Raw genomic sequence first — 53,683 nt, forward strand, 5'->3', positions numbered from 1 at the left:
GGCCCACCCCGGGCGCGGGCAGCCCGGGCTCCGCGCAGGGCGGCGGCCCACGAGGCCCACCGCCCGCGCAAAGCCGCAGTCTCACGAGGCCCCGGTCAGGTCGTGGGGAGGCCCGGGGGCAGCGTGGCCGGGAGGGCGGACGTGTGGAGGAGGCCCAGGCGTTGGGTGGCCCGGGTCAGGGCCACGTACAGGTCGCTGACGTCGAAGCGGGCCGGCTCGACCACGAAGACCGTGTCGAATTCGAGGCCCTTGGCCTGCCGGGGGTCGAGGAGGACGAGGCCCCGGGTGAGGTCGGGCGCCTCCCCCGCGGTGACGCCGGGCAGCTTCAGGGCCAGCTCCGCGTGGAGGTCGCGGGGAGCGATGACCGCGGCCCGCCCCTCGCGGGGCGCGTCCGCGACGGCCTCCGCGACGGCACCCGCGAGCGCGCCGGCGGCCACGCGCCGGGCCCAGGGCTCCACGCCGGTGGCCCGTACGGACCGGGGCGGTTCGAAGCCGGGCCGTCCCGCCCTGCGGGGCACCTCCGCCGCGAGGGCCATGATCTCCGCGGGGGTCCGGTAGTTGACGCCGAGCCGCGCGAACTCCCACCGGTCCGCGACGTACGGCGCGAGGATGTCCGCCCACGAGCCGACGCCCCCGGCCTCCGCCGTCTGCGCGGGGTCGCCGACGAGCGTCATGGACCGCGTCGGCGAGCGCCGCATCAGCAGCCGCCAGGCCATCGCGGACAGCTCCTGCGCCTCGTCGACGATGATGTGCCCGAACGCCCAGGTCCGGTCGGCGGCGGCCCGCTCGGCCGCGCTGCGGTGGTCGGCCTCCTCCTGCCGCTCGGCCATCCGCTCGGCGTCGATGATGTCGTGCGCGAGGAGGACCTCAGCTTCCTCGTCGTCCTTGTCCTCGAACTCGTACGTACGGGACGCGTACGACACGTCGAGCACGCCCTGCGCGTACGCGACCTGCCGCTGCCGCTCCGCCTCCGCGCGGGCCAGGGCCGCGCTGTCGTCCTTGCCGAGCAGCTCCGCGGCCTCGTCGAGCAGCGGTACGTCGGCGGGCGTCCAGGCCGCGCCGGGGGCCCGGCGCACGGCGGCGGCGTCCGCTTCGGTCAGGTGCGCGGGCTCCTCCAGGTAGTCGGTGACGAACCGCTGCGGGGTGAGCGCGGGCCACAGCTCCTCGATGGCCGCGTGCACCTCGGCGCTGGCCGCGATGCCCTTGCCGAGCTGGGCGATGTCGTCGGGCCCGAGGAAGTTGGGCCCGCCGTACGGGTCGTGGCCGATGCGCTCGGCGAGCTGCGCGGTGAGCGCGTCGATGACGTGGAAGGCGAAGGTGGGCCGCGCGAGGTTGTGCGGCAGGTCGGCGGCGCGGGCCGCGGCCCGCGCCTCGTAGGCGATCTCCCAGTCCAGGACGAGGTCGCCGTCGTCGTGCTCGATGATCAGCGGCGCCCCCGGTTCGGGCAGCTGCTGCCGGTCCTCCAGGGCCCGCTTCAGCACGTCGGCCATCTCGGCGCGGCCCTTGACCTCGGCCGCCGCGGGCGTGTCCGCGGCGGTCGCGGTGACCCCGGGGAACAGCTCGCCGAGCGAGGCGAGCAGCACTCCGGTCTCGCCGAGCGCGGGCAGCACGTCGCTGATGTAGCCGAGGAAGGCCGGGTTGGGCCCGACGATCAGGACGGCCCGCTTGGCGAGCAGCTCGCGGTGCGCGTACAGCAGGTACGCGGCGCGGTGCAGCGCGACGACGGTCTTGCCGGTGCCGGGGCCGCCCTCGACGACGAGGACGCCCCGGTGCGGGGCGCGGATGATGCGGTCCTGCTCGGCCTGGATGGTCTGCACGATGTCCTGCATGCGGCCGGTGCGCGCGGAGCCCAGCGCGGCGAGCAGCACCTCGTCGGCGTCGGCGCTCTCGTGCCCGGTGCGGCGCGCGTCGTCGAGATCGAGGATCTCGTCGTGCAGCGCGGTGACCTCGCGGCCCCGGGTGGTGATGTGCCGCCGTCTGCGCAGCCCCATCGGGGTGTGCCCGGTGGCGAGGTAGAAGGGGCGCGCGACGTCCGCGCGCCAGTCGATGACGAGCGGCGTGCGCTCCGTGTCGGAGGCGCGGATGCCGATCCGCCCGATGTGGTGGTCGCGGCCGTCGCGGAACGCGAGCCGCCCGAAGCACAGCCCGTTCTCACTGGAGTCGAGCGCGGCGAGCAGCCCGGACCGCTCGGCCACCAGTACGTCGCGCTCGAGGCGCGCCTGCAGGCCGTTGCCGACCTGCTGGAGCGACGCGCTCACGGCGGACTCGGCCTCCGCGCGCAGCGCGTCGAGGCGCGCGTACAGCCCGGAGACGAATTGCTGCTCTTCCCGCAATTCCTCGGTTGACAATTCAGCCCCTCGCCAGATACAGTGCTGTCATATTGATTCCCGCAGTACTCGTGCGCCCAAATGCGCAGAGCAATGCGAAAGAATCCACTATACGCAGAGAAAAGCCCTGGACGTCAATCACGTCCAGGGCTTTTCTCTACTCCGCCGCCGACTTCAGAAAGTCGGCTTTCGCCTCGGGGAACGAGGGGAACGACGCGGGGAACGACGCCCGCTCCGGCACGGGACTACGCGCGGTCCGGCACGGGACTCAGAGCACGCCCGCCCCCGCCAGCTCCGCCACCAGCTTCCGCTTCGCCCGCGCCCCGACGGCCTGCCACACCGGCTCGCCGTCGCGGAACACCATCAGCGTCGGCGTGGACAGCACGCCGTAAGCGACCGTCGTCTCCGGATTCCGGTCCACGTCGACCCGCACCACCTTCAGCCGCTCCGCCTCCTGTGCCGCCAGCTCACCGAGCACCGGCGCCAGCTGCCGGCACGGCCCGCACCACTCCGCCGTGAACTGCACGAGCACCGGCCGTTCACCGCTCAGCACCTCGAATCCGAAATCCGCGTCCGACACCTCGGCCACGCCTTCGGCCCGCACACCGCTCATCTCCGTCAACCCCTCACGTCGCTCATCGGGTCATCCCGTACGTCACTCAGCTCGCACAGCGGCTCGGGACCGCCCGGAGCGTCCGCGTCGGCGGCCAGTTCCGCGAGCGCCCGCTCGGCCCGCGCCAACTCCGCGCCGACCTGCGCGCGCACCGCGCCGAGCTCCCCCATCAGGGCGTCGAGCTCGGCCAGCTTGCGGCGGTACACGGCGACCGACGCCGGACAGGAGTCACCCGCCGGGTGCCCGGAGCGCAGGCACTCCACGAACGGCCGGGTCTCCTCCAGGTCGAAGCCGAAGTCCTGGAGCGTCCTGATCTGCTCCAGGAGCCGGACGTCGCCGTCGTCGTAGGTGCGATGGCCGTGGCCGTCGCGCCGCGCGGGCAGCAGCCCGCGCGACTCGTAGTACCGCAGCGTCCGCGTGGTCGTCCCCACGCGGGCCGCGAGTTCGCCGATGCGCATGCCGCGACCGTAACCCTTGACGTCGGCGTCAAGGCCAGCGATGCAGGGGGCCGCTCAGGGCTTGCGGACGGCCTCCACCGTCGCCGTCCAGTTGTCGGCGCCGTGGCCGAGGTCGACGCCGCGCTGGGCCACCGCGTTCACGGCGCGCAGCACGGAGGCGTCGAGGCCGCGGTGCTCGGCGGCGTGCACGACGTGGTCGATGCCCGCCACCTCCATCGCCAGGTTCGCCTCCTCGCCGGGGTAGCTGCCCGCGTCGATCTGCTCCGCCATGCCGTCGACGATGGACGTGACGAGACCGGCGTTGGCCTTGATGAAGGGGGCGATCGCGGCGGCCGGGACGCCGTCCGCCGCCGCGAGCGCGAAGGCGTGCACGGCACCCGACATCGCGGTCCAGAAGAAGTCGAGCAGCGACAGGTCGTGGACGGCGGAGAGGCCGTGGTCCGCACCGACGTACGTGGTGTTGCCGCCGAGGGCCGCGAGGGTCCGCTCGTGCTTGTCGTACGCGGCGCGCGGACCCGCGTGGAAGAGCAGCGCGTCCGGCGTGCCGATGACGGGCGTGGGCACCATGACCGCCCCGTCCAGGTAGTCGATGCCCGCCGCGGCGGCCCACTCGGCGGCCTCGCGGGCGCGCTCCGGGGTGTCGGACGTGAGGTTCACCAGGGTGCGCCCGGCGAGGTCGGCGGCCAGCGGTTCGAGGACGGCCGCCGACGCGTCGTAGTCGACGACGCACACGACGATCAGCTCACTGGCGCGCACGGCCTCGGCGGCGGTCGCCGCGCGGACGGCGCCCCGGGCGACGAGGTCGTCGCCCTTGCCCGCCGAGCGGTTCCAGACGGTCGTCGGATGCCCGGCGTCGAGGAAGGCTCCGGCGAGGGCGCGGCCCATGGCACCGAGGCCGATGACGGTGACGGGGTTCTTGGGGTTGTTGTCGTGAGGCATGCCCCCATGCTTGATGAGTACATAAGCCCTCACAAGTACCGACTATTTTGTGCGGTACTCACCAAATGGTAAGCATGGGCGGCCGATCGGCGGACGACGTCCGGGTCACCTCAGCGGGCGGTAGGACGCCCTGGTGAAGAACCCGCCGCCGTTCTCGCCGAGGCGCCCCGGGCCGGGGAGGCGGTCGGGCAGCGCCCCGGGACCCCCGCCGTCGTCATCGTCATCGTCATCGTCATCGCCGTACCCGTCGTCGTATCCGTCGTCGTCCTGGCCGTCCTCGTCATCCTCGTCGTCACCCGGTACGCCGAGCAGGCGCCGGGTCAACAGGTCGCGGTCCGAGAGGAGTTCGTCCAGGGCGGCGCGTACGTCGACCGCCTCGGTGCGGGCCGCGTCGCGCTCGCAGGCGATGAGGACGGCGCGCCGGACCAGCTCCTTGGTGAAGGACGCCGTGGTGCCCTCCGTGCGGACGACGACCTCCTCCGCGACCTCGTCGTCGAGGCCGAGCCCCGCGCCGTACAGGGCGAGCAGCCGGCGGCGGCCCGCCGTGTCGGGCAGCGGGATCTCCACCGCGAGGTCGACGCGGCCGGGGCGCTGCACGAGGGCGGGCTCCAGGAGGTCGGCGCGGTTGGTGGTGAGCAGGAAGGCCACGTCGGCGTCGTCGCCGAGGCCGTCCATCTCGTTCAGGACCTGGAAGAGCAGGGGCTGTTCGCCGTCGCTGTAGTCCCGGGCCTCGGCGACGAGGTCGCAGTCCTCCAGGACGACGAGGGCGGGCTGGAGCATGCGCGCGAGGGCGCAGGCCGGGCCGATCGCCCTGATCGTGACGCCGGAGAGCAGGACGACGGTGAAGTCCGGCATGCCGGAGAGGAGGTACCGGACGGTGTGGGTCTTGCCGGTGCCCGGCGGACCGTACAGGAGCAGGCCGCGCCGCAGGTGCTGGCCCGCGGCGAGCAGCCGCTCGCGCTGCCGGGCCACGCCCACGACGTGCCGCTCGACGCGGTCGAGGAGCCCGTCGGGAAGGACGATGCCCTCGCGGGCCAGATCCGGTCGGCGGTGGAAGCGGAACGGGCCGAGGCCTTCGCTGAAGTCGCCGCCCTCGAAGGACAGGACCTGGCCGCGCAGGACGTTGTGCTCGCGGATCAGCGCGTCGACCCCGGCGAGCAGCCGCTTCGCAGTGCCGCGGTCCGCGGCGAGGACTTCGAGCTGGACCTTCTCGTCGCCGTACTCGTCACTCGGGCCGCGCAGGAGCACGACGTAGCGCTCCTCGCTGCCGTCGGCGGCGCGCTCGGCGCCCAGGTAGAACCCGAAGGACACGCAGGCGAGTTCGGTGTCCGGGGAGACCGGCAGGTGCGCGTAGTCGACGGCGCCGATCACGAACCGGTCGTAGCGGCTGGCGGATTCGAGGATCTCGGAGAGCGTGTAGTGCCCGCGGTGGTCGGCGCCGGTCATGCCGATCAGCTCGTACGAGCGCCCGTCGGCGGCGAACCAGCGCTCCAGGGCCAGGTGCACGTTCGGGTGGTCGTAGGGCGCGTACGCGGCCTTCACGACCGGGGCCTGGCCGGGCTCGACGCCGAGGTGGCCGCGCAGGCGCGCGGTGAGGTCGCGCTCGTCGCCCTCGGCCTGCGGGCGGCGCGCCACGGCGTCGATGAACTGCCTGAACAGCTCACCGACCCGCTCCAGCTCGGCCTGCTCGCTCCCCGGAGCGCCCTCGCCGCCGGGTCCGCTGGAGACGATCCGTGTGGTCATGGGTGTACTCCCCCGTCGCACTGCGGCCGCTGGTCGGGCGGCCCGAGGATTCTCAGCGTGGCGGCGCCCGTTCGCCGCCGTCAACGAGATTTCACGGGCGCGGGGCGCGGGGGTTGCGCACCAGCCAGGCGTGCAGCTCGCCGTGGCGGAACTGGTAGCCGCCGCCGACGATGCGCAGGAGCCCGGCGTGGTAGGCCCAGGTGGTGAAGGCGTCGGTGCGGGGCGGGATGCGGCCCAGGCAGGCCGCGCAGAGCCACATCGCGTACAGGGCGAGCAGCGCCGCCGCGCACGACGCCATCCACGCCAACGTCACGGTCACGACACCGGCGAAGCCGAGCAGCCCCTCCGCCGCCGCTCCGGCGACGAACGGGATCACCGTCAGCTTGAGCCCTCCGGGCAGCCGCACCGCGCGCCGCGCGCGCCGGGCCTCACGCCAGATCCGTGCCGCCCTGCCCATCCCGAGGAACAGGCACGCCAGGACGTAGAAGACGGCGGCACCGAGCGCGGCGCCGCTCCAGAATCCGCCGCCGGGCGCCACGGTGACGGAGGACCACGCCATGACGGCCGCCACCACCGCCGCCACGACGGAGAAGCCACTGGCCCCGGCCTCCTCCACCAAGAGGATCGCGACGACCACGAAGACCAGGCAGGCGAGGAACCACAGGGCGTACGCGTCGGTCTCCCGGACCACGAGGCCCGTCGCCCAGCCGAGGGCGGGAAGCACCACACAGCCCACGAGACCGCCGCAGCCCTCATGGGCGACCAGCCGCTCGCTCGCCCCCGCCCCCACGCAGGCCGCGAAGCACACCACGGCACCCACCGCGTACCAGATGGGGGCGGACGCCCCGGCGAGCCAGTGATCCCGTCCGGCCGCGGCGCCGATGACGAACAGGGCCGGAAGCCCACCCGCGCCCATGGCGACGTACGCCAGATCCGCGACGGACTTCCGCAGCCGTCCCGCCCCCGCACGGGCCCCGCGCACCCCCTCAGCGGGCTCCGGGTAGATGGCGTCGACCAGCAGGGACACGAACACCGCTCCGCAGAACACCGCCCCCGCGCCCGCGACCGCGAAGGACAGGACGGCGCCGTGGCGGTGGTCCCACCACGGCTCGGGGAACAGCCCCCTGACCGCCTCCGGCCCCCACACGAGCGCGGCCCCGCAGACCGCGAAGACGACCACGCCCGCCAGGACGCGCGCCCTGACCAGCCCCAGGGCCTCCCCGAGCGAGGCGATCCTCCCCTCCTCCCCGGCCAGGTGGTGCAGCCACCGGTGCACCGTGGCGGGCTCGTACTCGCCGCGCCCTGCCCAGGCCGAGCGCACCCCCGCCACCCGTCGGCGTGCCTGTCGCACCGCCGCGTTCGCCGCCCGCGTGGCCGCCGGAATGTAGTGGGCCAGGAGGTGCTCCCGGACCTCGTCCGCCGTGCGCAGCCGCGCCAGGGAGCGGGCCTGCCCCACCTCCCCGTACACCGCGTACGCGAGCCCCAGGTAGAACGGCGAGCTGAGCGCCTCCGCGACGGCCGGGCCCATGTCGTCGAGCAGCGCGTCCATCGGTGAGGCCCGGCCGTCGGACCGGGACCGGACGTACGAGCGGGCCTCCGAGACGTCGACGCCCGCGATGCGCAGCAGCGCCGACCGCCGCAGCCAGGCGTAGCGGTCGGACAGCTCCGCGTACCGCTGCTCGCGGCAGGTCAGCACGACGGGCGCGCTGCCCGCCACGGACTCGTAGGCGTTCAACTCGTCCAGGGCCTGCTGCGCACGGCTCGCCGACTCCCCGTCGACGTCGGCGTCCATCTCGTCGAGCCCGTCGAGCACGGGGATGACGAGGCGCCGCGTGACGAGGTCCGCCGCGGTGCGCTCCCGCAGGCCGTACACCTTGACCAGGCTGTCCGTCAGCCAGCGTTCGAAGCCGCCGGGGCGCCAGCGGTGCCACCAGCGCCGTTCGGTGCGGGGCGGGGGCAGGTCCCCGATGGCGAGCCGGACGGGCACCGCGTCGGCGGGCCCGCGCGCGGCGAGCAGCAGGACGACGAGGTGCACGGCGAACACCGTCTTCCCCGCGCCGGGTGCCCCGGTGACGACGAGGCGGCCCGGCGCGGAGCAGTACCGGGCCGCCACGTCGGAGAGCCGCTGGGGCCCTGCCGGTTCGGCGCCGCCCTGCCGGGGGGTGACCTCGACGCGCAGGTCGATCAGGTGCGCGCCGTCGCCGAGCATGTGCGCGCGCTCGGCGACCTCGATCTCCGCCACGGCCCCGGCGAGGGAGTCGAGCGCGGCGGCCCGTGCGTCCGTCGCCTGCTGCAGGCGCAGCGCACTGAGGCTGACGGCGGCGCCGACGAGGACCCCCAGGACACCGAGGGGAAGCCCCAACACCCCTGACACGTCCTGGGGTTGGAGCCCGCCGCGGGCCACGGACAGGCCTGCCCAGACGCCGCTCGCGAGCAGGACCACGACACCGCCGCCGAGCAGTCGGCGGAGGCCCGCGGGTCCCGGCCTTCCCGTCTCCATGGGTCAGCATCATGGCAAGGCGCTGATCGCCGGACCACCGGTTCGGCGAGGTCGCGCGGCCCCGGCGTCAGGCCTGTGACACGGGTTCCTTCACGGTGTCGGGCGCGGCGGCGGCCGCGTCGCGTACGGGCTCCGCGGGCGTCCGCCGCTTCCTCGGCAGGAGCACGGCCACAACCAGCGTGCCGACGCCGAGGATGACCGCGCCGATCAGGCTGGTGTGGGCCACCGCGTCGGAGAACGAGGCGCCCACGGCGTGCTTCATCTGCTCGGCGCCCTGGGCGAGTTCGGCGGCCTGGGCCTTCAGCCGGGCGGCCTGCTGCGGGGAGCTGGTGCCCGCGGCCTGCTCGGCGATGCGCTGGGCCTGGTGGCCGATCGCCTGGGCGACGCCGCCGCCCGCGCCGACGGAGTCCTGCGCCTGTTCCAGGGCGGACGCCGAGAGCTTGCTGCCCGCGGTCTCGTCGGCGAGGCCGTCGGCGTACGAGGTGCCGAGGACCGAGCCGAGGACGGCGATGCCGAGGGAGCCGCCGAGTTCGAGCGAGGTGTCGTTGACGGCGCCGCCGACGCCGAGCTCCGACTCCGGGAAGGCGCCCATGATCGCTTCCGTGCAGGGCGAGACCGCGAGGCCCATCGACAGGCCGAGGACGGCGAGGGGCAGCACGAAGTCCCCGTACGACGACGTCGCGTCGGTGGCGGTGAGCAGGGCCAGGGCCGTGGTGCCGCCGAGCATGCCCGCGGTGACCATGACCTTCGCACCGAGCCTCGGCGTGAGGAAGCCGGTGAGCGCGGAGCCGACGAACACCGCGCCCGCGAGCGGCAGCATGCGCACGCCCGTCTCCAGCGGGTCGTACTCCAGGACGAACTGGAGGTGCTGGGTGAGGAAGTAGAAGGCGCCGAAGGCGGCCACGAAGAACAGGGCCACGGCCAGGTTGGAGCCGGAGAAGCCGCGCTCGGCGAACTTGCGGACGTCCAGGACGGGGCGCGGGTGGCGCAGCTCCCAGACCACGAAGAGGACGAGGCCGACGGCGGCGACCACGGCGGCCGTGACGGCGCTCGCGCCCCAGCCGAAGCCCGGGCCCTCGATGATCATGTAGATGAGCGCGCCGATCCAGACGACGGAGAGCAGCCCGCCCACGTAGTCGATGCGCCCGGCCGACGAGGACTTCGACGGCGGTACGAGGACGAACGCGCCGACGATCGCGACGGCCGCCACGGGGACGTCGATGAGGAACGTCGACGCCCAGCCGTGGTCCTCCAGGAGCATGCCCGCGAGCAGCGGGCCCGCGGCGATCGCGATGCCGGACGTGGCCGCCCACAGCGTGATCGCCTTGGCCCGTTCCTCGCGCGGGAACGTCGCCGCGAGCAGCGAGAGCGTCGCGGGCATGATCATCGCCGCGCCCACGCCCATCGCGCCGCGCGCGACGATGACGGCCGTCGAGCTGCCGGCGAGCGCCCCCGCGCCCGCGCCCGCGCTGAGCACGAGCAGCCCGAGCACGAGCGCGCCGCGCCGGCTGTACTTGTCGCCGATGGCGCCGAACAGCAGCATCAGGGCGGCGTACGGGACCGTGTACGCGTCGATGACCCATTGCAGGTCGGAGCTGCTGAGGTCGAGGTCGCGGGTCATGTCGGGCGCCGCCACCGTCAGCGCGGTGTTCGCCATGACGGCGATCAGCAGGCTCAGGCACAGCACGAGCAGCGCCCACCAGCGACGGGCGTAGGGCCGGGCCATCCGCTCCACCGGCTCATTGATCAGCAAAGGCATCGGGGTCACCCCTCGGGGTACGTTCGATCGCAGGAACTTGCACACCACTGTGTAATTGCACGGCGTTGTGCAATGTAGCTCACGAGCGGCCTTCTTGCACAGCGATGTGCAAGTGCGCGGAGGGGCGGCACAATGGCGCCATGAGCCGTACGAAGCCGACGCCGCCGCACACCGGGGCCGCCGGGGCAGGGCCTGCCACCGGCGGGGCCGCGAGCGCCGCCACGGCCCGCGCCGACGCCAACCGCCGCCGCATCCTCGACGTCGCCCACACCGAGCTGACCCGGGACCCGGACGCGTCCATGGACCAGATCGCCCGGGGCGCCGGGGTGGTGCGCCGCACGGTCTACGGCCACTTCCCGAGCCGCGACGCCCTGGTCACCGCGCTCCTCGACGAGGCCGTCGAAGCGGTGCTGGCCGCGCACTCCGCCGCGTACGCCGACGTCGGCACCGAGGACCCGACGCGGGCCATCGCCGCCGCGATGCTCGGCGTCTGGCGCGTCACCGACCGCTACCGCCTGCTGCTCTCCCTGGCCCAGCGCGCCGTCACCATGGACGGCATCCGCGAACGCCTCGCCCCCATGAACGAGGCGGGCGTCGCGATGATCCAACGCGCCCTGGACGAGGGCCGGTTCACCACGGCCGTGCCGCCGCGGGCCCTGGTCTACGTCCTCGAAAGCATCGTCTTCGGCCTGATGGAGGCGGTGAACGACGGCATCCTCGACACCCAGGAGGCGGGCCGGGCGGCCGCGACCACGTTCCTCACCGCGGCAGGCCTCCCCCTCCCAGAGGCAACGGCCCTGGTGAACGAGGTGGCGGCAAAGCAGACGGACTGACCTCCGCCCCCGCCTGCCCGGAGCTTCAGCAGGAGGCCGGTCCCTCGTCTGCTGGCGCAGGCCATCGGGGAGAGGCTGGGGCGGCCGGTCGCGCTGGCGGACATCGGCATGGGCGAGCCGACGACAATCGACGCGGATGTGGGGTTGGATTTCCCCAGGGACCCCGTCGGCGCCGTGAGCGCCGCCACCACGTTCTGGAGATCCGTGAACCGCCGCGACTTCATGGCCGGATCCGGCTTCGCCGCCTCCGCCTTCACCACCCCCGTCACCCGCTGGCTCGTCACCCCCGCCGACGACAGTGCCGAACGCCGCGGGAGCCACCGGGTCGGCCGGGCCGACCTGGACGAGCTGCGGGACGCCGCCGACGACGCCCGCCGCTGGGACTCCCGCTTCGGCGGCGGGAACTGGAAGGCCAGCTCGGTCACCTCCTGCCTCGACCACCGCGCGGCCCCGCTGCTGCAAGGCAACTTCAGCGACGCGGTCGGACGCGAACTCTTCTCCGTGACCGCCGAGCTGTCCCGCCTGGCCGGATGGACCGCCTTCGACACCGGTGAACACAACGAAGCCCAGCGGCACTTCATCCAGGCCCTCAGCCTCGCCCGCGCGGGCGCGGACGTGCAGCTGGGCTGCTACGTACTCACCACCATGGCCCTGCAATCCCTCATGCGCGGCTTCGCCTCCGAGGCCATCGACATGACCCAGGGTGCCTTCAGCCGGGCCAGCGGCCGAGCCGCCCCGAGAGTGCTGGCATTCACCAAGCTCATCGAGGCCCGCGCGCACGCCCGCGAGCACGACGCGCGGGCCGCCTCGCGCGCCCTGGCCGCCTCCGAGGACCTCCTCGACCGGGCCCGGCAGGACAGTGGTGACGAGCCCAGGTGGATCGACTTCTACCAGCACGCCCGCCTCTCGGCGGACGCCTCCGAGGTCTTCCGCGACCTGAACAACCCCAAAGCGGCCCTGGCCTGGAACCAGCGGGCCGCCGCGATGCCGCCAGGAGTGTTCACCCGCTCCGTCGGCATGCGGCTCGCCATCGTAGGAACCGCCCACCTCCAGGCCCGCGACCTCGACCACGGCCTCCGGCTCGGCCACCGGTCCGTCGACATCCTCGCCCGCGTCCAGTCCAGCAGGGCCAAGGACTACGTCCGCGAGTTCAGCACGGCCCTCGGCCCCTGGTGGCGCGAGCCAGCCGTGCGCGAGTTCGCCCAGCGGGCCCGCAGGGAGCTCGACGTCATCGCCTGACGCGTGCTTCCTCGGCGTACGGGGGTGACGGGTCAGCCCTTGCGCGGCAGCAGTGCGCGGACCGTCTTGCCCTGCCCCTGGCGTGGGAACCAGCCCACGTCCTGCGCCAGTTCGCGTACGACGAGGAGCCCGCGGCCGCCCTCCCCCAGCGGGGCCGCCGAGTCGAAGTCGGGGAACTCCCCCACCGGGTCCGACACGTCGACGACCAGTGCGCCGCCCTGCGTGACGGCGAGCCGCAGCCACAGGTGGTGGTCCGCGGTGCGCGCGTGCCGGGTGGCGTTGGCGACCAGCTCGGACACGACGAGCACGGCGTCGTCGACGTCGCCGCCCCACCCCCATGCGGCGAGCCGCCGCCGCGCGCCCTGCCGGGCGAGGCCTGCGGCCGCGGGGGTCATGGGGTAGCCCGCGGACCAGGCGTGAGTGAGGTGGGCCGCGGAGGGAGGTGGGGGTGGGGGTGCCGTGGGGTTCTTCATGCCGATTACGGTCGCGCCCTTGCGCGTTCGACTGCAATCGAAAGCCCATTGAATATCCAGGGGAGGAACATTGGACTATGCCTGGATCCGCGCAAGTGCCTGCGCGAGCACGACAGCCGGTGCCACACTCGCCGCACGGCAACCGCTGGCACACACAGCGCGACGAGAGCGAGCAGCATGGCGGCGAAGCGTGGGCGCACCAGTCAGCGCCTTGAATTGGGCCTACAGCTGAGACAGTTGCGCGAAAGTTGCGGACAGAGCGAGAGTGGAGGCGGCCTCACACGGAAGCAAGCCGTCCAAGGCCTGAAGATCTCCGAGACCTCGCTACAGCGGATCGAGACCGGCGCCCTCAACTTCCGGAACGTGGGCGACTTGCGCAAGCTGCTGAGCAAGTACGGCGTCACCGACGAGGACCTCGTCAACTCCTTCATCAACCTCAACCGGGAGTCGTCCACGCAGGATTGGCTCACCCAATACCGCGGGCCGCTACCGCCCGAGCTGCCGAGCTTCGTCGGGCTGGAGCCCGAGGCACGCAGCATGACGGCGTACCACCCGACGCTCGTGTACGGGCTCCTCCAGACCGAGCGCTACGCGACGGCGCTGCACGAGGTCCAGAAGCCGGTCGAGGAGACGACGTCGGAAGGGATCCGCAGCAGCGTTGAACTGCGCATGAGGCGGCAGGACGTGCTCACCCGGGAGGATCCGGTCAAGCTCCATGTCATCCTCGGCGAGGCCGCCTTGCGGTATCCAGTCGGCGGCGCGGAGGTGATGCGTGAGCAGTACACGCGGCTCCTGGAGCGCTCGGAGCTGGAACACGTCACGCTCCAGGTACTGCCGTTCCGCTGGGGGTACCGCGCCACCAACGACTTCGCGATCCTGGACCTAGGAGACCGGTTCCCTCCCCGGGTTCAGATCGACAGCGCCTGGAACGCCATCTCCACCTCGGACAAGCCGCGCGAAGTCGCCCGCTTCACACGCCGGTTCAACGCGCTGGTCGCCTCCGCCTTGCCGCCCGAGGACACCCCAGACTTCCTGCACCGACTAGAACGGGAGCTGTGACCCCATGAACACCCGCTTCAGTGCGCTCGGCCTCGCTCCGGAGGAGGCATGGCGCAAGTCTTCGTACAGCGACGGCGTCCCCAGCAACTGCGTTGAAGTCGCCGACCTGTCCACCTGGTTCAAGTCGTCGTACAGCGGCGGCACCGGCAACAACTGCCTGGAGGTCGCCGACCTCACCCACCAGCCCAGCGCCAGCCGCAACGGAGGCGTCGGCATACGTGACTCCAAGAACCCCGGCGGCCCCGCCCTGCTGCTCGGGCTTCCCGCCTGGAGGGCCTTCCTCGCGGGCGTCGCGACCAGCGCAGGGTAGCGGTCAGCGGTGCAGGTGCGCCGGCAAGTCGTCCCACTGCGGCCCGAGGCGGTAGTGGGAGGTGTGCACGCAGTCCGGACACACGTACTGCGTGCACCAGCCGCCGCCCCTGCACCGGACCTCCCCCACGGGTATCGGGGCGGTGGTCCAGTGGCCGCAGACGCCGAGCACTCGGTCGGGGAGAGCAGTACGCATGAGGGTGGTCAGCTCCTCTGAAGTCGTATCGGCAGCCCCCGGGCCACGGGGGTCCGGGGGCTGCCGCACATCACTTGGGGTGCACTGCCGCGAGGGCCTACGCCTTCACCGGCGCCTTCTCCAGCGGCACCTGCTCGGGCACGGCCTCCGCCGCCGGAGGCGCCCCGTGCTCGTCGTCGACGAGGGTCCGCTCGTCGAAGGGCAGCTTGCCGTCGAGGACGAGGGCGACCCGGTCCCGGTCGACCTCCTTGGTCCACGTACCGATGAGGAGCGTGGCCACCGCGTTGCCCGCGAAGTTGGTGAGCGCGCGGGCCTCGCTCATGAAGCGGTCGACGCCGATGATGAGGCCGACGCCGTCGACGAGCGCGGGCTTGTGCGACTGGAGGCCGCTGGCGAGGACGGCGATGCCGGAGCCGGAGACGCCCGCGGCACCCTTGGAGGCGATCATCATGAAGAGGAGCAGCGAGATCTGCTCGCCCACGCCCAGCGGCTGGTCCATCGCGTCGGCGATGAAGAGCGAGGCCATGGTCAGGTAGATCATCGTGCCGTCGAGGTTGAAGGAGTACCCGGTCGGCACGGTGATGCCGACGACGGGGCGGCTCACGCCCAGGTGCTCCATCTTCGCGATGAGCCGCGGCAGCGCGGACTCCGACGACGACGTGGACAGGATGAGCAGGAACTCCCGGCCCAGGTACTTCAGCAGCTTGAAGAGGTTGACCCCGGTGACCAGGCGCAGCAGCGTGCCGAGCACGAACACGATGAAGAGCGCGCAGGTGACGTAGAAGCCGATCATGATGGTGGCCAGCGCCTTGAGCGCGTCCGTGCCGGTCTCGCCGATGACGGCGGCCATCGCGCCGAACGCGCCGATGGGCGCGGCCCACATGATCATGCCCAGGATGCGGAAGACCAGCTTCTGGATGTGCCCCACCCCGCGGAGGATCGGCTCGCCCGTGCGGCCCATGGCCTGGAGGGCGAAGCCGACGAGGAGCGCGACGAGCAGGGTCTGGAGGACCTCGCCCTGGGTGAAGGCGGAGACCATCGTCTTGGGGATGATGCCGAGCGCGAAGTCGACGAGGCCCTTGTCCGCCTCGTCGGCCGCGTCGTGGCCCGCGGCCTTGTCCGACGAGGTCAGGTCCATGCCGGAGCCCGGGTGCAGGATGTTGCCGACGAGCAGGCCGATGGCCAGGGCGACCACGGACATCGCGACGAAGTAGGCGAGCGCGAGGCCGCCGACCTTGCCGACCTTCGCGGCCTGCCGGACCGAGCCCACGCCGAGCACGATCGTGCAGAAGATGATCGGCGAGATCATCATCTTGATCAGGTTCACGAAACCGGCGCCGAGGGGCTTGAGCTCCTTGGCGAAGTCCGGCGCGATGAAGCCGACCGCGATGCCGATGAGCACGGCTCCGATGACGGCGATGTAGAGGTAGTGGGTGCGGTCCCGCCGCGCGGGCGGGGTGCCCGTCCCCGCGGCGGGCGGTGCCGCGCCGGTCCCGGCGGCGCCCGCCGCCGTCCTGTCATCTGCCACGGTTGCCTCCTTGGGCGACTACGACCACTGCGTCCTCGCGAGTCGTGCGGCTCACGTCCTGGCGATTCCGGGTGACTATCTCCCGGGGTGTGAGGGCGGTCACCCTTGCGTTCATTGAGTTCGCGCGGAGCTCTTCGTGAACGCTGCCCATGGCGTTCCTCGCGGACGTTCCTTTAGGTCAGGCGGGTACGGCGAGGCAGACTTGCACCATGTCCCAGGCCTCCCGACCGACCCGCCGACCGCGGGCTCCGCGCGCCCCGCGCAGCCTCGCCGGTCAGCTCTTCGCCATGCAGGTGGTCCTGGTGGCGGTCGTGGTCGCGGGCTGCGCCCTGTTCACGTACCTCAGCGACCGGCACCAGGCGGAGGAGGCGGCCCGCCGCCAGGCCACGGCGGCGGCGCGCGCGGTCGCGGACGCGCCGTCGGTGCGCGAGGCGATCCGCGGCGACGACCCGTCCCGCGCGCTCCAGCCGTACGCCTCCCGGGTGCAGCGGGACACCGGCGTCGCCTTCGTCACGATCATGGACAGGCGCGGCATCCGCTGGACCCACCCCGACCCGGCCCGCATCGGGCAGCGCTTCCTCGGCCACACGGCGGAGGCGCTGCGCGGCCAGACCTTCACGGAGACGTACACGGGCACGCTCGGCCCCTCCGTGCGCGTGGTCACGCCCGTCCACGACGGCGGCCGGATCGTCGGCCTGGTCAGCGCGGGCATCACCATCGACGAGATCACCGCGAAGGCGCGCGGCCAGCTGGTGGCGCTCCTCGGCGTCGCGGCGGCCGCCCTGGTCCTCGGCGCCGTCGGTACGTACGTCATCAACGCGCGTCTGCGCCGCAGCACCCACGGCATGAACGCGGCCGAGCTGAGCCGCATGCACGACTACCACGAGGCCGCGCTGCACGCCGTGCGCGAGGGGCTGCTCATGCTCGACGGGCGGCGGCGCGTGGCCCTCATCAACGACGCCGCGCGCGAGCTCCTCGACGCGGACGAGGGCGTCGTCGGCGCCTACGTCACCGACCTGGGCCTGCCCGCGCCGCTGACCGGCGCACTCCTCGACGCGGCCCCGCGCGTGGACGAGGTGCACCTGACGGCGGACCGGGTCCTCGTCGTGAACACCTCGCCGGTCTCCGGCGGCGACCGCAAGGGCACCGTGGTCACCCTGCGCGACCACACCGAGCTCCAGGCGCTCGCCGGTGAGCTGAACTCCGAGCGCGGCTTCACCCGCGCCCTGCGCTCGCAGGCCCACGAGGCCGCGAACCGGCTGCACACCGTGGTGTCCCTGATCGAACTGGGCCGCGCCGACGAGGCGGTGGAGTTCGCCACGGCCGAGCTGGAGCTGGCCCAGGCCCTCACCGACCAGGTCGTCGCGGCCGTCAACGAACCGGTGCTCGCGGCCCTGCTCCTCGGCAAGGCCGCCCAGGCCAACGAGCACGGCGTCGAGCTGGTCGTCTCCGACGACACCAGCGTCGACGACGGCCGGCTGCCGAGCGCGCCCGCGTCGCGCGACCTCGTCACCATCCTCGGCAACCTCATCGACAACGCCGTCGACGCGGCCCAGGGCTCGCCGTCCGCCCACGTCACGGTGACCGTCCTGGCCCGCCCCGACTCCCTGCTGCTCCGCGTCGCCGACACCGGCCCCGGCATCCCCGAGGCCCACCGCGAGGCGGTCTTCACCCGGGGCTGGTCCACCAAGTCGCCCGACGGCCGCGGCCTCGGCCTCTCCCTGGCCCACCAGGCGGCCACCCGCAACGGCGGGACGCTGACGGTGGCCGAATCCCCGGCGGGCGGCGCCGAGTTCACCGCGACGCTGCCGCTCACCGCCACCCATCGCGAAGCCGCCCCCCATCCCGAAGCCGCCACGCACCGAGAAGGGGCCGAGAGATGACCGTGCCCGACCCCATCCGCGTCCTCGTCGTCGAGGACGACCCCGTCGCGGCGGACGCCCACGTCCTGTACGTCAACCGGGTGCCGGGCTTCGAGGCGACCGCGACCGCCCACACCGCCGCGGAGGCGCGCCGCGCCCTCGACCGCGGGCCCGTCGACCTGATCCTCCTGGACCTGAACCTCCCCGACGGCCACGGTCTGGCCCTGGCCCGCAGCCTGCGCGCCGCCGGGCACAAGGCGGACGTCATCGCCGTCACCTCCGCCCGCGACCTGACCGTCGTCCGCGAAGGCGTCTCCCTCGGTGTCATCCAGTACGTCCTGAAGCCCTTCACCTTCGCCACCCTCCGGGACCGGCTCACGCGCTACGCCGAGTTCCGCAGCGCGGCGGGCGAGGCGACCGGGCAGGACGAGGTGGACCGCGCGCTCGCGACCCTGCGCGCCCCGGCGCCCGCCACCCTGCCCAAGGGCCTCAGCGGCCCCACCCTCGAACGGGTCACCCGCACCCTCCGCGACGCCCCGCCCGACGGCCTCACCGCCGCGGCCGCCGCCGACAGCACGGGCCTGTCCCGCATCACGGCCCGCCGCTATCTGGAGCACCTGGTCGACACGGGCCGCGCGGCCCGCAGCCCCCAGTACGGGCACGTGGGCCGCCCGGAACTGGTGTACCGGTGGCTGCCGCCGTCCTGAGGGGCCCCGGCGCCCCGCACGGGCCCGCCACGCCGCTGCAAGGGCATTGACCTTGGTTCCAGCAAGCGCTTACGTTCACCGGGCAGCAGCCGTGCGCGGCAGGCAGCGCGGCCGCGCCGGACCGTAGGAGGTCGTGCCCGTGCGCCCCACCGCTTCCGCCCCTCTCCTCCTCGCGACCGTGCTCGCCGCCGGCGCCCTCACCGCGTGCGGCGGCGGCTCCGGTGACGACCCGGACACCGTGAAGGTGTCGTACAAGCAGTCCATGGACAACCAGATCCGGGTGATGGACGACTACCTGGAGGCCATGAAGAAGCAGTTCGAGAAGGCGCATCCGGGCAAGAAGGTGAAGCTGGTGCCGATCAAGGCGCCGGACGCCGAGTACTACACGAAGGTGCAGCAGATGCTGCGCTCCCCGAAGACCGCGCCCGACCTCGTCTACGAGGACACCTTCCTCATCAACTCCGACATCACCAGCGGGTACTTGAAGCCGCTCGACCCCTATCTGGAGAAGTGGAAGGAGTGGCCGAAGTTCATCGACACGGCCAAGGCGGCGGCGCGGGCCGAGGACGGCAAGACGTACGGCGTGCCGGACGGGACGGACACCCGCGGCCTGTGGTTCAGCAGGGACATCTTCAGGAAGGCGGGCCTGCCGCAGGACTGGCAGCCGAAGGACTGGGACGAGGTCCTGGACGCCGCCCGCACGGTCAAGGAGAAGGTCCCGGGCGTCGTGCCGCTGAACGTGTACACCGGCAAGCCCGGTGGCGAGACCTCCGCCATGCAGGGCCTGGAGATGCTCCTGTACGGCACGGGCAAGGACCCGGTGTACGACCCGAAGGCCAAGAAGTGGGTCGTGGGCAGCAAGGGGTTCAAGGACGCGCTCACGTTCGTCGAGACCGTCTACAAGGAGAAGCTCGGCCCGGACGTCGAGGACGCGCTCGACCCGAACATGGCCACGCGCGTACGCGGCGAGTTCCTGCCCGAGGGCAAGCTCGCCATCAACCTCGACGGCTCCTGGCTGCCGCAGGACTGGCTCAAGGGCTCCGGGCACGAATGGCCCGAGTGGTCCAAGGAGTTGGGCCTCGCGGCCATGCCCACGCAGCACGGCCAGGCGCCCGGCAAGGTCAGCATGTCCGGCGGCTGGACCTGGGCCGTCCCGGCGAAGGCGGACAACCCCGACCTCGCGTTCGAGTTCATCGAGACGATGCAGACGAAGGAGAACGCGAAGCGGTGGTACATCGCCAACTCCGGGATCTCCGTACGGGAGGACGTCGCCAAGGACCCCGAGTACGTGCGGGCGCAGCCCGGCATCCGGTTCTTCACCGGCCTGGTCGCCGCCACCCACTACCGGCCCGCCTACCCCGCGTACCCGAAGGTCTCCACCGCGATGCAGGAGGCCATGGAGAAGGTCACCACGCGTGACGACTCCGTGGCGGGCGCGGCGAGCGGCTACGACGACGAGGTCAGGTCGGCGACGGACGGCAAGGTGATCGAGAGGTGAAGGCCCCGGCGACGGCACCGCGCGAGGCCCCGCCGCGGGCCGCCGCGCCGCGCCGCCGGCGCCTCGCCCGCTCACTGGGCCGCGCCCTGCCCGTCTCCCCCGCCGTCGTCCTGATGGCGCTGTTCCTCGCGGGCCCCATCGGCTACTGCGCGTACATCGCCTTCACCGACCTCCAGCTGACCGGCCAGGCGCACGAGAGCTTCGTCGGCTTCGAGAACTTCCGCACGGCCTTCGCCGACGAGGACTTCCTCAACGCGGTCCGGCTGACGCTCGTCTTCACCTTCCTGTCGTCGATCGTCGGGCAGAACACGCTCGGCCTGGCGCTCGCCGTCCTGATGCGGCGGGCGTCCAAGACGGTGCGCACCGTCACCGGGGCCGTCGTCATCACGGCCTGGGTGCTGCCCGAGGTCGTCGCGGGCTTTCTCCTGTACGCCTTCTTCCGCCGCGACGGCACCCTCAACGCGGTCCTCGACGTCCTGCATCTGCCGTCCCAGAACTGGCTGTACACGCTGCCGATCCTCGCGGTGTCGTTCGCGAACATGTGGCGGGGCACGGCCTTCTCGATGCTCGTGTACTCGGCGGCGCTCAGCGAGATCCCCCAGGAGATCACCGAGGCCGCGGAGGTCGACGGCGCGGGCGGCTGGCGCCGGATGTGGCACATCACGCTGCCGATGATCCGCCGCTCCATCGGCACGAACCTGATGCTCAACACCCTCCAGACGCTCTCCGTCTTCGGCCTCATCTGGGTGATGACGCGCGGCGGGCCCGGCAACCGCAGCCAGACGCTGCCGCTGTTCATGTACGAGCAGGCGTTCCAGAAGAGCATGATCGGGTACGGCACGGCGGTGGCGCTCCTCCTGCTCCTCGTGGGGTCCCTGTTCTCCCTGGTCTACATGCGCCTGCTGCGCACGGAGGTCTGATGTCCGCACGCCGCGCCCGCAGCCGCCGCATCGCCGCCGACATCGGACTGCTCACGGTGGCGGCGGCCTTCGCGGTGCCGCTCGCCTGGGTGCTGCTCTCCGCCGTCGACCCCAAGGCCGACGTGGGCGTGAAGTCCCCTGACGGCTTCACGCTCGACAACTTCGACGCGGTCCTCACCGACGAGATCACCTTCACGCCGATGCTGAACAGCCTGCTGCTGTGCGGCGGCGGCACGCTGCTTACGGTGGTGAGCGCGGCCCTCGCGGCCTACCCGTTGTCGCGCTACTCCTCCCGGCTCAACCGGCCGTTCATGCTGACGATCCTGTTCGCGACGAGCCTGCCCATCACCGCCATCATGGTTCCGGTGTACGCGCTGTTCGTCCGCGTCGACCTCATCGACACCATGCAGGGCACGATCTTCTTCTTCGCCGCGTCCCAACTGCCGTTCGCCATCTGGCTGATGAAGAACTTCATGGACGGCGTGCCCAAGGAGCTGGAGGAGGCCGCCTGGACGGACGGCGCCTCGCCGCTGCAGTCCCTCGTCCGCATCGTGCTGCCCCTGATGGGGCCGGGCGTCGCCGTCGTGACCGTCTTCTCCTTCGTCCTGATGTGGGGGAACTTCTTCGTCCCGTTCATGCTGCTGCTCTCCCCCGACCAGATGCCCGCGGCGGTCAGCATCAACGACTTCTTCGGCAGCAAGGGCGCCATCGTCTACGGCCAGCTCGCGGCGTTCTCCCTCATCTACTCGACGCCGGTGATCCTGCTGTACGTCCTGATCGCCCGGCGCCTGGGCGGCGGCTTCGCCCTCGGCGGCGCGGTGAAGGGGTAACGGGCTTGCGGCCCGGACCGGCGCAGGGGCGCGCGGCGTGGTGCGTTGCCGGATGTGTGTTCCTCCCAGCAGTAGCCTCGTAGGAACGCACCGTAGTCGCCCGACCGCTGTCGCCCTACCGTGTGCCCCGTGCAACGCAGCCAGCCCACACCGCCCTTCGACTTCCCCGCCGCGCGTCGGCTGCGCGAGGCGCTGGGCATGGCGCCCGGCCACGTCGCGTACGGCATGCGGGCCGGTTACGGCCTCACCCACGTCACCGCGGACACCGTCAGCGCGTGGGAGCGGGGTCTGGCCACGCCCAACGCGGCGGAGCTGACCGCGCTCGCGGCCACGCTGTGGTGTTCGCCCGGCGAACTCATGGGCGCCGCGCGGACCTTGCGGGAGCACCGGCTTGCGCGCGCCCTCGCCCCGGAGGACGTGGCGCGCGGCGCGGGCGTGGAGCTCCAGGCGTATCTGCGCATGGAGGAGACCGACGAGTGGCGCGGCAGCGACCGGCAGTCCGCCGCCCTCGCACACACGCTCCAGCTCTCGCTGCCGGACTTCATCGCGGTCACCGGCCGCGCGGACCGGCTCGCGGAGCTGCTGCGCAGCGCGGTGACGACCCGCTGGCAGGGGTACGTACGCCCGGTCAGCAAGCTCCTCGCCGTCGACAAGCGCACCGTCGAGGGGCCGCTGCGGCGGCTGCACGAGGAGTACCAGTCACGGATGGTCCGCACCCTGAGCTGGGGCGCGGGCGCGAGCGCGGACGCCTCGGGGCAGGCGGGCCGCGACTTCCTCGACCGGGTCCTCGACCACTTCTGGCCCCTGGTCCCGGGCCCGCCCTGAGACGGCCCGGGACGCGCCCCCGGACATCTGTATGAGCTCTGGATAGAACGTTCTAGTCGCCGAAGAGGTTGTCTTCGGGCCTCGCCCGGTCTCGTAAGGCAGTCCTAGAAGACGGACTCGGCCTCGTCCATCCGGTCCTTCGGGACCGTCTTGAGCTCCGTCACGGCCTCCGCGAGCGGCACCATCTCGATGTCCGTGCCGCGCAGCGCGGTCATGCGGCCGTAGTCGCCGCGGTGGACGGCCTCGACGGCGTGCCAGCCGAAGCGGGTGGCGAGGACACGGTCGTACGCGGTGGGCGTGCCGCCGCGCTGGACGTGGCCGAGGATGACCGGCTTGGCCTCCTTACCGAGGCGCTTCTCCAGCTCGTAGGCGAGGGCCGTGCCGATGCCCTGGAAGCGCTCGTGGCCGAACTGGTCGATGGCGCCCTTGCCGTAGTCCATGGTGCCGTCGGCGGGGTGGGCGCCCTCGGCGACGCAGATCACCGCGAACTTCTTGCCGCGCGCGAACCGCTCCTCGACCAGCTTGACCAGGTCGGCCGGGTCGAAGGGCCGCTCGGGCAGGCAGATGCCGTGGGCGCCGCCCGCCATGCCGGACTCCAGGGCGATCCAGCCCGCGTGCCGCCCCATGACCTCGACGACCATCACGCGCTGGTGGGACTCGGCGGTGGTCTTCAGCCGGTCCATGGCCTCGGTGGCCACGCCGACGGCCGTGTCGAAGCCGAAGGTGCGGTCCGTGGAGGAGATGTCGTTGTCGATGGTCTTGGGCACGCCCACCACGGGTACCCCGGCCTCGTGCAGCATCTTCGCCGCGGTCAGCGTGCCCTCGCCGCCGATCGGGATGAGCGCGTCGAAGCCGCTCTTCTCGATCAGGTCCTTGGCGTTGTCGCAGGCGGCGCGGAAGCGGGCGCGCTCAAGGCGGGAGGAGCCGAGGATCGTGCCGCCGCGGGACAGGATGCCGCTGACCGCGTTCAGGTCCAGGGTCCGGTAGCGCCCGTCGAGCAGGCCCGCGTACCCGTCCTCGAAGCCGATGACCTCGTCGCCGTAGTTCGTGACGGCTCGGTGCACGACCGACCGGATCACTGCGTTGAGGCCCGGGCAGTCGCCGCCCGCGGTGAGAATTCCGATACGCATCGCGCTGTGTCTCCTGCTCGCTGTTGCTTCGTGTGAGCCGGTCCGATTGTTCCACGGCGTTCGGCCAGCCTGCGACTTAGCCAGCCGCAGAGGTATTGTCAAGAGGGCACGACCAACAATATCGGGTGTTTTTCCGGCGCTGCCGGAGCTGCCCTCCCCCTCCTCACCAGCGGGAACAGAGAAGAAACGGAGAGCACGCGTGACGCGCAGCGTGTACGTGACCGGGATCGACCGGGGCGACGGCCGCCAGGTCGTCGAGCTGGGAGTCATGGAACTCCTGACCCGCCAGGTGGACCGCGTGGGAGTCTTCCGCCCGCTCGTCCACGACGGACCGGACCGGCTCTTCGAGCTTCTGCGCGCCCGCTACCGGCTCTCCCAGGACCCGGCGTCCGTGTACGGCATGGACTACCACGAGGCCTCCGCGCTCCAGGCCGAGCGGGGCACCGACGAGCTGGTCTCCCAGCTCGTCGACCGCTTCCACCAGGTCGCGCGCTCCTACGACGTGGTCCTGGTGCTCGGCACCGACTTCGCCGCCACCCAGCTCCCCGACGAGCTGTCGCTCAACGCCCGGCTCGCGAACGAGTTCGGCGCCTCCGTCCTCGCCGTCGTCGGCGGCAAGAACCAGACCGCCGAGTCGGTGCGCGCCGAGACCCGCAACGCCTACCGCGCCTACGAGGCCCTGGGCTGCGACGTCCTCGCGGTGGTCACCAACCGCGTGGCCCCCGCCGACCGCGCCGAGATCCACGAGCACCTCGCCACCGGCCTGCCGGTGCCCTGCTACGTGCTGCCCGACGAGCCCGCCCTGGCCGCGCCGACCGTCGCGCAGATCACCCACGCGCTCGGCGGCAGGGTGCTCCTCGGCGACGACTCGGGCCTGGCCAGGGACGCCCTCGACTTCGTCTTCGGCGGCGCGATGCTGCCGACCTTCCTGAACGCCCTGACCCCGGGCTGCATGGTCGTGACTCCCGGCGACCGCGCCGACCTGGTCGTCGGCGCGCTCGCCGCGCACAGCGCGGGCACCCCGCCGATCGCGGGCGTCCTGCTCACCCTGAACGAGCAGCCGGGCCCGGAGATCCTGCGCCTGGCCGACCGGCTCGCGCCCGGCACGCCCGTGGTCGCGGTCGCCGGCGGCTCCTTCCCGACGGCCGGCGAACTGTTCGCCCTGGAGGGCAAGCTGAACGCGGCGACGCCGCGCAAGGCGGAGACCGCCCTCGGCGTCTTCGAGCGGCACATCGACACCGCCGAGCTCCTGGAGCGCCTGTCGGTGTCCGGCAGCGACCGCGTCACGCCGATGATGTTCGAGCACAAGCTCCTGGAGCGGGCCCGCGCCGACCGCCGCCGCGTCGTCCTGCCCGAGGGCACCGAGGAGCGCGTCCTGCGCGCCGCCGACGTGCTGCTGCGCCGCGGCGTGTGCGACCTGACGCTGCTCGGCCCCGAGGAGGCCATCCGCAAGAAGGCCGCCGACCTCGGCGTGGACCTCGCGGACTCGCAGCTCGTCGACCCGCAGACGTCCGAGCTCCGCCAGCGCTTCGCCGAGGAGTACGCGCGCCTGCGCGCCCACAAGGGCGTGACCGTGGAGCTGGCGTACGACGTGGTGGCCGACGTGAACTACTTCGGCACGCTGATGGTGCAGGGCGGCCTCGCCGACGGCATGGTGTCCGGCTCCGTGCACTCCACGGCCGCGACCATCCGCCCCGCCTTCGAGATCATCAAGACAAAGCCCGACGCGTCGATCGTGTCGTCCGTGTTCTTCATGTGCCTGGCCGACAAGGTCCTCGTGTACGGCGACTGCGCGGTCAACCCCGACCCGAACGCCACCCAGCTCGCGGACATCGCCGTGCAGTCCGCGGGCACGGCCGCGCAGTTCGGCGTCGAGCCGCGCATCGCGATGCTGTCGTACTCCACCGGCACCTCCGGCTCGGGCGCCGACGTCGACAAGGTCCGCGAGGCCACCGAGCTGGTCCGCGGCCAGCGCCCGGACCTGAAGATCGAGGGCCCGATCCAGTACGACGCCGCCGTCGAGCCGTCCGTGGCCGCCACCAAGCTGCCGGGCTCCGCCGTCGCGGGCCAGGCCAGCGTCCTGGTCTTCCCCGACCTGAACACCGGCAACAACACCTACAAGGCCGTGCAGCGCTCGGCCGGCGCGATCGCCGTCGGCCCGGTGCTCCAGGGCCTGCGCAAGCCCGTCAACGACCTGTCCCGCGGCGCGCTCGTCCAGGACATCGTGAACACGGTCGCCATCACGGCGATCCAGGCCCAGACCCCCACCCAGTCCTCCCCCCAGTCCCCCACCGAGAAGGCCCCCCAGTGAGCTCGTCCCGTGTCCTCGTCCTCAACTCCGGCTCGTCGTCGGTGAAGTACCAGCTCCTCGACATGGCGGACAACAGCCGCCTGGCCATGGGCCTCGTCGAGCGCATCGGCGAGGAGACCTCCCGGCTGAAGCACACCCCGCTGACGGGCGGCGGCGCCGAGCGCGAGCGCACCGGGCCGATCGCCGACCACGAGGCCGCCCTGAAGGCCGTCGCGGAGGAGCTGGCCGCGGACGGGCTCGGCCTCGACTCGCCCGAGCTGGCCGCGATCGGCCACCGCGTCGTGCACGGCGGCCTGAAGTTCACCGAGCCCACGGTCATCGACGACGCGGTCCTCGCCGAGATCGAGCGCCTGGTGCCGGTGGCCCCGCTGCACAACCCCGCCAACATCACCGGCATCCGCACGGCCCAGGCGCTGCGCCCGGACCTGCCCCAGGTCGCCGTCTTCGACACCGCCTTCCACACGACGATGCCGGAGGCGGCCGCCCGCTACGCGATCGACGTGGCCACCGCCGACGAGCACCGCGTACGCCGGTACGGCTTCCACGGCACCTCGCACGCGTACGTGTCGCGGGCGACCGCGGAGCTGCTCGGCAAGGCCCCCGAGGACGTGAACGTCATCGTCCTGCACCTCGGCAACGGCGCCTCCGCGTCCGCCGTGCGCGGCGGCCGGTGCGTGGACACCTCCATGGGCCTCACGCCTTTGGAGGGGCTCGTGATGGGTACGCGTTCCGGAGACCTGGATCCGGCCGTGATCTTCCACCTGGCGCGGGTCGGCGGCCTTTCCATCGACGAAATCGACACGCTCCTCAACAAGAAGAGCGGCCTTATCGGCCTGTGCGGCGACAACGACATGCGGGAGATCCGCCGCCGCATCGACGAGGGCGACGAACAGGCCCGACTCGCCTTCGACATCTACATTCACCGCCTGAAGAAGTACATCGGCGCCTATTACGCGGTTCTCGGCCGGGTGGACGCCATCGCCTTCACGGCGGGCGTCGGCGAGAACGCGGCGCCGGTGCGCGAGGCCGCCGTGGCGGGCCTGGAGGAGCTGGGCCTCGCGGTGGACGGCGACCTCAACGCGGTGCGGAGCGACCAGCCGCGGCTGATCTCCCCCGAGTACGCCCGGGTGAAGGTCGCGGTCGTACCGACCGACGAAGAACTGGAAATCGCCGCACAGACTTATGCGCTGGCAGGAAAGAACAGCTGAGCACCCGGCCGCCCATTTGTATCTTCCGCCAGACGGAATATTCCGTAGCGAAACAAACCGATAGGATCGCCCTCATGCGCCGTTCCAAAATCGTCTGCACCCTGGGTCCCGCCGTCGACTCCGAGGACCAGCTCGTCTCGCTGATCGAAGCCGGCATGAACGTGGCCCGCTTCAACTTCAGCCACGGCACGCACGCCGAGCACCAGGGGCGGTACGACCGCGTCCGGGCCGCGGCGGAGCGCACCGGTCGCGCCATCGGCGTCCTCGCCGACCTCCAGGGCCCGAAGATCCGCCTGGAGACCTTCGCCGAGGGCCCGGTCGAGCTGGTGCGCGGTGACGAGTTCACCATCACCACCGAGGACGTGCCCGGCGACAAGTCGATCTGCGGAACGACGTACAAGGGCCTGCCCGGCGACGTCACCAAGGGCGACCAGGTCCTCATCAACGACGGCAACGTCGAGCTGAAGGTCGTCGAGATCGACGGACCGCGCGTCAAGACGATCGTCGTCGAGGGCGGCGTCATCTCGGACCACAAGGGCATCAACCTGCCCGGCGCGGCCGTGAACGTGCCCGCGCTCTCCGAGAAGGACATCGACGACCTGCGCTTCGCCCTGGCGATGGGCTGCGACATGGTCGCCCTGTCCTTCGTGCGCGACGCGGACGACGTGAAGGACGTCCACAAGGTGATGGACGAGGAGGGCCGCCGGGTCCCCGTCATCGCCAAGGTGGAGAAGCCGCAGGCCGTCGAGAACATGGCGGACGTCGTGGCGGCGTTCGACGGCGTCATGGTCGCGCGCGGCGACCTGGCCGTCGAGTACCCCCTCGAAAAGGTCCCGATGGTGCAGAAGCGCCTCGTGGAGATGTGCCGCCGCAACGCCAAGCCGGTGATCGTCGCGACCCAGATGATGGAGTCGATGATCACCAACTCCCGCCCCACGCGCGCCGAGGCGTCCGACGTCGCCAACGCGATCCTGGACGGCGCGGACGCGGTCATGCTGTCGGCCGAGTCCAGCGTGGGCGCGTACCCGATCGAGACGGTCAAGACCATGTCGAAGATCGTCACGGCGGCCGAGGAGGAGCTCCTCTCCAAGGGCCTCCAGCCGCTGGTGCCCGGCAAGAAGCCGCGTACGCAGGGCGGTTCGGTGGCCCGCGCCGCCTGTGAGATCGCGGACTTCCTCGACGGCAAGGCCCTGGTGGCCTTCACCAAGTCCGGTGACACCGCACGGCGCCTCTCCCGCTACCGCGCGGCCCAGCCGATCCTGGCCTTCACCACGGACCAGGAGACCCGCAACCAGCTCGCGCTGAGCTGGGGCGTGGAGTCCTTCGTCGTCCCGCACGTCGACAACACCGACGCGATGGTCGAGCTCGTGGACGCCGAGCTGCTCAAGCTCAAGCGCTACAACGAGGGCGACACCATGGTCATCACCGCGGGCTCGCCCCCCGGCGTCCCCGGCACCACGAACATGGTCCGGGTGCACCACCTGGGCAACGGCTGCCGCGACTGACGTCGTCGGGCGGTGAGAAGCAGACAGTGAGCAGAGGAGGGCACCCCCGGCCGGGGGTGCCCTCCTCGCGTTCCGGGCGGTTCAGTCGGTGATCGACTGGTGCAGGCCGGGGATGGTGAGTTCGCCGCCGAACTGGCCCGCCTGCTGGACCTTCACATTGGTGAAGTAGATCAGCGGCAGATTCAGCGGCGGCGGGTGCTCCGGGTCGAAGGTGACCGGGATCAGGCCGAACAGATTGCCGGAGATGCGCTCCGTGTACATCGTCGTGTCGCCCTTGCGGATCGTGGACGTGGAGCCCTTGGCGGCCTGGACGTGGTACTTCTTGCCACCCGGGCCGTCGACGATCTGGTGCAGGTCCCCGATGTCCGTACCGCCGCTGATGATGTACTTCAGCGCCTGCTTGGTCTGGCCGTTGGGCATCTTCAGGTTCACGACGCCCTTGTAGTCGGCCCCCTTGAGCAGCAGGGAACTGGCCTCCAGGTGCCACGGCTGGTTCGGGATCGGCGCGGGCGACTGCTCGTCGTCGCCGTCCACCTTCTTCTCCACGACGCACGGGAACGGCTTCTTGCCGTTCTCGTCCGGGGCCATGGGGTCCTCGGACTCCTCCGGGTCGGGCTCCTCCTGGCCGCCGTCGGCCTTGTCTTCGGCCTTGTCGTCGATCTTGTCCTTGGCCTTGTCGGCCTCGTCCTTGGCCTTGTCGGCTTCGTCCTCGGCCTTGTCCCGGATGTCGTCGGCGGTGTCCTTCGCCTTGTCCGCGGCGCCCTCGACCGGCTCGGTGGCCTTGCCGTCCCTGCTGCCGCCGCCCTTGATGTCCTCGGGGTCCTTGGACTCGGACGGCTTCGGGGCCGGGGACTCCTTCTCGCGCTCGCCCGGCGTGAGGAGGTCCTTGAGGGCGTCGCCGACACCCAGCGGGTCGAGGGGGTTCGTGGGCTTGGACGGCTCCGGGGCCTTGGTACCGGCCTCGCCGGTCCTGTCGGCCCCGGACTCCGGCTTATCGGCCCCGGACTCCGGCTCGTCGGGCTTGTCGGGCGTCTCCGCGGACGGCGGAGACGTCGGCTTGTCCGCCTCCTCCTTCTTCTTCGCGTCCTCGGCCCGCTTCCGCGCGTCCTCGGCCTGCTTCTTGCGCTCGGCTTCCTTCTTGGCCTTGTCCGCCGCGGCCTTCTCGGCCGCTGCCTTGTCCGCGGCGGCCTTCTCGGCGGCGTCCTTCTCCGCGTCCTTGGACTGCTCGTCCGGAGCCGTCACGCACGGCCCGTCCTGGAAGGGGTTCTCGGGCACGCCCGGCTTCGCCTGGGCGAGCTGCGGCGTCAGCCCCATCCCCATGAGGACGGCGGTGGGCATGGCCGCGAGGGCCACCACCTTGCCGACGGGTACACGAGTCAACAGCGGCTTCTTGGGGGCCGCGTGCCGCGGCCCCGTTCTCCCGCGGGACGTGACCGCATCGGTCCCGCGGCGCACCTCGTCAGTCGGCACGGTGCCTCCCGTTCGTCCCGTTGCTCGGGCTCGTTCCTGACAAGTCGTCGGTCATGCCGCCCGCGCCGGGTGCCGCCTCGTGCGCGGCTCCCGCCGCCGCTTGCGGGGCACCGCCGTCGAAGGCCCTGGCGTCCGGCGCCTTCGCGCGCCGTCTCACGGGCCTCTGCGGCTTCTCGTGCACCCAGGAGATGCCGAGCGCGCCGCCGATGAGAGCGAGCAGGAAGCCCATGACGAACCCGCCGAAGTTGGACACCACCAGGGAGACCAGGGCGAGCAGGATCGCCGCGACGCCCGCGAACACGCGGGACTGCGGCTGGAACCACATGGTCAGGCCGAGCACGACCAGCAGCACGCCGATGATCAGCGATCCGGCCCCGGCGGTGGTCGCCATCCGGATCGTCAGGGTGCCGAGCGTGAGGTTCGCGTACGGGAAGTACATGATCGGGATGCCGCCGAGCAGGGTCAGCAGGCCGCCCCAGAACGGGCGCCGGCCGCGCCACCCCCGGAAACTCCGGCGCATCCGGCCGAGCTTGCTACCACCAAGGCCCACTTGCGCTTCGGCGCTCATGTCGTACAGCTCCTCGGGTACGGCGTTTGGTTCTGTGTGTCGGATGCGGGCACGGGGACCGCAGCTCGGAGAGGTGCGGCGCCCCCGCGCCCGGCCGTTCGGCGCAACGAGTGCGGCTCAGACAGCAAGTGCCCCGGCAGTGGCCTCGACTGCGGCTCGGTGAAGCGAAGCGGTTGAGTGAGGCTGGGGAGACCGGGGCGGCAACTGCCTCAGTAGCACTCGTGCTTGCCCTTCTTGACCGACATGTGCAGGCCGGAGAGCTTGAAGGTGCCCGCACTCGTCGCCCACGCACGCTGCTTGACGTCGGTGAAGCGCACCTTGTCGGCCTGCTGCGCGAACGAGTCCGGTACGTACTTCCGGTGCTGGGGCTCGTCGCCCTTGTCACCCGGGTTCGGGCCGGGGCCCTTCGTCGTGCGGTCGATCGAGACACCGATGTCGACGTTGGTGAACGTCGCGTTGGCCCTCAGATCGTCGGCGTCGATGTAGAGCTTCTTGGCCTCGACGCGCGGACCGCCCTCGCCACCGGCCGTGAGCTTCATCGACACGTTGCCGAAGAGCGGGACCGGAACGACCACGGACTGGCAGAGATTGGTGATCTTCGCCGAGTCCATGCCGACGACGGCGACCGGGTGCTTGCCCGAAGCGCCGGTGTCCATGGCGCCGTACTGGACGAACCCCTTGCCGTCGAGCTGCTTCGCGGTCACCTTGAACTGCTGACCGGACACACTGAACGATGCCGCGAGCGCACCCTGCGAGAGGGCCACGCCTATCGCGGCCGTCGCCGCGACGCTCGGCACCATGACCACGGCGAACCGCTTCCATCTGGTTCCGCCACGAGCCACGGACTCCATGACTTTCCTCCTTCGCGGACGTACATCTCCGTCCCGCTGATCCCGAGGGGTCGGTGCAGCGGAGCGGGGATGGGAGAGGTGCTACGTCCTCGGTCAGGAGAGCGCCCGCGTCGACAGGCGCAGCGCGCCTGGGTCACCGGCGATCACCCCCGAGCGACAACCACTGGTCGCGCCTGACGCATCACGCACAACCTGCCGGACAGGCCCTGCCGCATCGGCGGGCAGAGACCCCCCTGTCCCAGACCGGCGACGGCGTCGCCGGCCTACTCGGTGGGGACCCAGAAATCCCGTCTCCCGAATGGCTGTCGGGCTGCGGGCAACGGACCGAGCGTGGCCGATCGTGGTGCATTCTCGGCGCCCGCACAAGGGGGTTCATTACTGACCGGTAACGGTCGGATAACCACGGCTTGACGGCCTGACATCGGTCAGCGACACACGGTGGTTTCAACAGACCGGGAAGATCCGGATATTGGCGAACAGAATTGGACAGAATGGCGCTTCGGACTTACTCCAAGTAACAGTGGCCGCGTTTGCCAAGATTTGGCAAAACGCGGCCACTGTGGCACTGCGGGAACAGACTTTTCACTTGGACACCACGCGCCCCGGCCCGGCGCGACCGGTCAGCGGACAGATCGCCGGGCAGGCCGGGGCAAATCCGGCGGAATACCGGACTCCGGGCGCATCGCACCCGGAGGTCGCCTCAGAAGAGCACCCGGGCGAGCGCCGTGCGCGCCGCCGTCACGCGCGGGTCGTCCGCGCCCACCACCTCGAAGAGTTCGAGGAGGCGCACGCGGGCCGCGTCGCGCTCGTCACCCGCCGTGCGCCGGACCGTCTCGACCAGGCGCCCGAAGGCGTCCTCGACGTGCCCGCCGACCAGGTCGAGGTCGGCCGCCGCGATCTGCGCCGCGGCGTCGCCCGGCTTCTCCGCGGCGTCCTTGCGAACGGCGGCCGGGTCCAACTCCTGGACACGGCGCAGGAGTTGGGCCTGGGCGAGGCCGAGCTTGGCCTCGGTGTTGCCGGGGTCGTCGCTCAGCACGTTCTCGTACGCCTGGACGGCGCCGCCCAAGTCGCCCGCGTCCAGGGCCCGGACGGCGGCCTCGAGCGCGGCGTCGTACGGACCCGCGGGGACGGGCGCGGGCTCCGCGCTCTCGGGGGCGTCCGCGTCGACGGTCAGACCGGTGAGCCCGAAGCGCTCCTCCGCGACCTGGACCAGCTGGTCCAGGGTCTGGCGGATCTGCGCCTCGGGGGCCGCGCCCTGGAAGAGCGGCAGGGCCTGGCCCGCGACCACCGCGAACACCGCGGGGATGCCCTGCACGCCGAACTGCTGCATCAACATCTGGTTCGCGTCGACGTCGATCTTCGCGAGCAGGAAACGGCCGTTGTACTCCTGCGTCAGCCGCTCGAGGAGCGGGCTGAGCTGCTTGCACGGCTCGCACCACTCGGCCCAGAAGTCGATGACGACGGGCACTTCGGTGGAACGCTGCAGGACGTCGCGCTCGAAACCCGCCTCGTCGACGTCGATGACGAGACTCGCGGGGGTGACGGCCCCGCCACCGCCCTGCCTGGCCGCTTCGGCGCGCGCCTGCTCCGCCTTCGCCTTGGCCTCCTGGGCCGCCTTCACCGCGGCGAGGTCGACGACTCCGCTCATGGACATGTTCCGTGGCTGCATGAGTACATCCTCCCCCAAGCCGTGCGGGAACCGTGCCCGCCCGCCCGTCTCCCGCCACCACCCTTCCAGGGAAGTCGCTTCGCTCCCCGGTTCATCCGTGGCCTCCGCCGGATGCGGGGCCGACGGACGAACCGGTTCCAGGTCCGGAGGAGGACCGTTCACGCTGTTCGTCGCGCGGGGTCCCCACCCCGCGCTCGTGGTTGCCGCCCCGAGGGCGGTAGAGGTTCGCTCGCAGCGCCGTGCCGCCGGTACGTGGCTCTGCGGCCTTCGTACGCGGCTTTCGCTACGGGTCGTAGCGTAACTGGATCCGTCCCGGCCCGGCACGGGGCTCCGAGTGATCTGCCTCACGCGCGGGCCGGTCGACGTGACCGTACTGGCCGGTATGGTCGCGGACATGCAGAGCCGCAGTACACCGTCCGCGCGCGCCGGAGGCCGCCCGCGCAGCGCCGAGGCGGACGCCGCCATCCTCGAAGCGACCCGTGCGGCCCTGGTCGACCTCGGCTGGACGAAGCTGACCCTGGGCGACGTGGCGACGCGGGCGGGCGTCGCCAAGACGACCCTCTACCGGCGCTGGGCGGGCAAGAGCGAGCTGGTCGTGGACGCGGTGGCGGAGCTCTTCGACGAGCTCGAACTGCCGGACGGCGGCAGCCTCGCCACCGACATCGAGAGCGTGGTCCTGCAGTTCGCGGCGCTGCTCGGGCGGCCCGAGACGAAGACGGCCCTGATGGCGGTGGTCGCGGAGTCCACGACGGACGCCCCGCTGCGGGAGCGGGTCCGCGCCTCCATCGTGGACCGGCAGAAGCGGCTCGTCCTCGAAGGGCGGCAGCGGGCGCAGGCGCGCGGCGAGCTTCCCGTGGAGCCCGACGCGACGGCCGCCGCCCGCACCGCCGACCTCATCTTCGACGTCATCGCCGGGGCGGTGGTGCACCGCGCCCTGGTCAGCGCGGAGCCGGTCGACCCCGACTGGGCCCGGAGCTTCACCCTCCTCCTCCTGGGCGGCCTCTCGGCGGCTTCCGGCCGGGGGCCCGGGACGGCGTAGGACCCCGGCCGGGTGGGGTCAGACCTGGTAGCGGGACGGGGCGAAGAGGGGGAGGTTGGCCTCCACCCAGGCCGAGGTGTGCTGCAGGCCCTCCTTGAGGGAGACCTGCGGCGTCCACCCGGCCCACTCGCGGGCCCGGGAGTTGTCGGAGACCAAGCGCTCCACCTCGCTGCCGGACGGCCGCAGCCGCGCGGGGTCGACCACGACCCGGGCGTCCCGCCCGCTCGCGGCGATGAGCGCCTCCGCCAGCTCCCCGATCGAGATCTCCCGCCCGACGCCGAGGTTCACCGCGTGCCCGAGCGCCCGCTCGCTCCCGGCCACGGCGAGGAACCCGCGCGCGGTGTCGGTCACGTACGTGAAGTCGCGCGTCGGCGTGAGAGAGCCGAGCTTGATCTCCCGCGCGCCGGAGTGCAGTTGGGCGAGGATGGTGGGGATCACGGCCCGGGCGGACTGCCGCGGACCGTAGGTGTTGAAGGGCCGTACGACCGTCACCGGCAGCTCGAAGGCGTGCCAGTGGGACAGCACCGTCATGTCGGCGCCGATCTTCGATGCGGAGTACGGCGACTGCGGCTGCAGCGGGTGGCTCTCGCTGATCGGCACCGCGCGCGCGGTCCCGTACACCTCGCTCGTCGACGTGTGGACGAGCCGCCGCACCGCGTGCCGCCGGCAGGCCTCCGCGACGTTCTCGGTGCCGACGACGTTCGTCTGCACGTACGCGCCGGGAGAGTCGTACGAGTACGGGATGCCGATGAGCGCCGCCAGGTGGAAGACGGTGTCGCACCCGGCGACGGCGTCGGACACGCGCCCCGGGTCGCGGACGTCCCCGGCGAGGAACTCGACCCTCGGGTCGCCGAGCAGATGCGCCAGGTTCCCCTTCTCCGCGTACGGCTTGTAGTGCACGAAGGCGCGGACGCGCGCGCCGCGCTCCAGGAGCAGGTCGACGAGGGTGGAGCCGATGAAGCCCTCGGCGCCGGTGACGAGGACGGTGCGGCCGGTCCAGTCGAAGGACGAATCCGCGGCAGCGGCGGACAGGGGCGTGGGCGTGGTCATGCGGCGTTCTCCCAGTGAGTGGAGGGGTGGTGGGCGGTGCCCGCCCGGTGGGCGAGGTCGAGGACGCGCGCGGCGAGCAGGTCGGCGGCGCGGGCGTGCGGACCCGGGTCGGCGGCGCCGCTCATGGCGGCGAGCCGCGCCGGGTCGTCGAGGAGCGGCCCGACGAGCGCGGCGAGCCGGTCCGCGGTCACCTCGGCGTCGGGAAGGAGGAGGCCCGCGCCCGCGTCGGACAGGACGCGCGCGTTGTGGGTCTGGTGGTCGCCGGGCGCGTGCGGGTAGGGCACGAGGACGGCGGGCACCCCGGTGCTGGCCAGCTCGGCGACGGTCGCCGAACCCGCGCGGCACACCACCAGGTCGGCGGCGGCGTACGCGAGGTCCATCCGGTCGAGGTAGGGCACGGCGCGGGCCACGGCGTCCCCGCCGTCGTACGCGAGCCGTGCCCGGGTCTCGTCGAGCGCGGCGGGCCCGGTCTTGATCAGCAGATGGACGTCGCCGCGGTGCCGCCAGCGCGCGGCGAGCCCGAGCGCGGCCTCGGTGAGGCGGGCGGCGCCCAGGCTGCCGCCGTTGAAGAGGAGCAGCCGCGCCCCGTCCGGCACGCCGAGCGCGCGGCGCGCGTCGGCGCGCAGGGCGGCCCTGTCCAGGCGGGCCAGGGCGTCGGCGATGGGCATGCCGGTGGTGTGGGCGCGGTGGCCGCCGGGCAGGTGCGCGCGGCTGCGGTCGAAGGCGACGGCCATGTGCGGGGTGAGGCGCGCGGCGAAGCGGTTGGCCCGGCCGGGGACGGCGTTGGACTCGTGGATGAGGCTGGGCAGGCCCGCCATCCGGGCGCCGACGATGACGGGGGCGCTCGGGTAGCCGCCCATGCCGACGGCGACGTGCGCGCCCTGCTCGCGCAGGATCGTGCGGCACTGGGCGCCGGACTTCAGGAGCGCGGCGGGCAGCAGGTACCGCTTCGCGCCGAGCGCCGGGTCGAACGGGATCATGTCGACGGTGTGCAGGCGGTACCCGGCCTCGGGGACGAGCCGGGTCTCCAGGCCCCGCTCGGTCCCCACGAAGGAGACCACGGCGCCCGGCACGGCCCGGCGCAGGGCGTCGGCGAGGGCGAGGCCGGGGTAGATGTGCCCGCCGGTGCCGCCCGCGCCGATCACGACGGACAGGGGCCTGGGCGGGCTCGGTGCGGTGACGGAAGTGACGACTGGTTTCATACCGGCTCACCGTCGACGCCCGCTCTAAGAGGGTTTTAAGAGCTGCGTTTGGCACCTTTGGTGCATGAACGAGATGAGGCACAAGGGGCACACGGGGCCCGTGGCGCCCGCGCGCCCCGCGCCCAAGGTGCTCGTCGTCGACGACGACCCCGAGGTGCGGGCCGCCGTGGAGGACGCGCTCACCGTCGAGGGCTATCTGGTCCGGGGGGCCGCGGACGGCCAGCAGGCGCTGACCGCCGTGGCCCGGTGGGAGCCGGGCCTGGTGGTGCTCGACGTGATGATGCCCGTCATGGACGGGCTCGCCGTCTGCCGTCAGCTGCGGGCGGCGGGCGACCGCACCCCGGTGCTCGTGCTCACCGCCCTTGACGCCGTGAGCGACCGGGTCGACGGGCTCGACGCGGGCGCCGACGACTACCTGGTCAAGCCGTTCGCCCTGGACGAGCTCGCGGCCCGGGTGCGCGCGCTGCTGCGCCGCGCGGGGCCGGACGCGGGCGAGCCGGGCGGCGAGGGCGACGAGCTGACGTACGGGGACCTGGCCCTGGACCCGCGCACCCGCACCGGCCTGCGCGGCGGGCGCCGCATCGAGTTCAGCCGCACGGAGGCCACGCTGCTCGAACTCCTGCTGCGCAACGCGGGTCAGGTCCTGCCGCGCGAGCTGATCCACGAGGCGGTGTGGGGGCGCGACTTCGGCCCCGACTCCAACTCCCTGGCGGTGTACGTCGGTTATCTGCGCCGCAAGCTGGAGTGCGGCGGCGAGACCCGGCTCGTGCACACCGTGCACGGCGTCGGCTACCGGCTCGGCTCGCCGTGAGCGCCGCCCGCGCGCGCCGCGCCCTTGGGGCCCGCTGGCGGCGGCGCCGTCCGCTGCGCACCCGGCTCGCGGTGGCGGCGTCCGCTGCGGTGGCGCTGGTCGCGATCTGTGTGTGCACCGCGTCGTTCTTCGTGCTCCGCTACAAGCTGTACCAGCAGCTCGACCAGAACCTGGCCCAGTCCGCGACCCTGGCCGCGCAGCAGCACCGCTCCGAGGAGCGGGACTACGGCGTCCTCGCGGGCGAGTGCCGCTACCTGGGCGCCCCGGCCTGCGCGCAGGTCGTCCCCGCGGCCCCGGCCGACGACCCCGGGAAGCCGTACCTGCTGCCCGTGAACCGCTCCACGCGCCAGGTCGCGGCGGGCGAACTGGCCGCGTACTACTCGAACTTCACGCTCCCCAACGGCAAGCCGGGGCGCATGCTCACCACCAGCTACGGCAAGGGCGCGGCCGTCCAGGTCGCCCTGCGCGCCGACATCGCCGAGCGCGGGGTGCGGCAGACCGCCGCGATCCTGTCGGTGGTGGGCGGCGCGGGCGTCCTGCTGTCGGCGCTCGGCGGCTACTGGGTCTCGCGGACCGGCCTCGCGCCCGTCGCCCGGCTGACCGCGACCGCCGAGCGCATCGCGGCGACCCGGGACGCCCGGCACCGCATCGAGCTGCCGCCCGGGCCGCCGGGGCGCGAGGACGAGGTGACGCGCCTGGCCGCCACGTTCAACACGATGCTCGCCGAGCTCGAGGAGTCCGTCGCGGCCCGCCGCCGCCTCGTCGCCGACGCCTCGCACGAGCTGCGCACGCCGCTCACCGCGCTGCGCACCAACGCCGAACTGCTCGCCCGGGCCGACCTGTTGAACGAGGCCCAGCGGGACCGGGCGTCGGGCGCCCTTGCCCGGCAGCTGCGCGAGGTGACCGGGCTCGTCAACGACCTCATCGAGCTGGCCAGGGACGAGGAGCCGCGGCCGCTCCTGGAGGACGTGGCGCCCGCGCCGCTCGTCGCGCACGTGGTGGAGGCCGCGCGGGAGCACTGGCCGGGGGTCGTCTTCACCCTCGACGTCGCGCCCGACGCGGCGGGCCGCACGCTGCCGGGCGTGCCCGCGCGGCTCGCCCGGCTCGTCACCAACCTGCTGGACAACGCGGCCAAGTTCAGCCCTCCCGGCGGGCTCGTGGAGGTCTCGCTCTCGGGCCGTGAACTGACCGTACGGGACCACGGGCCCGGCATCGCGGAGGAGGACCTCCCCCACGTCTTCGACCGCTTCTACCGCGCCGAGAAGGCCCGCGCCCTGCCCGGCTCGGGCCTCGGCCTGGCCATGGCCCGCCAGATCGCCCACGCCCACGGAGCCGAACTCCACGCGGAGGCGGCCCCGGGCGGCGGCGCCCGCTTCCGCCTGACGTGGCCGTAGCCCATCACACGCCGGAGGGGCTGGAGCTCTCAGCCCCTCCGGCGTTTGAGGAGCGGGGGTCTGGGGGCGGAGCCCCCAGGATCGGGAAGGGGTGGGATCGGGGGCTCCCAGCCGGGTCAGAAGCCCGCGGGCTCCGTGTACACCCCCCACTCGTCCCGAAGGACCCCGCAGATCTCCCCGAGCGTCGCCTCCGCCCGCACCGCGTCGAGCATGGGCCCGATCATGTTCGACCCGTCCCGCGCGGCAGCGAGCATCGCGTCCAGGGAGGCCCGCACCTTCGCGTCGTCCCGCAGCCCCTTGCGGTCCGCGAGGACGCGCACCTGCTCCCGCTCCACCTCATGGCTGACCCGCAGGATCTCCAGGTCACCGGTCACGGACCCGTGGTGGACGTTGACGCCGACGACCCGCTTGTCGCCCTTCTCCAGGGACTGCTGGTAGCGGAAGGCGGACTCGGCGATCTCGCCGGTGAACCAGCCGTCCTCGATGCCGCGCAGGATGCCGGAGGTGATGGGCCCGATGGGGTGCTGCCCGTCCGGGTGGGCGCGCAGGCCGCGCTCCTTGATCTGCTCGAAGATCTTCTCGGCGTCGGCCTCGATGCGGTCGGTGAGCTGCTCGACGTACCAGGAGCCGCCGAGCGGGTCCGCGACGTTGGCGACGCCGGTCTCCTCCATCAGGACCTGCTGCGTGCGCAGGGCGATCTCCGCGGCCTGCTCGCTGGGCAGCGCGAGGGTCTCGTCGAGGGCGTTGGTGTGCAGGGAGTTGGTGCCGCCGAGCACCGCGGCGAGGGCCTCCACCGCCGTGCGCACCACGTTGTTGTACGGCTGCTGGGCCGTCAGGGAGACGCCCGCCGTCTGGGTGTGGAAGCGCAGCCACTGGGCCTTGTCGGTCTTCGCCCCGTACACCTCCTTCATCCAGCGGGCCCAGATCCGGCGCGCGGCGCGGAACTTGGCGATCTCCTCGAAGAAGTCGACGTGGGCGTCGAAGAAGAAGGAGAGTCCCGGAGCGAAGACGTCCACGTCCAGGCCTCGGCTCAGCCCCAGCTCCACGTACCCGAAGCCGTCGGCCAGGGTGTACGCCAGCTCCTGCGCGGCCGTCGCGCCCGCCTCGCGGATGTGGTAGCCGGAGACGGAGAGCGGCTTGTACGCGGGGATCTCGCGGGCGCAGTGCTCCATGAGGTCGCCGATGAGGCGCAGATGGGGCTCGGGTTCGAAGAGCCACTCCTTCTGCGCGATGTACTCCTTGAAGATGTCGGTCTGGAGCGTGCCGTTCAGCACGCGCGGGTCGACGCCCTGGCGCTCGGCGGCGACCAGGTACATGCAGAAGGCGGGGACGGCGGGGCCGGAGATCGTCATGGAGGTCGTGACGTCGCCGAGCGGGATGTCCTTGAACAGGACCTCCATGTCGGCCGCCGAGTCGATGGCCACGCCGCAGTGGCCGACCTCGCCGAGGGAGCGCGGGTCGTCGGAGTCGCGGCCCATGAGCGTCGGCATGTCGAAGGCGACGGAGAGGCCGCCGCCGCCGGCGGCGAGGATCATCTTGTAGCGCTCGTTCGTCTGCTCGGCGTTGCCGAAGCCGGCGAACTGGCGGATCGTCCAGGTGCGCCCCCGGTACCCCGTGGGGTACAGGCCGCGCGTGAACGGATATTCGCCCGGCCATCCGATCCGGTCGAAGCCCTCGTAGGTGTCCCCGGGCCGGGGCCCGTAGGCAGGCTCGACCGGGTCGCCGGAGAGCGTCGTGAAATCGGCGTCGCGCTTCTTCGCGGCGTCGTACCGGGCCTGCCAGCGACGGCGGCCCTCCTCGATGGCGTGAGCGTCCATGCCTCCAATTTACTTGGACGTCCTAGTAAATGTCGATGGCTGACCGCCACGGGACGGACCGTGGCGGTGCGGTTACGCCTTGGCGATGACGGGCGAGGCGTCGCTGAGCAGCGGTTCCACCTCGCGCACGACCTTGCGCTCGACGAAGAACGCCGCCGTCGGGATGGTGCCGGACACCAGGATCCAGAGCAGCTTGCCGAACGGCCACTTCGCCTTGGAGCCCAGATCGAAGGCGAAGATCAGGTAGATGATGTAGAGGACGCCGTGCACCTGCGAGACGACGAGCGTCAGGCCCTCACCCGTGTCGAAGCCGTACTTGGCCACCATGCAGGCGCAGAGGACGAGGAGCATGACGGCGGTGACGTAGGCCATCACCCGGTAGCGGGTCAGCACGCTTCGTTTCATGCGTATGAGCGTAACCGTCCGGTTTACGCGATCTTCGAGCGCCCTACGAGGTGGCGCGGGCGCCGTTCACTCGTCCTCGAAGTCCTGCGCGGCCACCCGCAGGGGCCGCAGCATGGCGAAGATCTCGCCGCACTCCTCGGCGTCGTACACGCCGAGGCCGAAGTCCATGGCCATCAGCTCGCGGGTGGCCTCGTCGACGACCTCGCGGCCCTTGTCGGTGATGGAGGCGAGGGTGCCGCGGCCGTCCTTCGGGTTCGGGCGCTTGTCGACAAGGCCGGAGCGGACAAGCCGGTCGACGGTGTTGGTGACGGAGGTGGGGTGCACCATGAGGCGCTCGCCGATCTTCGACATCGGCAGCTCGCCCGCCTTGGAGAAGGAGAGCAGCACCAGGGCCTCGTAGCGCGCGAAGGTCAGTCCGTACGGCTTGACGACCGCGTCGACCTCGGCCAGCAGGATCTGCTGGGCGCGCATGATGGAGGTGATGGCACCCATGGCGGGCACGGACCCCCAGCGCTGCTTCCAGAGTTCGTCGGCGCGGGCGATGGGATCGAAGGGGAGACTGAGCGGCTTCGGCACAGCGTCGACCTTAGCCGCCGGGCCGAAGGCGGTCAGCCCCAGTCTCATGTTTCGGAAGCCCGTTCGCTTTCCGGGGCGCGTTCGCCGGTCAGAGGGCGCGCGGGGCGCGGTGGCGTACGCGGCGCGGTGGCGCGCACCTCCAGGGCCAGGGCCGTGCAGCAGGCCGTGCCGAGCACCGCGACGGCCGCGACCACCGTGCTCACCGCGTAGAACTCGGCGGCCAGGCCCGCGAGCGCCATGCCGACGCCCTGGAGCGTCATCAGACCGGCCGTGTGCACGGTCATGGCGCGGCCGCGGAGGTCCGGCGGCACCGCGTCCACGAACCAGCGGTCGAGCCCGAGCGTGTACGCCGCCCCCGCCCCGGCGAGCACGAGCACCGGCACCGCGAGGACGAGCCCGGGCGCGGCCCCGTACGCGAGCAGCGGCAGGAGCGTGGTGGCCGCGAGCGGCAGCGCGATCCGCGCCCGGGCCCGGGCCGAGAGCGCGGCCCCCGCGTACAGCTCCCCCGCGATGGTGCCGATCGGCATCGCGCACATCAGCAGGCCGACCCCGGCGGAGCCGACCCCGATCTGCTCGGCGTACGGGGCGGCGAGCGCCTCCGGGGCGACGGCGAACATCGGCGGCGCCCACAGCAGCAGCAACAGCGCGCGCAGCCTGCGGTCGCCGAGGACCTGGCGGGCCCCGGCGAGCGAGTACTGCACGAGGGTCCCCTCACCGCCGTGCGCGGGGCCGGAGCGCGCGGGGCGCCGCCGCGTCCCGCAGCGCAGCAGGAGCGCGGAGGCCAGGAACGTGCCGACGGTGATCACCAGCGCCCCGCGCGGCGACACGAAGGTGAGCAGGACGCCGCCGAGCCCGAAGCCGACGAGGACGGCGCTCTGCGACACCATCCGCAGCAGCGAGCGCCCCAGCACGAACACGTCGCCGTCGCCCAGGATGTCGGTCAGCGTCGCCATCCGCGTGCCGTTGAAGACGGGCGCGACGGCGGCGATCGCGCAGCGCAGGGCGAGCAGGGCGGCGACGGGCGTCGCGGGCAGCGCCATCAGGACGGCGCATCCGGCGCACAGCAGGTCGCAGCCGACCAGGACGCGCCGGGGCGGATGCCGGTCGGCGATCCCGGCGAACAGCGCGCCGCCGACCAGGTACGGCAGCATGCCGAGCGCGAAGGCGAGGGCGCTGAGCAGCGGCGATCCGGTGAGCTCGTAGACGAGGACGGTCAGCGCGATCTCGCTGACGACGACACCGAGCAGGGACAGGGCGTGGGCGGCGAAGACGGCCCGGAACTCGCGGACGGCGAAGACGCGCCGGTAGCCGCCCGCGTCGGCGGGCGGAAGTGCTTCCTGGGACATGCGCTCACCCTGGCCGCGCCCGGCGACGGACCCTAAAGTTTCGGCCTGGGCCGAATCCTGGCCCGTGGGAGGAGGCCGGATGCCCATTCAGCTGCACTTCGGCGAGGCCGACCCGCTGCGCTGCCGCTTCGCCGTGTCGCCGCTGTGGGAGACCCAGGAGGCCGTGCGCACGCTCAAGCGGCCCCAGCGGCACGGCTACCACCCGCGCTGGCTGCGGGAGTCCCGCGCGGCGGCCGAGCGGCTCGACCTGGCGGCCGTCTGGCTCCTGATGCCTCCGCGCGGGCACAGCCCGGACTTCCTGGGGCCGCCGCCGATCGGCCCCGCGGCGGCGTTCGACGAGGAGATCGCGGCGGTGCGGACGGCGGACCCCGAGGCCGCGCGCGCGGACATGGCCCGGGCGCTCGCGGACACGCCGGGCGCCGCCGAGAGCCCGCTCGGCCGCCGTCTGCTCGCCGAACCGGCGCGCGCGGTACGGGAGTTGGCGGACGCCCTGGAAGCGGCCTGGCACGCCCTGGTCGAGCCGCACTGGCCGCGCCTTCGCGCGCTCCTGGAGGCCGACGTGACGTACCACTCGCGGCGGCTCGCCGAGGTCGGCCTCGAAGCGCTCCTGCCGGAGCTCGACCGGCGGCTCGCCTGGGACGCGGGCACGCTGACGGCCCAGTGGCGGGGCCGCCACGCGCGGCACCTGGACGGCCGCGGCCTGGTGCTCATGCCGAGCGTCTTCAGCTGGCCGGACGTGATCAGCGGCTACGACCCTCCGTGGCAGCCGACCCTGGTCTACCCGGCGCGCGGGATCGCCGGACTGTGGACGGCCCCCGCCGACCGCACCCCCGAGCCGCTCGTCCGGCTCATCGGCCGCAACCGCGCCGCCGTCCTCACCGCGCTCGCCGAGCCCGCCACCACCTCCGCGCTCGCCCACCGGCTCGGCCTCGCCCCGTCGTCGGTGTCCGCCCACCTGTCCGCGCTGCGCGGGGCGGGCCTGCTCCTGTCGCGCCGGTACGGCCATCAGGTCCTGTACGAGCGGACGCCGCTCGGCATCGCGCTCGCGACGGGCGGCTGAGGCGGCGCGCGCACGCGGCCGGCCTCCGGCGTGGCGCGTGTCCGACGGGCGGCTGACGCCCGGGCCGTCGGCGGTGTCGCACCAGCGACCGATTAATCCCCTATGCCACGATTGCCGCGCGCCCACCCGTACGTCACGTCACCGTCGCCCTAGGGGGCTGGATGCACCGGCTGCTCCGTACGTTCACGGCACTCACCGCCGTCGCCGCCCTCGGGCTCACGGCCGGGTGCTCGTCCGGGCCGGGCTCCGGCGACTCCGGCGGATCCGGCACGAAGAAGCGGGAAGCCGCCCCCTCGACGGGCACCAAGGCGGCGCCCCACTCCTTCTGGGTCGACCCGCAGAGCGCGGCGGCCCGGCAGGTGCGCCAGTGGGAGGAGGAGGGCCGCACCCAGGACGCCGAGGCGCTCAAGCGGATCGCCGAGCAGCCGATGGCTCAGTGGCCCGCGGGCGACGACCCCGCCCCCGACATCCGCGAGGCCACCGCGGGCGCCGCCCGGGAGGGGCGCACGGCCGTCCTCGTGGCGTACAACATCCCGCACCGCGACTGCGGGCAGCACTCCGCGGGCGGCGCGCCCGACGCCGGGTACTACCGGCAGTGGCTCGGCTCCTTCGCCGCCGCCATCGGGGACAGCCCCGCCCTGGTGATCCTGGAGCCCGACGCGATCCCGCACATCGTGGACGGCTGCACGCCCGGCCAGTACCACGAGGAGCGCTATCAGCTGCTGTCCGAGGCGATCCAGCGGCTCAAGCGGCAGCCGCGGGTCAAGGTCTACCTGGACGCGGGCAACCCCGGCTGGATCGCCGACGCCCGCAAGCTGGCGCAGCCGCTGCGGCGGGCGAGCGTCGACGCGGCCGACGGCTTCTCACTCAACGTCTCCAACTTCCAGAGCGACGGGGCCACCACGGCGTACGGCCGCACGCTGTCCGCGGCCATCGGCGGCAAGCACTTCGTCATGGACACCAGCCGCAACGGCCGGGGCCCGCTCGCGGGCGACCGCCAGGACGCCTGGTGCAACCCGCCGGGCCGGGGCCTCGGCACCCCGCCCACCGACAGGACCGGCGACCCGCTGCTCGACGCCTATCTGTGGATCAAGCGGCCCGGCGACTCCGACGGCCCGTGCCGGGGCGGCCCCGCGGCCGGCCAGTGGTGGCCGGACTACGCGCTGGGGCTCGTCCGCAACGCCAAGGCGTGAACCACCGCCGTACGCGCGCTACTTGACGTGCACCCACTTGGCCTCGGACGAGGCCCCGTCCGCGTCCGTCACGAACAGCATGTACCAGCCGGGCGGCACCAGCGCCGTGTCGCCGCGCGGCACCTCGACGGTCACCGCGCCCTGGCCCTTCGTCAGGGCGAGGGCGATGGAGCGCTGCTCCACGTCCGTGGTGTGCGTGACCGCGCTCGGTCGCATCAGCCGGGCCGAGACGAGCTTCTCGGGGTGCGCGGTGCGGAACGTCGCGCGGCCGTCGGCCGGCAGGACCTGCGGGCCCGCACCGAGGGCGGGGCGGTCCTTGCCCGCCTTGTGCAGGGTGGGCGGGGTGAAGATCTCCATGCGCTGCTCGAAGTGGCCGAGCTTGGTGTTCTGCTCGTTGTCGAAGAGCGGGTCGGAGCCGAAGGTCGCCACGCGCCCGTCGGGGAGCAGCAGCGCCTCGGAGTGGTAGTTGCGGCCCACCGTGGGCTCGGCCGCGGTGCGGAAGGCGCCGCGCCCGGCGTTGGCCTTGGGGTCGTAGAACTGCGCTTTGAGGATGTTGCTGCCGCTGCGGCCGCGGTAGTCGGACGAGCCGTTGGTGGTGAACACGGAGTCGTCCGGCATGATCACGCTGTTCAGATAGCGGGTGCCCTGCGGCAGCCGCGGCCCGGACCTGAAGGAGGGGTTGGCCTCCTTCAGGTCGATCACGGCCGTGCGGCGCGTGGCCTTGTCCGACTCGCCGACGCCGCCCCCGCCGAGGATCATCACCTTCTGGTCCTGGGCGGGCGGCAGGAGCACGGACGCCGACGTCTCGGTCTGGTCGAGGTCCTCAAGCCCCGGCACCTTGGTGAACTTGTTGGTCTCCAGGTCCCACAGGCCCGGCTTGCGCCCCTTGTCTGCGGGCCCGTACCCGGCGTTGGACGCCGGGTAGAAGAGCTTGCCGCCCTTGGTGAGGAACAGCGCCGGGTACGTCGGGAAGTAGCGCTTCGGCCCGTCGGTCCACTTCTTGGTCTTCGGGTCGTAGATCTCGTTGTCGCCGGGGTCGATGACGCCGACGTCGTCGAGCCCGGACACCGCGAGCACCCGGCCGTCGTCGAGCCCCACCAGCGTCGGGTACCAGCGCGCCTTCTCCATCGGCTCCACGGCCACGTACCGCTCGGCCACGGGGTCGAACTCGTACGCCGCCTTGATGCCCTGGAAGTCCTGCTTGTCCATGGTGAGCTTCTCGGCGATGCCGTACGTGTTGTCGGCCTCCTTGCCGGTGAGGCCCTCGATCTCGTACTGCGCGGACTTCTCGGTGATCGCCTGCCGCCCGTCCTGCACGGCCTCCACGAAGACCCGGGTCTCGCTCGCGGTGACCTTCGTCTTCCAGGGCTGCATCACCCCGGACTTGGAGTACGTGATCTGGAAGTCCCGCTTGGCCTTGGGGACTTCGACGTCGAACTTGCTGACGTACTCGACGCCCGAGGGCGAGCGGAACTTGGTGCCCTTCTTCAGGACGACGGGCTTGTCCGGGTTCTCGTTCTTCACGCGCATGCCGCCGCCCGCGCGCTCCACCTCGCCGTCGAGCAGCTCGTAGCGGGCGGTGCCGCCGGCGACGAGCAGGCGTCCGTCGGGCAGCTGGGCGTGCCCGGCGCAGAAGAAGTCCACGGGCGTCGGCACCTTCTTGAAGGTGTTCTTCTTCGGATCCCACAGGATCGTGTCGAAGGAACCGGCGTCGAATTTCTTCTGCTCGTTCCCGGAGCCCGCGACGATCAGCACCTTGCCGGTGTGCAGGAGCGCCGCGTGAATGGCGTTGGTACGGAACTCCTCGGGAATGCCGATCTGCTGCCACGACCCGTACTTCTTCTTGTACCCGGGCTGGGCGATCTTGTACGCGTGGTACTTCTCCTCGGCGAAGGAGACCGCGGCGGGGGCGTTGAGGCCGATGAGCAGCGCGCCGGCGCCGGTGCCGAACGCGATCTTCTTGGAGCGCTTGGAGAGCTTCGAGAACCGCAGGGCCATGGCGTCAGTTACCTCCAGTGGTCGTGCCGGTGGCGAACGCGGGCTCCGGCTCGCCGTCGGGGCCGCGCTCCGCGAGCCGCTGCCGCGCCGCCTTGCGGGCCCGGCGCTCCCTGACCGCGGTGACGCCCCACACCGTCACCGGCGCGAGCGAGATGACCATGGCGAGCACGGCCCAGGTGCGCATCGCCACGTGCGTGTGGCCGAGGACGAACGACGCGACGAGCGAACTGGCGAGCACCGCCGCCCAGAACAGATGGACGCGGAAGGTGAGGAGCCGGTCGGACGTGGCGCCGCAGCCCTTGGGCGTGACGACGAAGCGGCTGGGGCGGCGCAGCAGCGCGGCGCCGAGCGACTTGGCGTAGATGGGTGCGGAGAGGGCGGACATCGCCATGCCCGCGAGGCCGCCCGACCCCTCGGGTTCGTGCGGCGAGACGTTGTGCCGCCGGTTCCAGAGGTAGAGGCCGATCTGGAGGGCGGCGGCGTCGCTGTAGAGCATGAGCCACACGGAGGCGGCGACCTGTGTGCCGGAGGCCCCGAACCACAGGAACAGTACGCAACTGAGGATGCCCAGGAGCCAGTTGACGGCCGTCATCGGGTAGTAGACGAGCATCAGGGTGTACGAGAACAGGCGCCCGGGCGGCATCGTGAAGGGCGCCTTCCAGTACTGCTTGAACAGCGTCTCGTAGGTGCCGCGCGACCAGCGCAGCTGCTGGGTGAAGAAGTCCGTCCAGGAGGCCGGTCCCTCGCCGACGGCGAGCACGTCCGGGGTGTACACGGACCGCCAGTGCCGCCGGGTCGCGGGGTTGCGGTGCCGGTGCAGCTCGAAGCCGGTGGCCATGTCCTCGGTGATGGAGTCGTAGAGGCCGCCGACCTGCCGCAGGGCGGCGATCCGCACCACGTTGTTGGTGCCGACGAACATCGGCGCCCGGTAGCGGTTCCCGGCCCGCTGGATCAGCGCGTGGAACAGGAACTGCTGCGACTCGGCGGCCTTGGTGACGGGCGAGGTGTAGTTCCCGTACACCTGCGGGCCGACGACGAACGCGACGTCCGGGTCCCGGAAGAAGCCCATCATCCGCTCCAGGAAGTTCGGCAGCGGGACGTGGTCGGTGTCGACGGAGGCGAAGAAGTCGTAGTCGTCGCCGTGCATCGCGAGCCAGGCGTTGTAGTTCCCGTGCTTGGTGCGCGTCTTGTGCGGCCCCTTCTTGCGGTTCCACTCCGGCACGCCGCTGCGGGTGAAGTGCCGCACGCCGAGCTCGGCGCACAGGGCCTTCGCCCCGTCGTCGTCGCCCTCGTCGAGCAGCCACACGTCGAGCGGCCCCGCGTGGTGTATCCGCACGGCGCCTTCGAGCGTGGCGCGGACCATGGGGAGCGGCTCCTTGCCCGGTACGTACGTCGTCAGGAACGCGACGCGGGTGCCCGGCTCGGGCACGACGGGCACAGGGTCGCGGGCCACCATCGTGGCGTGCGCGATCGACACGACGTTGACCAGCATGAACAGCTCGATGAGCCCGATCGCGACGAGCATCGTCACATCCAGGCCGACCAGCCAGCGGTCGCCGCCCTCGCGCTCGGTCCAGTGCGTGGGCCAGACGAGGTACACCAGCAGGGCGCCGGTGAGCAGCGGGGCGAGCGTCATCAGCAGGACGGCGCGTATTCGGCGGGGCTCATGGGCGAGGAGCGACCTGTACTGGACCCGGTAGCCGTCGCGGCCCTCCTCGGGCTGCGTGAGCGGACCGGCCAGCCGGCTGTGGGTGTCGTAGTCGTAGCCCTCCGGCCGCACAGCGCCCTCCTCTGGTCATCAAATGAGCCGATAACCAAACAAAAAGGGACTTTCGACGGCGTGTCGAACGGGGCGGGGCTGGCCGGGTGGTGTTTCCTGCTCCTCGCCCTTCCCCGCTGCGGGCCATCGCCCCCGCCGCCGCTGTGGGCAATCGTCCCGCAGGGCGAGTGGGGCATCCCCTGCTCGAGCGGAGCCGAGAGCTTGGGGAGGGGTGGGCACAGCGCCGAGGTGCCGCGCAACCGTTGCGCCAGGGCCTCACCCGGGCACCCCCGGATCAGCGCGCAGCGCGCCGCAACCGATGGCGGACCGCCCGCTGGGCCACCGGCCCCAGGTCGTCCAGGGCGGCAACCAGGGCCCCCAGGTCCTCCAGGGCATCAAGGGCCCGCCCGGCCCCCTCCGCGTCCACCCCTTCGTACAGCTCGATCCCCACGAACGACGCCGCCACCGCCCGCGCGAGCCCCACCGCGTCCACGAACCCCCCGAGCGGCGACGCCCCCAGGACCCGTACGAGGACCTTCTCGACCTCCTCGACCCACAGCGAGAGCCCCGCCGCCGTGGCCGCCGCGAGCCGCGGCTGGGTCTGCGCCCCGGCGAGCAGCTGCCCGAGCACGGCCACCGAACCCGCCGCCCGCTCCTCCTCGTGCATCCGCCGCCCGAACTCCAGGAGCTCGCCGAGCGTGGAGATCCCGGCGAGGGCGTCCCGGTAGCGGGCGACCCGCTGCTCCGTGCCGTACCGGCAGGCCTCCGAGAGCAGCTCGTCGACCGACCCGAAGTGGTAGAAGACGAGCGCCTGGTTCACCCCGGCGGCGGCCGCCACGCTGCGCGCGGACGTCTTGGCGATGCCCTGCTCGGTGAGCGTGCGCAGCGCCCCCTCCAGGAGCTTCTCGCGGGTCTCCGCGCTCACGCGCGCACCTCCTCGCGCACGGGCCTGAGCCCCGGCCGCACGCCGCACTCCCGCACGTCCCGGTACGCCGCCCGGAACGTCCCCTCGTACCCGAACAGCGGCCCGACGTGGCGGTTGGTGACCCGGACCCGGATGCGGAAGCACCCGGCCGCGTCGTCGTACGACTCGCGCACCTCGGCGTCGCCGCCGATGAGGTCCGGCACCCGCACGTCCACCGGGCCCTCCCGGAACCGGTGCTCTCCGGAGCGGATGACGAGCGAGCCGTCCGGCTCGGCCGCGAAGTGCAGGTCGCTGGCGAGGTGCTGGTGCGTGCCGAGGTAGTCGAGCACGCGGTCGCCCTCGGGGGCGAGGACCATCTGGGCGTCGAAGCGCCGGTCCCGGCCGGGGAAGTGGAAGGTGCGCACGAAGCTCACCGTCTCACGGCCGAAGGTGTCGGCGTACGGCACGTTCTCAATGGTGAACGGCACGTTCCTGCCGGTGCGCGGGACGAGGATGTGGCGCGTCGCGCCGACCGCGAGGAACGGCTTCACGAAGCCGCGGCCGTGCCAGATCCGCTCCATCACGCCGTAACCGACGCAGGCCTCGCCGCTGTCGAGCCCGACGGAGAAGCGCCGCTGGAGCCGCGGGTGGAGCCGTTCGAAGTCGGCGCCGAGGACGGTACGGAAGATCGAGGTCATGCGGGCTTCTCCTGGCGGTCGAGGGGCGCGGCGGCGGGCAGGTGATCGAGGACGCGCGGCGCCCGCGCACGCGTCGGCGGCCTGCGCAGACAGCGCCGCGCGGCGGGCGTGCCGGGCAGCGGCGGCACCAGGAGCGCCACGAGGGCGGCGCCGAGCGCGGCCACCGGCCCGCCGCACAGCCCCGCGACGGCCACGGCGAGGCCGCGCGCCCCGGCTTCGGCGGCCGCGCGCGCGAGGGCGCGCTCCGGGGTGGTGCCGCGCTCCAGCCAGAGCCGGAGCCGGTCGAACGACCACGCCGTCGCCCAGCCCATGAGCGGGCGGAACAGGAGCCGGTCGGCGAGCGCGCCGGGGCGGCCCCAGCGCGGCCGGTAGTCGTAGCCCGTGAGGAAGCGGACGCCGTCGCCGGTGGGCACGTAGCGCCAGTAGCCGCTGCCCTCGGCGAGCAGCGAGAGCGGATGCGGCGAGGCGAACCGGAGCGCCGAGGTCCGGCTCCCGTCGGGCCTGCGCCTCTCGCCCGCGCTGACGCCGGTCCCGGCGACGGTGAGGAAGGGCAGCACGCGCGTGGCGTACCGGAAGTGCTGGGGTTCGCCCTCCGCGGCGGGGAGGTAGTCGATCTCCGTGAACCGGAGGTCCCACCGCTGGTGCGCGGCGGGCTCCTGGGTGCGCGCCCACAGGTCGTCGATGTCGGCGCGGATCAGCGCTTCGATGTACAGGCTCACTGGAAACCCCCACGTCAGCACGGGTTGAGCGACTGTTTTGAGCAGTCGCTCAACTGAGGTGATCGAAACGTAGCAGGCATTTGAGCACTCGCTCAACTCCTTCGGAGTGACCCTGTGGACGGCGACGTGGAGGGCGAGGCGGACAGAGAGGCGGACGCGAGGTGGGCAGCGAAAAGCCCCCGCCGAGTGCTCGGCGGGGGCTTCGCGGAAGGGCGGTGTCAGCCCTGGGACAGGTGCCGCTCCACGGTGTCGACCTTGGAGGTCAGGCCGTCCGTCACCCCGGGGCGGACGTCGGCCTTGAGGACGAGGGAGACCCGGGGCGCCCGGGCCTCGACCGCGGCGACGGCGCGCTTGACCACGTCCATCACCTCGTCCCACTCACCTTCGATCGAGGTGAACATCGCGTCGGTGCGGTTCGGCAGGCCCGAATCGCGCACCACGCGGACGGCGTCGGCGACGTACTCCCCCACGTCCTCACCGACGCCGAGCGGCGTCACGGAGAAGGCGACGATCACGCGTTCACGACCCCCTCGCGGCGGGCGCGGGAGGCGATGACCGCGGCCTCGGCCTCGCGCTTGAGCTTGCGGTCGGCGAAGAAGCCGCCGGCCGGCAGGACGGAGAGGACGAAGTACAGGGCGGCCGTCTTCAGGCTCCACTTGGTGCGGTTCCAGGCGTCGGCCCAGAACAGCACGTAGAGCAGGAAGAGCACGCCGTGGATCATGCCCATCGCCGGTACGGCGTTGAACTCCGTGGTCCGCTTCAGCACCGAGCAGACGATCAGGAGCAGGAAGGACACGGCCTCCGGAATGGAGATCAGACGGAGGCGGCGGAGTGCGGAAGCGGTGTTGATGTCCACGAGTCACCTTCGGGGCGCGGGGGTCGGTGTCGATCTTGTGAACGGATGCACAAGCGCCCCCCATTGTGGCATCAGGGATCAACCGGGGTGCGTTCAGGGTCGGCCACCCTGTCGCCGCGCACCGCGCTGCGGATACCTTCGCTCTCGTGGCTACGTTCCGACTGCAAGGCAGCAGAGTGCTCGCCGTCGACATGACAGGCGACTCGGTCAAGGCGAAGAACGGTTCGATGGTCGCCTACGACGGCACGATGAACTTCAAGAAATTGACGGGGGGCGGCGAAGGCATCAGAGGCATGGTCACCCGCCGTCTGACCAACGAGCAGATGACGGTGATGGAGGTGAAGGGCCACGGCACGTGCTGGTTCGCCGACCGCGCCACGGAGATCAGCCTGGTCGGCCTCCAGAGCGAGAAGCTGTACGTGGAATCGAGCAATCTGCTGTGCACGGACGCGAGTCTGCGCACCGGCACCACGTTCACGGGCCTGCGCGGCGCCACCCAGGGCAACGGCGTGTTCACCACGACCGTGGAGGGCACCGGCCAGGCGGCGATCATCTCGGACGGCCCCGCGGTCGTCCTGCGCGTGACGAAGCAGTACCCCCTCCACGTGGACCCGGGCGCCTATGTGGCGCACCAGGGCAATCTCAAGCAGAGCTTCCAGTCCGGCGTCACCTTCCGCCACCTGTTCGGCGAGGGCGGCGGCGAGGCCTTCCAAATCCGCTTCGAGGGCGAGGGCCTGGTGTACGTCCAGCCCAGCGAGCGCGAAACGATCGCGGGAGACGTGTGACATGCCGTTCCGTGAAGTCACTCCGAAGATGGTCGAGGCGACGGTGCAGCCGGGCGCGAAGCTGTTCAGCCAGCGCGGCGCGATGCTCGCCTACAAGGGAGACGTCTCCTTCACCCCGAACATCACCGGCGGCCAGGGCGGCCTGATGTCCATGATCGGACGCCGCCTCGCCGACGAGGCCGTCCCGCTGATGACCGTCGAGGGCAGCGGCACGGTCATGTTCGGGCACGGCGGCCACCACATCCACGTCATCACCCTGACCGGCGACACGCTGTACGTGGAGGCGGACCGCCTGCTCGCCTTCGACGGCACCCTCCAGCAGGGCACCGTGTTCCTCGGCTCGCAGGGCGGCGTGATGGGCATGGTGCGCGGCCAGGTCTCGGGCCAGGGCCTGTTCACCACCTCCCTCAAGGGCCAGGGCGCGGTCGCCGTGATGGCCCACGGCGGCGTCGTCGAGCTGCCCATCACCCCCCAGCGCCCGGTCCACGTCGACCCGCAGTCCTATGTGGCACACCACGGTGACGTACGCAACAAGCTCTCCACGGCCCTCAGTTGGCGCGACATGGTGGGCCGCGGCTCCGGCGAGGCGTTCCAGCTGGAGCTCAGCGGGAACGGCGTGGTGTACGTCCAGGGATCGGAGGAGGTAACTGGTTAGGTCTGTGGGGCTGGTGGGTGTGCCGGGCTGCAGGTTGGCGGTTGCCGGTGTCCCGGCGTTGAGAGGGCTCCTGGTTTGATCTTGGT

General features: G+C 72.2%; 48 protein-coding genes. 20 read left to right on the forward strand and 28 right to left on the reverse strand.

Going from position 1 to position 53,683, the window contains the following annotated elements; genetic code table 11:
• Positions 1-95: 95 nt before the first annotated feature.
• The 7 genes from IG74_RS0133765 to IG74_RS0133795 all read right to left on the reverse strand — a co-directional run bounded on the left by IG74_RS0133765 (position 96) and on the right by IG74_RS0133795 (position 10,339).
• Entirely contained in the window at positions 96-2,348 is a 2,253-nt protein-coding gene (locus IG74_RS0133765; RefSeq protein WP_030684992.1) for a HelD family protein, read from the reverse strand.
• 247 nt (positions 2,349-2,595) lie between these two features.
• Complete coding sequence (gene trxA / locus IG74_RS0133770) at positions 2,596-2,940, reverse strand: thioredoxin (protein WP_030684994.1); 345 nt, start codon at positions 2,938-2,940, stop codon at positions 2,596-2,598.
• A 5-nt stretch (positions 2,941-2,945) separates the two neighbouring features.
• Entirely contained in the window at positions 2,946-3,398 is a 453-nt protein-coding gene (locus tag IG74_RS0133775) for a MerR family transcriptional regulator (protein WP_030684997.1), read from the reverse strand.
• A 54-nt stretch (positions 3,399-3,452) separates the two neighbouring features.
• The gene (locus tag IG74_RS0133780) at positions 3,453-4,337 is read right to left on the reverse strand and encodes an NAD(P)-dependent oxidoreductase (protein ID WP_030684999.1); all 885 of its coding nucleotides are present in this window, start codon (positions 4,335-4,337) and stop codon (positions 3,453-3,455) included.
• A gap of 105 nt (positions 4,338-4,442) precedes the next feature.
• Complete coding sequence (locus IG74_RS0133785) at positions 4,443-6,080, reverse strand: AAA family ATPase (protein WP_078869258.1); 1,638 nt, start codon at positions 6,078-6,080, stop codon at positions 4,443-4,445.
• A 91-nt stretch (positions 6,081-6,171) separates the two neighbouring features.
• Positions 6,172-8,580, reverse strand: a complete 2,409-nt coding sequence (locus IG74_RS0133790) for an NACHT domain-containing protein (protein ID WP_030685003.1) — start codon at positions 8,578-8,580, stop codon at positions 6,172-6,174.
• Positions 8,581-8,647: 67 nt separating this feature from the next.
• On the reverse strand, positions 8,648-10,339 hold the full coding sequence (locus IG74_RS0133795) for an MFS transporter (RefSeq protein ID WP_030685006.1): 1,692 nt from the start codon (positions 10,337-10,339) through the stop codon (positions 8,648-8,650).
• Between the two features lie 140 nt (positions 10,340-10,479).
• Here IG74_RS0133795 and IG74_RS0133800 point away from each other — a divergent pair, with 140 nt between their 5' ends.
• Complete coding sequence (locus IG74_RS0133800; protein WP_030685008.1) at positions 10,480-11,172, forward strand: TetR/AcrR family transcriptional regulator; 693 nt, start codon at positions 10,480-10,482, stop codon at positions 11,170-11,172.
• Positions 11,173-11,346: 174 nt separating this feature from the next.
• Positions 11,347-12,411, forward strand: coding sequence for a sporulation protein (locus IG74_RS0133805; protein WP_234334537.1), 1,065 nt, complete (start codon positions 11,347-11,349; stop codon positions 12,409-12,411).
• Between the two features lie 32 nt (positions 12,412-12,443).
• Here IG74_RS0133805 and IG74_RS0133810 read toward each other — a convergent pair whose 3' ends face one another.
• On the reverse strand, positions 12,444-12,884 hold the full coding sequence (locus IG74_RS0133810) for an ATP-binding protein (RefSeq protein ID WP_030685012.1): 441 nt from the start codon (positions 12,882-12,884) through the stop codon (positions 12,444-12,446).
• A 177-nt stretch (positions 12,885-13,061) separates the two neighbouring features.
• Here IG74_RS0133810 and IG74_RS0133815 point away from each other — a divergent pair, with 177 nt between their 5' ends.
• Positions 13,062-13,943, forward strand: coding sequence for a helix-turn-helix domain-containing protein (locus tag IG74_RS0133815; protein ID WP_030685014.1), 882 nt, complete (start codon positions 13,062-13,064; stop codon positions 13,941-13,943).
• Between the two features lie 4 nt (positions 13,944-13,947).
• A complete protein-coding gene (locus IG74_RS0133820; RefSeq protein ID WP_030685016.1) occupies positions 13,948-14,253 on the forward strand; it encodes a DUF397 domain-containing protein in 306 nt (101 codons plus the stop codon).
• 3 nt (positions 14,254-14,256) lie between these two features.
• On the opposite strand, the gene IG74_RS0133825 is transcribed toward IG74_RS0133820, so the two are convergent.
• Entirely contained in the window at positions 14,257-14,448 is a 192-nt protein-coding gene (locus IG74_RS0133825) for a hypothetical protein (RefSeq protein ID WP_030685018.1), read from the reverse strand.
• 97 nt (positions 14,449-14,545) lie between these two features.
• A complete protein-coding gene (locus tag IG74_RS0133830) occupies positions 14,546-15,976 on the reverse strand; it encodes a cation:dicarboxylate symporter family transporter (RefSeq protein ID WP_030685021.1) in 1,431 nt (476 codons plus the stop codon).
• Between the two features lie 209 nt (positions 15,977-16,185).
• On the opposite strand from IG74_RS0133830, the gene IG74_RS0133835 reads away from it, so the two are divergent.
• The 6 genes from IG74_RS0133835 (at position 16,186) to IG74_RS0133860 (ending at position 22,618) form a co-directional block, all read left to right on the forward strand.
• Entirely contained in the window at positions 16,186-17,859 is a 1,674-nt protein-coding gene (locus IG74_RS0133835) for a sensor histidine kinase (protein ID WP_051855915.1), read from the forward strand.
• Positions 17,856-18,545: a response regulator gene (locus IG74_RS0133840; RefSeq protein WP_030685025.1), complete on the forward strand. Its 690-nt coding sequence runs from the start codon at positions 17,856-17,858 to the stop codon at positions 18,543-18,545. Before IG74_RS0133835 ends, IG74_RS0133840 begins: the two co-directional genes overlap by 4 nt.
• Positions 18,546-18,678: 133 nt before the next feature.
• On the forward strand, positions 18,679-20,043 hold the full coding sequence (locus IG74_RS0133845) for an extracellular solute-binding protein (protein ID WP_030685028.1): 1,365 nt from the start codon (positions 18,679-18,681) through the stop codon (positions 20,041-20,043).
• A gap of 113 nt (positions 20,044-20,156) precedes the next feature.
• The gene (locus IG74_RS0133850; RefSeq protein WP_234334540.1) at positions 20,157-20,963 is read left to right on the forward strand and encodes a carbohydrate ABC transporter permease; all 807 of its coding nucleotides are present in this window, start codon (positions 20,157-20,159) and stop codon (positions 20,961-20,963) included.
• Entirely contained in the window at positions 20,963-21,793 is an 831-nt protein-coding gene (locus tag IG74_RS0133855) for a carbohydrate ABC transporter permease (RefSeq protein ID WP_030685032.1), read from the forward strand. The genes IG74_RS0133850 and IG74_RS0133855 overlap by 1 nt, the downstream gene beginning before the upstream one ends.
• Before the next feature lie 198 nt (positions 21,794-21,991).
• Positions 21,992-22,618, forward strand: a complete 627-nt coding sequence (locus tag IG74_RS0133860; protein ID WP_324607527.1) for a helix-turn-helix transcriptional regulator — start codon at positions 21,992-21,994, stop codon at positions 22,616-22,618.
• Between the two features lie 104 nt (positions 22,619-22,722).
• On the opposite strand, the gene IG74_RS0133865 is transcribed toward IG74_RS0133860, so the two are convergent.
• Positions 22,723-23,748 (reverse strand): ATP-dependent 6-phosphofructokinase, encoded by a 1,026-nt coding sequence (locus tag IG74_RS0133865; protein ID WP_030685037.1) that lies wholly within the window; start codon positions 23,746-23,748, stop codon positions 22,723-22,725.
• Positions 23,749-23,947: 199 nt separating this feature from the next.
• On the opposite strand from IG74_RS0133865, the gene pta reads away from it, so the two are divergent.
• The 3 genes from pta to pyk all read left to right on the forward strand — a co-directional run bounded on the left by pta (position 23,948) and on the right by pyk (position 28,772).
• The gene (pta, locus tag IG74_RS0133870; RefSeq protein ID WP_030685040.1) at positions 23,948-26,059 is read left to right on the forward strand and encodes a phosphate acetyltransferase; all 2,112 of its coding nucleotides are present in this window, start codon (positions 23,948-23,950) and stop codon (positions 26,057-26,059) included.
• Positions 26,056-27,267 (forward strand): acetate kinase, encoded by a 1,212-nt coding sequence (locus IG74_RS0133875; RefSeq protein WP_030685043.1) that lies wholly within the window; start codon positions 26,056-26,058, stop codon positions 27,265-27,267. Before pta ends, IG74_RS0133875 begins: the two co-directional genes overlap by 4 nt.
• Positions 27,268-27,341: 74 nt before the next feature.
• Positions 27,342-28,772, forward strand: a complete 1,431-nt coding sequence (gene pyk, locus IG74_RS0133880; protein ID WP_030685045.1) for a pyruvate kinase — start codon at positions 27,342-27,344, stop codon at positions 28,770-28,772.
• Between the two features lie 81 nt (positions 28,773-28,853).
• Here pyk and IG74_RS0133885 read toward each other — a convergent pair whose 3' ends face one another.
• The 4 genes from IG74_RS0133885 to IG74_RS0133900 form a co-directional block, all read right to left on the reverse strand.
• The gene (locus IG74_RS0133885) at positions 28,854-30,152 is read right to left on the reverse strand and encodes a hypothetical protein (protein WP_234334539.1); all 1,299 of its coding nucleotides are present in this window, start codon (positions 30,150-30,152) and stop codon (positions 28,854-28,856) included.
• Between the two features lie 79 nt (positions 30,153-30,231).
• Positions 30,232-30,810, reverse strand: coding sequence for a DUF6114 domain-containing protein (locus tag IG74_RS0133890; RefSeq protein WP_030685049.1), 579 nt, complete (start codon positions 30,808-30,810; stop codon positions 30,232-30,234).
• A gap of 209 nt (positions 30,811-31,019) precedes the next feature.
• Positions 31,020-31,661 carry a DUF6230 family protein gene (locus tag IG74_RS0133895; protein WP_030685052.1) on the reverse strand — a complete coding sequence of 214 codons (642 nt, stop codon included), beginning with the start codon at positions 31,659-31,661 and terminating at the stop codon, positions 31,020-31,022.
• A gap of 700 nt (positions 31,662-32,361) precedes the next feature.
• Positions 32,362-33,330, reverse strand: a complete 969-nt coding sequence (locus IG74_RS0133900; RefSeq protein WP_037826503.1) for a tetratricopeptide repeat protein — start codon at positions 33,328-33,330, stop codon at positions 32,362-32,364.
• Between the two features lie 394 nt (positions 33,331-33,724).
• Here IG74_RS0133900 and IG74_RS0133905 point away from each other — a divergent pair, with 394 nt between their 5' ends.
• A complete protein-coding gene (locus tag IG74_RS0133905; RefSeq protein WP_107059092.1) occupies positions 33,725-34,369 on the forward strand; it encodes a TetR/AcrR family transcriptional regulator in 645 nt (214 codons plus the stop codon).
• Between the two features lie 18 nt (positions 34,370-34,387).
• Here the strand turns inward: IG74_RS0133905 and IG74_RS0133910 are convergent, their stop codons facing one another.
• Together IG74_RS0133910 and IG74_RS0133915 are read right to left on the reverse strand one after the other, a co-directional pair.
• The gene (locus tag IG74_RS0133910; protein WP_051855921.1) at positions 34,388-35,419 is read right to left on the reverse strand and encodes a GDP-mannose 4,6-dehydratase; all 1,032 of its coding nucleotides are present in this window, start codon (positions 35,417-35,419) and stop codon (positions 34,388-34,390) included.
• Complete coding sequence (locus tag IG74_RS0133915) at positions 35,416-36,621, reverse strand: UDP-N-acetylglucosamine--N-acetylmuramyl-(pentapeptide) pyrophosphoryl-undecaprenol N-acetylglucosamine transferase (protein ID WP_051855924.1); 1,206 nt, start codon at positions 36,619-36,621, stop codon at positions 35,416-35,418. Before IG74_RS0133915 ends, IG74_RS0133910 begins: the two co-directional genes overlap by 4 nt.
• Before the next feature lie 73 nt (positions 36,622-36,694).
• Between IG74_RS0133915 and IG74_RS0133920 the strand changes: the two genes are divergently transcribed.
• Positions 36,695-37,432: a response regulator transcription factor gene (locus tag IG74_RS0133920; RefSeq protein WP_051855927.1), complete on the forward strand. Its 738-nt coding sequence runs from the start codon at positions 36,695-36,697 to the stop codon at positions 37,430-37,432.
• Entirely contained in the window at positions 37,429-38,826 is a 1,398-nt protein-coding gene (locus IG74_RS0133925; protein ID WP_030685066.1) for a sensor histidine kinase, read from the forward strand. The genes IG74_RS0133920 and IG74_RS0133925 overlap by 4 nt, the downstream gene beginning before the upstream one ends.
• Before the next feature lie 116 nt (positions 38,827-38,942).
• On the opposite strand, the gene IG74_RS0133930 is transcribed toward IG74_RS0133925, so the two are convergent.
• From IG74_RS0133930 to IG74_RS0133945, 4 genes are all read right to left on the reverse strand, one after another.
• Positions 38,943-40,643, reverse strand: coding sequence for an acyl-CoA mutase large subunit family protein (locus tag IG74_RS0133930; protein WP_030685069.1), 1,701 nt, complete (start codon positions 40,641-40,643; stop codon positions 38,943-38,945).
• Between the two features lie 72 nt (positions 40,644-40,715).
• Positions 40,716-41,048 (reverse strand): DUF3817 domain-containing protein, encoded by a 333-nt coding sequence (locus tag IG74_RS0133935; RefSeq protein ID WP_030685072.1) that lies wholly within the window; start codon positions 41,046-41,048, stop codon positions 40,716-40,718.
• Between the two features lie 66 nt (positions 41,049-41,114).
• Positions 41,115-41,624, reverse strand: coding sequence for a MarR family winged helix-turn-helix transcriptional regulator (locus tag IG74_RS0133940; RefSeq protein WP_030685074.1), 510 nt, complete (start codon positions 41,622-41,624; stop codon positions 41,115-41,117).
• A gap of 44 nt (positions 41,625-41,668) precedes the next feature.
• Positions 41,669-42,970 carry an MFS transporter gene (locus tag IG74_RS0133945; protein ID WP_051855929.1) on the reverse strand — a complete coding sequence of 434 codons (1,302 nt, stop codon included), beginning with the start codon at positions 42,968-42,970 and terminating at the stop codon, positions 41,669-41,671.
• Between the two features lie 79 nt (positions 42,971-43,049).
• On the opposite strand from IG74_RS0133945, the gene IG74_RS0133950 reads away from it, so the two are divergent.
• Positions 43,050-44,030: an ArsR/SmtB family transcription factor gene (locus IG74_RS0133950; RefSeq protein WP_030685080.1), complete on the forward strand. Its 981-nt coding sequence runs from the start codon at positions 43,050-43,052 to the stop codon at positions 44,028-44,030.
• Between the two features lie 161 nt (positions 44,031-44,191).
• Entirely contained in the window at positions 44,192-45,223 is a 1,032-nt protein-coding gene (locus tag IG74_RS0133955) for a glycoside hydrolase family 6 protein (RefSeq protein ID WP_030685083.1), read from the forward strand.
• 18 nt (positions 45,224-45,241) lie between these two features.
• On the opposite strand, the gene IG74_RS0133960 is transcribed toward IG74_RS0133955, so the two are convergent.
• The 7 genes from IG74_RS0133960 to IG74_RS0133990 all read right to left on the reverse strand — a co-directional run bounded on the left by IG74_RS0133960 (position 45,242) and on the right by IG74_RS0133990 (position 52,157).
• Positions 45,242-47,221 (reverse strand): kelch motif-containing protein, encoded by a 1,980-nt coding sequence (locus tag IG74_RS0133960; RefSeq protein ID WP_030685085.1) that lies wholly within the window; start codon positions 47,219-47,221, stop codon positions 45,242-45,244.
• Between the two features lie 4 nt (positions 47,222-47,225).
• Positions 47,226-49,001 carry a glycosyltransferase family 2 protein gene (locus tag IG74_RS0133965; RefSeq protein ID WP_030685088.1) on the reverse strand — a complete coding sequence of 592 codons (1,776 nt, stop codon included), beginning with the start codon at positions 48,999-49,001 and terminating at the stop codon, positions 47,226-47,228.
• Between the two features lie 274 nt (positions 49,002-49,275).
• A complete protein-coding gene (locus IG74_RS0133970) occupies positions 49,276-49,905 on the reverse strand; it encodes a TetR/AcrR family transcriptional regulator (protein ID WP_030685090.1) in 630 nt (209 codons plus the stop codon).
• Entirely contained in the window at positions 49,902-50,582 is a 681-nt protein-coding gene (locus IG74_RS0133975; protein ID WP_030685092.1) for a DUF4166 domain-containing protein, read from the reverse strand. Before IG74_RS0133975 ends, IG74_RS0133970 begins: the two co-directional genes overlap by 4 nt.
• Positions 50,579-51,301, reverse strand: a complete 723-nt coding sequence (locus IG74_RS0133980) for a hypothetical protein (protein ID WP_030685095.1) — start codon at positions 51,299-51,301, stop codon at positions 50,579-50,581. The genes IG74_RS0133975 and IG74_RS0133980 overlap by 4 nt, the downstream gene beginning before the upstream one ends.
• A 218-nt stretch (positions 51,302-51,519) precedes the next feature.
• Positions 51,520-51,816, reverse strand: a complete 297-nt coding sequence (locus tag IG74_RS0133985) for an MTH1187 family thiamine-binding protein (RefSeq protein WP_030685097.1) — start codon at positions 51,814-51,816, stop codon at positions 51,520-51,522.
• The gene (locus IG74_RS0133990) at positions 51,813-52,157 is read right to left on the reverse strand and encodes a DUF3817 domain-containing protein (protein ID WP_030685099.1); all 345 of its coding nucleotides are present in this window, start codon (positions 52,155-52,157) and stop codon (positions 51,813-51,815) included. The genes IG74_RS0133985 and IG74_RS0133990 overlap by 4 nt, the downstream gene beginning before the upstream one ends.
• 146 nt (positions 52,158-52,303) lie before the next feature.
• Between IG74_RS0133990 and IG74_RS0133995 the strand changes: the two genes are divergently transcribed.
• Together IG74_RS0133995 and IG74_RS0134000 are read left to right on the forward strand one after the other, a co-directional pair.
• Positions 52,304-52,942, forward strand: a complete 639-nt coding sequence (locus IG74_RS0133995) for an AIM24 family protein (protein WP_078869264.1) — start codon at positions 52,304-52,306, stop codon at positions 52,940-52,942.
• Between the two features lies 1 nt (position 52,943).
• On the forward strand, positions 52,944-53,597 hold the full coding sequence (locus IG74_RS0134000; RefSeq protein WP_030685104.1) for an AIM24 family protein: 654 nt from the start codon (positions 52,944-52,946) through the stop codon (positions 53,595-53,597).
• Positions 53,598-53,683 lie beyond the last annotated feature (86 nt).

It is taken from the genome of Streptomyces sp. NRRL B-1347 (assembly GCF_000720325.1).
Classification (GTDB): domain Bacteria; phylum Actinomycetota; class Actinomycetes; order Streptomycetales; family Streptomycetaceae; genus Streptomyces.

What these genes read in the sequence shown, in the direction of transcription:
- IG74_RS0133795 (WP_030685006.1), bottom strand. Translation starts at nt 10,339, where the DNA reads ATGCCTTTGCTGATCAATGAGCCGGTGGAGCGGATGGCCCGGCCCTAC.
- IG74_RS0133775 (WP_030684997.1), bottom strand. Translation starts at nt 3,398, where the DNA reads ATGCGCATCGGCGAACTCGCGGCCCGCGTGGGGACGACCACGCGGACG.
- IG74_RS0133930 (WP_030685069.1), bottom strand. Translation starts at nt 40,643, where the DNA reads ATGGACGCTCACGCCATCGAGGAGGGCCGCCGTCGCTGGCAGGCCCGG.
- IG74_RS0133935 (WP_030685072.1), bottom strand. Translation starts at nt 41,048, where the DNA reads ATGAAACGAAGCGTGCTGACCCGCTACCGGGTGATGGCCTACGTCACC.
- IG74_RS0133910 (WP_051855921.1), bottom strand. Translation starts at nt 35,419, where the DNA reads ATGACCACGCCCACGCCCCTGTCCGCCGCTGCCGCGGATTCGTCCTTC.
- IG74_RS0133960 (WP_030685085.1), bottom strand. Translation starts at nt 47,221, where the DNA reads ATGGCCCTGCGGTTCTCGAAGCTCTCCAAGCGCTCCAAGAAGATCGCG.
- IG74_RS0133810 (WP_030685012.1), bottom strand. Translation starts at nt 12,884, where the DNA reads ATGAAGAACCCCACGGCACCCCCACCCCCACCTCCCTCCGCGGCCCAC.
- IG74_RS0133905 (WP_107059092.1), top strand. Translation starts at nt 33,725, where the DNA reads ATGCAGAGCCGCAGTACACCGTCCGCGCGCGCCGGAGGCCGCCCGCGC.
- IG74_RS0133825 (WP_030685018.1), bottom strand. Translation starts at nt 14,448, where the DNA reads ATGCGTACTGCTCTCCCCGACCGAGTGCTCGGCGTCTGCGGCCACTGG.
- IG74_RS0133955 (WP_030685083.1), top strand. Translation starts at nt 44,192, where the DNA reads ATGCACCGGCTGCTCCGTACGTTCACGGCACTCACCGCCGTCGCCGCC.
- trxA (WP_030684994.1), bottom strand. Translation starts at nt 2,940, where the DNA reads ATGAGCGGTGTGCGGGCCGAAGGCGTGGCCGAGGTGTCGGACGCGGAT.
- IG74_RS0133915 (WP_051855924.1), bottom strand. Translation starts at nt 36,621, where the DNA reads ATGAAACCAGTCGTCACTTCCGTCACCGCACCGAGCCCGCCCAGGCCC.
- IG74_RS0133865 (WP_030685037.1), bottom strand. Translation starts at nt 23,748, where the DNA reads ATGCGTATCGGAATTCTCACCGCGGGCGGCGACTGCCCGGGCCTCAAC.
- IG74_RS0133855 (WP_030685032.1), top strand. Translation starts at nt 20,963, where the DNA reads ATGTCCGCACGCCGCGCCCGCAGCCGCCGCATCGCCGCCGACATCGGA.
- IG74_RS0133815 (WP_030685014.1), top strand. Translation starts at nt 13,062, where the DNA reads ATGGCGGCGAAGCGTGGGCGCACCAGTCAGCGCCTTGAATTGGGCCTA.
- IG74_RS0133850 (WP_234334540.1), top strand. Translation starts at nt 20,157, where the DNA reads ATGGCGCTGTTCCTCGCGGGCCCCATCGGCTACTGCGCGTACATCGCC.
- IG74_RS0133800 (WP_030685008.1), top strand. Translation starts at nt 10,480, where the DNA reads ATGAGCCGTACGAAGCCGACGCCGCCGCACACCGGGGCCGCCGGGGCA.
- IG74_RS0133920 (WP_051855927.1), top strand. Translation starts at nt 36,695, where the DNA reads ATGAGGCACAAGGGGCACACGGGGCCCGTGGCGCCCGCGCGCCCCGCG.
- IG74_RS0133785 (WP_078869258.1), bottom strand. Translation starts at nt 6,080, where the DNA reads ATGACCACACGGATCGTCTCCAGCGGACCCGGCGGCGAGGGCGCTCCG.
- IG74_RS0133900 (WP_037826503.1), bottom strand. Translation starts at nt 33,330, where the DNA reads ATGCAGCCACGGAACATGTCCATGAGCGGAGTCGTCGACCTCGCCGCG.
- IG74_RS0133895 (WP_030685052.1), bottom strand. Translation starts at nt 31,661, where the DNA reads ATGGAGTCCGTGGCTCGTGGCGGAACCAGATGGAAGCGGTTCGCCGTG.
- IG74_RS0133780 (WP_030684999.1), bottom strand. Translation starts at nt 4,337, where the DNA reads ATGCCTCACGACAACAACCCCAAGAACCCCGTCACCGTCATCGGCCTC.
- pyk (WP_030685045.1), top strand. Translation starts at nt 27,342, where the DNA reads ATGCGCCGTTCCAAAATCGTCTGCACCCTGGGTCCCGCCGTCGACTCC.
- IG74_RS0133835 (WP_051855915.1), top strand. Translation starts at nt 16,186, where the DNA reads ATGTCCCAGGCCTCCCGACCGACCCGCCGACCGCGGGCTCCGCGCGCC.
- IG74_RS0133840 (WP_030685025.1), top strand. Translation starts at nt 17,856, where the DNA reads ATGACCGTGCCCGACCCCATCCGCGTCCTCGTCGTCGAGGACGACCCC.
- IG74_RS0133950 (WP_030685080.1), top strand. Translation starts at nt 43,050, where the DNA reads ATGCCCATTCAGCTGCACTTCGGCGAGGCCGACCCGCTGCGCTGCCGC.
- IG74_RS0134000 (WP_030685104.1), top strand. Translation starts at nt 52,944, where the DNA reads ATGCCGTTCCGTGAAGTCACTCCGAAGATGGTCGAGGCGACGGTGCAG.
- IG74_RS0133860 (WP_324607527.1), top strand. Translation starts at nt 21,992, where the DNA reads ATGGCGCCCGGCCACGTCGCGTACGGCATGCGGGCCGGTTACGGCCTC.
- IG74_RS0133890 (WP_030685049.1), bottom strand. Translation starts at nt 30,810, where the DNA reads ATGAGCGCCGAAGCGCAAGTGGGCCTTGGTGGTAGCAAGCTCGGCCGG.
- IG74_RS0133820 (WP_030685016.1), top strand. Translation starts at nt 13,948, where the DNA reads ATGAACACCCGCTTCAGTGCGCTCGGCCTCGCTCCGGAGGAGGCATGG.
- IG74_RS0133945 (WP_051855929.1), bottom strand. Translation starts at nt 42,970, where the DNA reads ATGTCCCAGGAAGCACTTCCGCCCGCCGACGCGGGCGGCTACCGGCGC.
- IG74_RS0133790 (WP_030685003.1), bottom strand. Translation starts at nt 8,580, where the DNA reads ATGGAGACGGGAAGGCCGGGACCCGCGGGCCTCCGCCGACTGCTCGGC.
- IG74_RS0133975 (WP_030685092.1), bottom strand. Translation starts at nt 50,582, where the DNA reads ATGACCTCGATCTTCCGTACCGTCCTCGGCGCCGACTTCGAACGGCTC.